At 67.1% G+C, this 57671-nt stretch carries 49 protein-coding genes and 1 tRNA gene (1 of these 50 running past the window's edge); 23 read left to right on the plus strand and 27 right to left on the minus strand.

Annotation, left to right across the window (positions count from 1 at the left end; all coding sequences use genetic code 11):
• Positions 1–708: 708 nt before the first annotated feature.
• Entirely contained in the window at positions 709–1059 is a 351-nt protein-coding gene (locus ASE70_RS03655) for a DUF6481 family protein (protein WP_056501516.1), read from the minus strand.
• 289 nt (positions 1060–1348) lie between these two features.
• On the opposite strand from ASE70_RS03655, the gene ASE70_RS03660 reads away from it, so the two are divergent.
• Positions 1349–1861, plus strand: coding sequence for a hypothetical protein (locus ASE70_RS03660; RefSeq protein ID WP_156355953.1), 513 nt, complete (start codon positions 1349–1351; stop codon positions 1859–1861).
• 250 nt (positions 1862–2111) lie between these two features.
• Positions 2112–2600 (plus strand): GAF domain-containing protein, encoded by a 489-nt coding sequence (locus ASE70_RS03665; RefSeq protein WP_056501523.1) that lies wholly within the window; start codon positions 2112–2114, stop codon positions 2598–2600.
• Between the two features lie 41 nt (positions 2601–2641).
• Here ASE70_RS03665 and mnhG read toward each other — a convergent pair whose 3' ends face one another.
• From mnhG to mbhE, 6 genes are read right to left on the minus strand one after another with little or no spacing between them, the layout of a single operon-like run.
• The gene (mnhG, locus tag ASE70_RS03670) at positions 2642–3016 is read right to left on the minus strand and encodes a monovalent cation/H(+) antiporter subunit G (RefSeq protein WP_056501525.1); all 375 of its coding nucleotides are present in this window, start codon (positions 3014–3016) and stop codon (positions 2642–2644) included.
• Between the two features lie 2 nt (positions 3017–3018).
• Positions 3019–3297, minus strand: a complete 279-nt coding sequence (locus ASE70_RS03675) for a monovalent cation/H+ antiporter complex subunit F (protein WP_056398257.1) — start codon at positions 3295–3297, stop codon at positions 3019–3021.
• The gene (locus ASE70_RS03680) at positions 3294–3629 is read right to left on the minus strand and encodes a Na+/H+ antiporter subunit E (RefSeq protein WP_056398261.1); all 336 of its coding nucleotides are present in this window, start codon (positions 3627–3629) and stop codon (positions 3294–3296) included. Before ASE70_RS03680 ends, ASE70_RS03675 begins: the two co-directional genes overlap by 4 nt.
• Positions 3626–5092, minus strand: a complete 1467-nt coding sequence (locus ASE70_RS03685; protein WP_082450617.1) for a proton-conducting transporter transmembrane domain-containing protein — start codon at positions 5090–5092, stop codon at positions 3626–3628. Before ASE70_RS03685 ends, ASE70_RS03680 begins: the two co-directional genes overlap by 4 nt.
• Positions 5089–5463 carry a sodium:proton antiporter gene (locus tag ASE70_RS03690; RefSeq protein ID WP_235519573.1) on the minus strand — a complete coding sequence of 125 codons (375 nt, stop codon included), beginning with the start codon at positions 5461–5463 and terminating at the stop codon, positions 5089–5091. The genes ASE70_RS03685 and ASE70_RS03690 overlap by 4 nt, the downstream gene beginning before the upstream one ends.
• Positions 5460–8186 carry a hydrogen gas-evolving membrane-bound hydrogenase subunit E gene (gene mbhE, locus ASE70_RS03695; RefSeq protein WP_056501529.1) on the minus strand — a complete coding sequence of 909 codons (2727 nt, stop codon included), beginning with the start codon at positions 8184–8186 and terminating at the stop codon, positions 5460–5462. The genes ASE70_RS03690 and mbhE overlap by 4 nt, the downstream gene beginning before the upstream one ends.
• 378 nt (positions 8187–8564) lie before the next feature.
• Here mbhE and ASE70_RS03700 point away from each other — a divergent pair, with 378 nt between their 5' ends.
• Together ASE70_RS03700 and ASE70_RS03705 are read left to right on the plus strand one after the other, a co-directional pair.
• Positions 8565–9107: a GAF domain-containing protein gene (locus ASE70_RS03700; protein ID WP_056501532.1), complete on the plus strand. Its 543-nt coding sequence runs from the start codon at positions 8565–8567 to the stop codon at positions 9105–9107.
• Between the two features lie 303 nt (positions 9108–9410).
• A complete protein-coding gene (locus ASE70_RS03705; protein ID WP_162235918.1) occupies positions 9411–12593 on the plus strand; it encodes a beta strand repeat-containing protein in 3183 nt (1060 codons plus the stop codon).
• A 113-nt stretch (positions 12594–12706) separates the two neighbouring features.
• Here the strand turns inward: ASE70_RS03705 and copD are convergent, their stop codons facing one another.
• From copD to ASE70_RS03755, 10 genes are all read right to left on the minus strand, one after another.
• Complete coding sequence (gene copD / locus ASE70_RS03710; RefSeq protein ID WP_056501537.1) at positions 12707–13555, minus strand: copper homeostasis membrane protein CopD; 849 nt, start codon at positions 13553–13555, stop codon at positions 12707–12709.
• A 2-nt stretch (positions 13556–13557) separates the two neighbouring features.
• Positions 13558–13923, minus strand: coding sequence for a copper homeostasis periplasmic binding protein CopC (gene copC, locus ASE70_RS03715; protein WP_056398279.1), 366 nt, complete (start codon positions 13921–13923; stop codon positions 13558–13560).
• 79 nt (positions 13924–14002) lie between these two features.
• The gene (locus ASE70_RS03720; RefSeq protein WP_082438903.1) at positions 14003–14749 is read right to left on the minus strand and encodes a DUF4198 domain-containing protein; all 747 of its coding nucleotides are present in this window, start codon (positions 14747–14749) and stop codon (positions 14003–14005) included.
• A 66-nt stretch (positions 14750–14815) separates the two neighbouring features.
• Positions 14816–17008, minus strand: coding sequence for a TonB-dependent siderophore receptor (locus ASE70_RS03725; protein ID WP_056501540.1), 2193 nt, complete (start codon positions 17006–17008; stop codon positions 14816–14818).
• 213 nt (positions 17009–17221) lie between these two features.
• Positions 17222–18376, minus strand: a complete 1155-nt coding sequence (locus tag ASE70_RS03730; protein WP_056398285.1) for a M20 aminoacylase family protein — start codon at positions 18374–18376, stop codon at positions 17222–17224.
• Between the two features lie 19 nt (positions 18377–18395).
• Positions 18396–18890 carry an Lrp/AsnC family transcriptional regulator gene (locus ASE70_RS03735; RefSeq protein ID WP_056398288.1) on the minus strand — a complete coding sequence of 165 codons (495 nt, stop codon included), beginning with the start codon at positions 18888–18890 and terminating at the stop codon, positions 18396–18398.
• Positions 18891–18928: 38 nt separating this feature from the next.
• On the minus strand, positions 18929–20305 hold the full coding sequence (locus ASE70_RS03740; RefSeq protein ID WP_056501542.1) for an aminotransferase class III-fold pyridoxal phosphate-dependent enzyme: 1377 nt from the start codon (positions 20303–20305) through the stop codon (positions 18929–18931).
• A gap of 316 nt (positions 20306–20621) precedes the next feature.
• Positions 20622–21689, minus strand: coding sequence for a tartrate dehydrogenase (locus tag ASE70_RS03745; RefSeq protein ID WP_056398293.1), 1068 nt, complete (start codon positions 21687–21689; stop codon positions 20622–20624).
• Positions 21686–23110 (minus strand): NAD-dependent succinate-semialdehyde dehydrogenase, encoded by a 1425-nt coding sequence (locus ASE70_RS03750; protein ID WP_056501676.1) that lies wholly within the window; start codon positions 23108–23110, stop codon positions 21686–21688. Before ASE70_RS03750 ends, ASE70_RS03745 begins: the two co-directional genes overlap by 4 nt.
• Positions 23111–23151: 41 nt before the next feature.
• Complete coding sequence (locus tag ASE70_RS03755) at positions 23152–24060, minus strand: GNAT family N-acetyltransferase (protein ID WP_200925592.1); 909 nt, start codon at positions 24058–24060, stop codon at positions 23152–23154.
• A 324-nt stretch (positions 24061–24384) separates the two neighbouring features.
• On the opposite strand from ASE70_RS03755, the gene ASE70_RS03760 reads away from it, so the two are divergent.
• From ASE70_RS03760 to ASE70_RS03780, 5 genes are read left to right on the plus strand one after another with little or no spacing between them, the layout of a single operon-like run.
• Complete coding sequence (locus ASE70_RS03760; protein ID WP_056501545.1) at positions 24385–25665, plus strand: NAD(P)/FAD-dependent oxidoreductase; 1281 nt, start codon at positions 24385–24387, stop codon at positions 25663–25665.
• Positions 25662–27188 (plus strand): ABC transporter substrate-binding protein, encoded by a 1527-nt coding sequence (locus ASE70_RS03765; protein WP_235519575.1) that lies wholly within the window; start codon positions 25662–25664, stop codon positions 27186–27188. The genes ASE70_RS03760 and ASE70_RS03765 overlap by 4 nt, the downstream gene beginning before the upstream one ends.
• The gene (locus ASE70_RS03770; RefSeq protein WP_056501549.1) at positions 27185–28144 is read left to right on the plus strand and encodes an ABC transporter permease; all 960 of its coding nucleotides are present in this window, start codon (positions 27185–27187) and stop codon (positions 28142–28144) included. The genes ASE70_RS03765 and ASE70_RS03770 overlap by 4 nt, the downstream gene beginning before the upstream one ends.
• The gene (locus tag ASE70_RS03775) at positions 28141–28938 is read left to right on the plus strand and encodes an ABC transporter permease (protein WP_056501551.1); all 798 of its coding nucleotides are present in this window, start codon (positions 28141–28143) and stop codon (positions 28936–28938) included. The genes ASE70_RS03770 and ASE70_RS03775 overlap by 4 nt, the downstream gene beginning before the upstream one ends.
• Positions 28935–30725 (plus strand): ABC transporter ATP-binding protein, encoded by a 1791-nt coding sequence (locus ASE70_RS03780; protein ID WP_056501555.1) that lies wholly within the window; start codon positions 28935–28937, stop codon positions 30723–30725. The genes ASE70_RS03775 and ASE70_RS03780 overlap by 4 nt, the downstream gene beginning before the upstream one ends.
• 212 nt (positions 30726–30937) lie before the next feature.
• On the opposite strand, the gene ASE70_RS03785 is transcribed toward ASE70_RS03780, so the two are convergent.
• Positions 30938–31636 carry a cupin domain-containing protein gene (locus ASE70_RS03785; RefSeq protein ID WP_235512253.1) on the minus strand — a complete coding sequence of 233 codons (699 nt, stop codon included), beginning with the start codon at positions 31634–31636 and terminating at the stop codon, positions 30938–30940.
• A gap of 2 nt (positions 31637–31638) precedes the next feature.
• Positions 31639–32301: a haloacid dehalogenase type II gene (locus ASE70_RS03790; RefSeq protein WP_235519578.1), complete on the minus strand. Its 663-nt coding sequence runs from the start codon at positions 32299–32301 to the stop codon at positions 31639–31641.
• Positions 32302–32753: 452 nt separating this feature from the next.
• Here ASE70_RS03790 and ASE70_RS03795 point away from each other — a divergent pair, with 452 nt between their 5' ends.
• The 7 genes from ASE70_RS03795 (at position 32754) to ASE70_RS03825 (ending at position 41694) form a co-directional block, all read left to right on the plus strand.
• Complete coding sequence (locus ASE70_RS03795) at positions 32754–34181, plus strand: aldehyde dehydrogenase family protein (protein ID WP_056501682.1); 1428 nt, start codon at positions 32754–32756, stop codon at positions 34179–34181.
• Complete coding sequence (locus tag ASE70_RS03800) at positions 34178–35353, plus strand: DSD1 family PLP-dependent enzyme (protein WP_056501558.1); 1176 nt, start codon at positions 34178–34180, stop codon at positions 35351–35353. Before ASE70_RS03795 ends, ASE70_RS03800 begins: the two co-directional genes overlap by 4 nt.
• 1 nt (position 35354) lies before the next feature.
• Complete coding sequence (locus tag ASE70_RS03805) at positions 35355–35750, plus strand: RidA family protein (RefSeq protein ID WP_056501561.1); 396 nt, start codon at positions 35355–35357, stop codon at positions 35748–35750.
• Between the two features lie 23 nt (positions 35751–35773).
• Positions 35774–36976 (plus strand): DUF1624 domain-containing protein, encoded by a 1203-nt coding sequence (locus ASE70_RS03810; protein ID WP_082450620.1) that lies wholly within the window; start codon positions 35774–35776, stop codon positions 36974–36976.
• Between the two features lie 33 nt (positions 36977–37009).
• Positions 37010–38335, plus strand: a complete 1326-nt coding sequence (locus tag ASE70_RS03815) for an NAD(P)/FAD-dependent oxidoreductase (protein WP_056398330.1) — start codon at positions 37010–37012, stop codon at positions 38333–38335.
• A gap of 90 nt (positions 38336–38425) precedes the next feature.
• On the plus strand, positions 38426–40132 hold the full coding sequence (locus tag ASE70_RS03820; RefSeq protein WP_056501564.1) for an Hsp70 family protein: 1707 nt from the start codon (positions 38426–38428) through the stop codon (positions 40130–40132).
• A 77-nt stretch (positions 40133–40209) separates the two neighbouring features.
• Complete coding sequence (locus tag ASE70_RS03825; protein ID WP_156355960.1) at positions 40210–41694, plus strand: hypothetical protein; 1485 nt, start codon at positions 40210–40212, stop codon at positions 41692–41694.
• Between the two features lie 44 nt (positions 41695–41738).
• Here ASE70_RS03825 and ASE70_RS03830 read toward each other — a convergent pair.
• From ASE70_RS03830 to ASE70_RS03850, 5 genes are all read right to left on the minus strand, one after another.
• Positions 41739–41825 (minus strand) — tRNA-Leu (locus ASE70_RS03830).
• 85 nt (positions 41826–41910) lie between these two features.
• On the minus strand, positions 41911–42915 hold the full coding sequence (gene holA, locus ASE70_RS03835) for a DNA polymerase III subunit delta (RefSeq protein WP_056501569.1): 1005 nt from the start codon (positions 42913–42915) through the stop codon (positions 41911–41913).
• On the minus strand, positions 42912–43397 hold the full coding sequence (lptE, locus tag ASE70_RS03840; protein ID WP_056501572.1) for an LPS assembly lipoprotein LptE: 486 nt from the start codon (positions 43395–43397) through the stop codon (positions 42912–42914). The genes holA and lptE overlap by 4 nt, the downstream gene beginning before the upstream one ends.
• On the minus strand, positions 43394–45889 hold the full coding sequence (leuS, locus tag ASE70_RS03845; RefSeq protein WP_056501574.1) for a leucine--tRNA ligase: 2496 nt from the start codon (positions 45887–45889) through the stop codon (positions 43394–43396). The genes lptE and leuS overlap by 4 nt, the downstream gene beginning before the upstream one ends.
• Positions 45890–45900: 11 nt before the next feature.
• Positions 45901–46335: a DUF3576 domain-containing protein gene (locus tag ASE70_RS03850; protein ID WP_055996495.1), complete on the minus strand. Its 435-nt coding sequence runs from the start codon at positions 46333–46335 to the stop codon at positions 45901–45903.
• A gap of 299 nt (positions 46336–46634) precedes the next feature.
• Between ASE70_RS03850 and ASE70_RS03855 the strand changes: the two genes are divergently transcribed.
• Positions 46635–47318 carry a hypothetical protein gene (locus ASE70_RS03855; protein WP_235519580.1) on the plus strand — a complete coding sequence of 228 codons (684 nt, stop codon included), beginning with the start codon at positions 46635–46637 and terminating at the stop codon, positions 47316–47318.
• Positions 47319–47559: 241 nt separating this feature from the next.
• On the plus strand, positions 47560–48669 hold the full coding sequence (locus ASE70_RS03860; protein ID WP_056398348.1) for an ABC transporter ATP-binding protein: 1110 nt from the start codon (positions 47560–47562) through the stop codon (positions 48667–48669).
• Here the strand turns inward: ASE70_RS03860 and ASE70_RS03865 are convergent.
• Genes ASE70_RS03865 through ASE70_RS03875 form a run of 3 tightly spaced genes read right to left on the minus strand, consistent with a single transcriptional unit; the run spans position 48630 to position 51615 of the window.
• Positions 48630–49481: a carbohydrate ABC transporter permease gene (locus ASE70_RS03865; protein ID WP_056501577.1), complete on the minus strand. Its 852-nt coding sequence runs from the start codon at positions 49479–49481 to the stop codon at positions 48630–48632. The two genes, ASE70_RS03860 and ASE70_RS03865, sit on opposite strands and share 40 nt — an antisense overlap.
• Positions 49472–50353 (minus strand): carbohydrate ABC transporter permease, encoded by an 882-nt coding sequence (locus tag ASE70_RS03870; RefSeq protein ID WP_056398354.1) that lies wholly within the window; start codon positions 50351–50353, stop codon positions 49472–49474. The genes ASE70_RS03865 and ASE70_RS03870 overlap by 10 nt, the downstream gene beginning before the upstream one ends.
• Complete coding sequence (locus ASE70_RS03875; protein WP_056501580.1) at positions 50350–51615, minus strand: extracellular solute-binding protein; 1266 nt, start codon at positions 51613–51615, stop codon at positions 50350–50352. The genes ASE70_RS03870 and ASE70_RS03875 overlap by 4 nt, the downstream gene beginning before the upstream one ends.
• A 178-nt stretch (positions 51616–51793) precedes the next feature.
• On the opposite strand from ASE70_RS03875, the gene ASE70_RS03880 reads away from it, so the two are divergent.
• From ASE70_RS03880 to ASE70_RS03900, 5 genes are all read left to right on the plus strand, one after another.
• The gene (locus ASE70_RS03880) at positions 51794–54691 is read left to right on the plus strand and encodes a TonB-dependent receptor plug domain-containing protein (protein ID WP_082450626.1); all 2898 of its coding nucleotides are present in this window, start codon (positions 51794–51796) and stop codon (positions 54689–54691) included.
• Between the two features lie 248 nt (positions 54692–54939).
• The gene (locus ASE70_RS03885) at positions 54940–55695 is read left to right on the plus strand and encodes a glycosyltransferase family 2 protein (protein ID WP_056398367.1); all 756 of its coding nucleotides are present in this window, start codon (positions 54940–54942) and stop codon (positions 55693–55695) included.
• Positions 55696–55741: 46 nt separating this feature from the next.
• Positions 55742–56074 carry a hypothetical protein gene (locus ASE70_RS03890; RefSeq protein ID WP_156355963.1) on the plus strand — a complete coding sequence of 111 codons (333 nt, stop codon included), beginning with the start codon at positions 55742–55744 and terminating at the stop codon, positions 56072–56074.
• Positions 56075–56131: 57 nt separating this feature from the next.
• Entirely contained in the window at positions 56132–57394 is a 1263-nt protein-coding gene (locus ASE70_RS03895) for a TolC family protein (RefSeq protein WP_056501583.1), read from the plus strand.
• A protein-coding gene (locus ASE70_RS03900) for an efflux RND transporter periplasmic adaptor subunit (protein WP_082450629.1) crosses the window boundary here: on the plus strand, positions 57394–57671 show its 5' end (the start). The gene runs 865 nt beyond the window's last position; 278 of the gene's 1143 nt are visible here — the first part of the coding sequence; the start codon lies at positions 57394–57396; its stop codon lies beyond the right edge, outside the window. The genes ASE70_RS03895 and ASE70_RS03900 overlap by 1 nt, the downstream gene beginning before the upstream one ends.

The following is a 57671-nucleotide window of genomic DNA, read 5'->3' on the forward strand; positions in this document are numbered from 1 at the left end:
CGACATGCTGGCCCGCTTCAACCGCCGAACCAAACGCGCCTCCAAGACCCAACAGATGCTCGAGATCACCCTCGACATCTTCCTCGCCAGAAAACGTCTGGGTCTGAAGTGACTACTCCCGCGGGTGCGGGAATCGACCCTCACGGACATCTTCGCGCGCCTTCCGCGCTTCGTCTCCCACACACCGGCGGCGGTCGCCTTATACTGATGAGTGCGACGTGGAATGACGATAGGCCTCCCCCGCAATAGCGGATCGGCCGGGCCGGGCATCGCCTCTCTCCATCGACGAAACGACGTCAGGGTGGTACCAAAGTTTGCGCGCGTGGACCGCTTATTCCAATAACGGCGGCATTTGGCCTTTTGCCGTTGGTGCCGGGCACCACTATCAACGGATATAAAACGGTTCGGTGTTCGCCTCTGGCCAGTACGACGGACGCAGTTGCTAACGGTCGCCGGCGAAATACTCCGCCGCTCGACTCATCCGGCGTTGAAGCGGACCGTGAATGAACGGTCGCGCCGCTCACTGGCGTGACGTCCCGTTGGGTACGGTCCGGTCAGCGACGTCGCGGTACTCGGCATGAACAACGCGGACGTAGCAGTTTGCTTCATGCTCGATCATCCGGCGGGTCGGTAGAGGATGATATCGGCCTTCGCCTACAATCCTCCCGACCCGCCGTTTACCTTGCTCACAAACAGACCATCCGGCCCCTAATTACGCGCCTTGCGCGCTGCATACCGGGCATCGCGTGCCGCTTTCAGTTCCGCTGCCGTCGGTACCTTCGGAAGCTTCGCCTTGGCGGCTTCCGCTTCGGCGAGCGCGGCTGCTTCGGCGGCGGCCTTTGCCTGTTCCGCAGCTTCCTTGGCCGCAGCTGCGGCCGCGAGCTTGGCCGCCTGACGCTCCGCCTGCGCGGCTTCGCGCGCCTCACGGGCGGCTTTCCGCTCGGCCACTACGGCCGGGTCGGGTTCGGGTCGTTCGCGATACTGCTTCAGCGCCTCTAGCTTGGCCGCACGGGCAGCAGCGGTACGCTCATTGAAATCAGGGGTCTTGAATGCCGGCATCAATATGTCCCAAGGACGGGGCAATAGTACCCCTAAGGGCATATAACACTTTACGTCATTGGCAGAAGAGGCATCCGGTCCTAAATTTGCGAACCTCCGCCTCCTTTGCCAATCGCACCTTCTCGCCCGAACATCATTATCGTACGCGTGATGCCATCGGACATGTCGGATCGATGGAATTCGATCGCCATGCGGTACGGCCATTCCGCAGTATCGGCCAGTCAAAGGACGCACGCCCTGAACATCCTGACACGGGTCGCCGGGCCGCGGTGCCGATCAACCATCCGCGATGATTGAAAACCTCCACCTGGCTCCCGGCCCCAGTCCAGCGCCGGTCGCTCGCGGACGGTCACCGGCGCTCGATGCCTTGCGCAACGGTGCTGCTCGTGCGGAACGGCTCTATATCGGCCAAACCCTCCGACATGGAGCACATGCCGTACCGGCGATGGTGGCCTTGAACGTGCTCCGGGAACTCGACCTGTTGTTCACCTACGCAATCAACGAACGCGCTGCGCGATCGGGGCTGGCAACATGTCCTGCCGATGCGCCGTCGAGGATCAAACTCTGCGTGCTGTCGTCGATCTGCCCGACCAGCGTGGGTGATCGGGACCGATACCGGACCAATGCCTTGGGGCGAGTGCGCCTCGATCGCACCGCATTCCACGCATCGGGGCGCTCGTCATCGCCAAGCGGCATGGGCGAGGATCGGATCGCCGAGATGCTGTTGGCAACCGTCCATTGGCACGTCCTGACCGCTGAAAAACTCCGCGCCTGCAACCGAGCGACGGCACCAGGCCGCTAAGCCGCAGCGGCTCGCCCCGCCGAACGCGACCGGATGGTACCGGTTGGGAGCGCAGGACGAAAAACCGCTGCGTTGCGATCGCTTTGCGCGGCGACTGAATGGAATCCGGGTTCACCTGCCATAAACGGCGTCGACCGCCTGTGCCGACCACCGGATCTGCACAATTCCGCAGGTGACACAACGACCACCCTTTACCTAACCATATGTCTTGGTTAGCTTTATCTGTAGAACAGAACAGAGGAGGACGCTTGTGGCAGCGTATGACCCCGTCGTGGCGAACGAGATGCGGCGCCAGGCGGCCGTCGATCGGACCGGTATCCTACGGCGTGGCAATAATCCGGCGCTGCAATCGATCGTCGAGGACGCGGCCCGGCTGGCAAAGGCACCGATAGCGGCGATCACGATCATCGATCGCGCCCGACAATGGTTCGCGGCGCGGATCGGTCTCGACAACGAAGAGGGTCCACGCAGCGAAGCGTTCTGCGCCCATACCATCCTGAAACCAGGCGAGCCGCTCATCGTCCTGGACACGCTGGAAGACATTCGCTTCGCGACGAATCCGGCGGTGGTGACGACCCCGCATATTCGTTTCTACGCAGGCATCCCGCTGGTCAACCGTGCGGGGTATGCGCTTGGCGCGCTCTGCGTAGCCGACACGAAGCCGCGACCGGATGCGTTCGACATCTACACCCTGAGCCATCTGGCGCGGACCGCGGAACGACTGGTCAGCTCGATCTGATCGCACGGTCCCAACTCATCGAGGCAGCGACGGCTCGGAACCTACCGGTCATTCGACGGCGGCGTTCCTGCCGGAAACTGTTCGTCGCTGGCCAGCGGATCGTCGGTGATCCCGTCGAGCGGCGTACGCGTGACATAGGTCGCCCGCCCGAGCAGTTGTGCGGCGGCGGGTAGGGTTACGAGCAGGAAGAGGATACTCAACAATCCGGTCTGTGGTCGCGCGACTTCACCGAGCAGCATCGCCCCGACGATCACCAGCGCGGTGCCGAGCGTTCCCGCCTTCGTCGCGCTGTGCATGCGTTGTAACGCGTCGGGCAAACGAACGAGGCCGATCGCGGCGATCAGCAGAAAGGCGACCCCGGCCGCCATCAACAGCACACCGGCGAACGTCGACAGGGAAAATTCGGCAAGCGCCATGGTCAGGGCCGCTTTCGCTGTTCGAGGAAGAGCGCGAACGCCGCCGTCGCGACGAAGCTGACGAGCGAGAGCACCAGCGCGACGTCGAGGAAGCCGCTGCGCCCCGTCGCGACGGCAGTCAGTGCGGAAAAGGCGACCGCGACGGCGGTCAGCATGTCGAACGCAACGAAGCGGTCGGCCGGCGTCGGCCCACGCAGCATCCGCCACGCCGCCAGCGCCAGCGCGACGCCGAGCACCGCCATCAGCCCCCATGCGATCCCGGCCAGATCGACCGCGATCATGCCGCCAGCTCCCGGACCCAGCGTTCGTACAGCCGCCGGAAGCGCGCGATCGTCGCGGGCGGATCGGGCGCGTCGAGCACGTGCAGATACAGGCGGCGACGATCGACCGACACATGCAGGCACGTCGATCCGGGGGTCAGCGACGTGAGATAGGCGAGCAGCGCCACCGCCCATGGCTGTCGAAGGTCGGTCGTCATCACGAGGATGGCGGGCCGGTTGCGCAGCCGGGGGCGCAGCACGACCGCCGCCACCCGGAACGAAGAGAAGAGCAGGTCCCACAGGAACATCGCCAGCAGTGCCGGGACGGCAACGATCCGCCGCAGGATGGTCATAGCCCCAACTCCATCAAGGTCCGCGCCGACGCTCGTGCGACGACCCACAGCGATTGCGGGAACAGCCCGATGGCAAGCGTCGCGGCGGACAGCACCGCCATCCCCGCCTTCATCGCGACCGGCACGCGCCGGGGCTGGCGGTCGGTCGGCAGCGCCTTCCAACAGGTTTCCGACCATAGATTGGCGACCGAAACGATCGTCAGCAGCGCGGCGATCAGCGCGATCAGCGCCAGCCAGCCCATGCCGGCATCGACCGATGCCCGCACCACGAACAGCTTTGCCCAGAAACCGGAGAGCGGCGGAATGCCCGCCAGCGACAGCATCGGCACCGCGAACAGGAAGACGAACCACCGGTCCGACCGCACCATCCCGCCGCTGCGCTTCAGGTCCCAGCTGCCGGTCGCGCGGCGGATAGCGCCGATGCCGAGGAACAGGTTCGCCTGCACGATCATCGAATGGATCATGTAAAAGGTCGCCGCCGCCAGCCCCATCGCCGATCCGATGGCCAGCCCGGCCGCCATATACCCGACCTGCGCCACGACGTGATAGCCGATCAGCCGGCGCATATTAGTCTGCGCCAGCGTCGCCAGCGCGCAGAGCAGCATCGTCGCGGCGGCCAGCACGGCGATGACCGGATACAGCTGCGCCGCGCCGCTGCCGAGCACGCCGGCCATCACGAGCATCAGCGCGAAGAAACCCATTTTCGTCATCAATGCCGCAAACACCGCCGCGACGGTCAACGGCGCGGCGGCATAGGACGCGGGGAGCCAGACATGAAAAGGGGCAAGGCCGGATTTGAGCGCGAAGCCCGACAGCAGGAGCGCCGCCGCGACGCCGGTCGCGACGCTGGGCGGTCGCGACTTGAGGATCGTCGCGAGGTTGGCCATGTCGAGCGTGCCGGTCACGCCGTAGAGCAGTCCGATGCCGATCAGGATGGCGGTCGCGCCGACCATGCCGAACACGGCATAGCGGGTCGCACCGCCGACCTGATGCCGCCGCCGGTCGAGCAGGATCAGTCCCAGCGCCGCGACCAGCGCCAGTTCGAACCAGACATACAGGTTGAACAGGTCGGTCGTCAGCAGCGCGCCGTCGACCGCCCCGATCAGCGCCAGCATCAACGCGTCATAGCCCGCCCGCCGCCGCCGGTCGCCGATGTCCGCCCGTGCGAAGATCGCCGCGGCGCAGGCGACCAGCGCCACGACGGCGACCAGCGCGACGCCCGGCAGGCGCGCGGCAAAGCCCACGCCGATCCCGCCCGGCCAGCCCCCGAAGATCGTGACGGCGAGGCTGTCGCGATCGATCGTCCGCAGCAACAGCGCGAACGATGCGAGCACGGTCAGCGCGACGATGCCGCCCGCGAACGGCTCGACCAGCCGCGGCCGCCTGCGCAGCACCATCGCGACCGCGCCGCCGGCCAGCGGCAGGACGACCGGTGCCAGCAACAACAGGGCGTCGGGCATCATGACGGTTCGACCGGTTTGGTCGTGCGCCGTGGCTCGACCAGATCGAGATCGCGCGCGTCGAGCGATCCCGTCGCGTGCCACCCGCGCAACACGACCGTCGCGAGGATGACCGTCAGGGCGAGGCCGATGACGATCGCGGTCAGGATCAGCGCCTGGATCATCGGATCGGCCGACGCACCGAGCGTCTTCGCCCCCTCCCGGATCAACGGCGGTTGCCGCCCGCCCTGCCCACCCGCCACGAACAGCATCAGGTTCGTGCCGGTTGCCAGCAGCGCCAGTCCCAGCAGGATCCGCACCAGATTGCGCGACAGCACCATGTGCAGGGCACAGGCGATGACGATCGCGGCGGCGACGGCATGGAGCAGGATCATCGTACCGCCTCCTTCTGCAATCCGAAGAGATAGGTCAGCACCGCGCCCAGCACGACCAGATAGACGCCGATGTCGAACAACAGCGTCGTGCCGAGTTTGGGCAACCCTCCGCCCGGTTCCCACCATAAATGGGTCAGATACGCCCCGCCGCCGATCATGCCCGGCAGGCCGCTGACCACCGCCAGCAACAGTCCGGCCCCGACCAGCACGGTCGGTGGCACGCGCAAGCTGCGCGCCGCGGCGATCGGCCCGCGCGCCAGCGACAGGACGGCGAAGGCGAGCGACGCGACCAGCCCGCCGATGAACCCGCCGCCGGGCTGGTCGTGGCCGCGCCACAGGATCGCGACCGATGCCGCCAGCAACAGCGCGAACAACGGCCCCGCCGCCATCGCAAAGCCGAAATGGACGTCGCCACGGACGGGACGGTCTTCGTCGCCCGGACGGAAGAACAACGCCGATCCCAGCAACGCGGCGGCGGCGATGACCGCCGTTTCGCCCAGCGTATCGAATGCGCGGAAATCGACGAGGATGACGTTGACGACATTATGGCCCCGCCCGGCGATATAGCTCATCCGCCCGAAGAAGTCGGAGGCCGGCGCACCATGGATCGCCGCCGCCGCGTCCAGCGTCGCGACCAGCAGGACCAGCGCCAGCGCCCCGGCGAGGCCGGCATCGACCCACCGCTGCGCCGGGTTGCGCGTCCGCCCGGCCATCAGCGGCAGCGTCGCCAGCATCGCGGTCAGCAGGACGACCAGCAACGCCTCGACGGTGAACTGCGTGATGGCGAGGTCGGGCGCACCGCCGGTCATGAACAGGATCGCGACGGCGAAGCCGGTCAGGCCGACGGCCAGCATCGTCGTGACCAGATGTTGCGACCGCGCCGCGACGACGGCCCCGACGACCGCCGCCAGGGCGATCGCGACGTCGGCCAGATGCGGCATCTCGCCGACCGCGATCCGCACCGGCGCGCCGACCGCGAGGATCGACCACCCGGTGATGCCCGCGATCGTGGCGAGGACGATGCCCAGCAGCACTCGCAGATCGCTGTGTTCGGTCCAGTTGACCGCATGCGCCGACAGCCATGGCAGCGTCCGCTGGCTCGATTCCCACAGGCGTTCGATCGCAAAGCGTTCGAACCGGTCGCTATCGCGCAGGAACAGGTGAATGCGACGCCAGAAGACCGAGATGGCGATGCCGACGACGACGACCAGACCGCTCAGCAACAGCATCGGCGTGACGCCGTGCCACACCGCGACGTCGACCGGGATCGGCCGGCGATAGACCGCCGCGACCGCCGGGCTGACGACCACGCGTTCGATCCATCCCGGATTGAGGCTGAGGAACAGCCCGAGCAGCGACAGGAACAGCGGCGGCAGGCCCAGCGACAGGCTCTCGCGATTCTTGAACTCGATCGGCGCGCCGGGCTTCAGGAAGAAGGGCCGCAGCGTCACGACAGACGCGACGGCGACCATCACCGCATTGACCAGCACGGCAATCGCGATCGGTACGCTTTCCCAACTGCTCTCGATCTGCGCCTGGAACAGGAATTCCTTGGTGATGAACCCGAAAAAGGGCGGTATCCCCGCCATCGACAGGCTGGCCCCGATACAGGCGAGGGCGGTCAGCGGCATCCGCCGGGCCAGCCCGCCCAGCGCGCGCAACGAACCCTGCCCGGTCATGTGCAGCACCGATCCGGCGCAGAAGAACAAGGCCGCCTTGTACAGCGCATGGGCGATCAGGAAGCCGATCATCGCCACCGTCGCGGTCGGCCCGTCCAGCCCGACCAGCAGGACGAGAATGCCGAGCGATGCGATCGTCGAATAGGCGAGCGCCGCCTTGAAACTTTCCGCCCGCAACGCCTGTACCGCCGCGACCAGCATGGTGATGCACGCGACCGCGATCATAACGTTGCGGCCCCACACCGTCGCCGCGATCACCGGTTCGAACCGCGCGAGCAGATAGATGCCGAGCTTCACCATCGTCGCCGAATGCAGGAATGCCGACGCCGGGGTCGGCGCCTGCATCGCGTTGGGCAACCAGAAATGGAACGGGAACTGCGCCGATTTGGTGAAACCCGCGATCATCACCGCGACGATGATCGGTGCCGCCCAGCTGCTCGCGATCAGCTCCGGCGTGCGATCGATCGTCTGCGCGAGCGAGAAGGTGCCCAGCACATGCGCGATCATCGCCACCGCCGCGACCAGCGCCAGCCCGCCGCCCGCCGTCACCTGCAACGCCATCAACGCCGCGCGCCGCGCCCGCGCGGAACGGCTGTCAAACCCGATCAGCAGGAACGACAGGATGCTCGTCGCCTCCCACATCGTCACCATCAACAGCAGATTGTCGGCGAGCACGGTGCCGAGCATCGCGGTCATGAACAACAGGATCAGCGTGAAGAACCGCGCCCGCTGATGCCGCGGCTTCCCCGTCAGATAGCCGCCGGCATAGACGATCACCAGCGTCCCGATCCCGGTGATCAGCAGGCAGAACAGGAACGAAAATCCATCGAGCCGCAGGGTCAGGTCGAATCCGACCGAGGGTGCCCAGTCCTTGCCCTCGCCCCGCACCCACCCGCGCTCGACGATGTCGGACATGCGAATGAACGCCGCGAACAGGCCGAGCGGGAACAACGCGATGACCAGTCCGGCGCCACGCCCCATGAACCGGGCGATCTGCGGCAGAAGGCAGCTGCCGACAAGCGAGACGAGGAGCAGGACCAGCATCCGACTGCCTTCGTACAACCGGCCGGATCAGGCAAGTTTGCGTGTTGCCCAACAGAGAGGCAGCGTTCGCGAATAAGCGCGGTCGTGGCACGACCGACGCCTTCCGACGGGTCGGCGGACCGGCTGCGTACGCCGCGGACATACGACGAACCCCCGGCCGGACGGTGCGGCGGATGCTTTCGACCATGCCCGGCATGATCGGAAGCGCGGCCGGGAACATGGGCGACCATAATCCAAATCAAGATCGAATAACGCCGCAGTTCCCGTGGCATGTCGCCGGGTCACCATGGGCTAAAACGAGACAGTTCTAAATTAATGGTTGGTTGTTAACGTGTTCCGGGCAGTTAAGGACGCCGACGACAGCGAAAGGGACTTTTTGTGGGCGTCTCGTATTTTTCTCCGCCGCCGACCGGGGCGAACGAAGCGGAGCGCGAGCGTGCCGTGATCGAGTCCGGTGCGATCGACGCCAGGGGCGATACGGTATTGGGCACGATCTGCGTCGAGCTTTGCCGGCAAGTCCGCGGCAAGGCGGCGTTGCTGTCGATCCTGTACGGCGAAACCCAATATGTGATCGCCGCGCATGGCTTCGCGATCGGTGCCTATAGTCGAAAGAATTCGCTGTCGGGACATGCGCTGTACGCCGACGACGATCTGTTCGTCGTGCCCGACCTTGCCGCCGACAAGCGCTTTGCGGAAAATCCGTGGGTGAATGGCGAGGTGGCGCGGTTCCGCTTTTATACGGCATCGCTGATCCGCCCGCACGGCCGACTGCCCGTCGGCGTCATCAGCGTCCTCGACGACAAGCCGCGCCCGTCAATCTCCCCGGCCGAGCGGGAGGTCATGCTGGCCGCCGCCGCCGATATGGCCGCGCGGATCGTGCAGATTTCGCAGGACCGGAACACCGCCCCCGTCCCCGATTGAGACAGTCGCGGCGCGTTCTCATTTTGGGCGGGTAGCCTGTGCCCAAATATTGCAAAACGGGTTAGCGGTCTCCGACAGGGGCCGAACGGCATCGCGTGATCATCGACCAAAGCAGATGTCGCGTCGTTGTTGTCCAGCCTGTAACAATATTCGAAGAGCATCGAACGGAACCGCAACGGACGATCGACCGCGCGTCATGGATCTCTGATCCCGCCGGCGATCCATATTCTTACGAAATGCGCGACGCAGGCTGACGCGACGATGGTTGCGGACGGTCCGTTCGTGCGCATGGGGGGAAGATACATGCCAGTTTTGAAATCGTCGCTCGGGCTGTTCGGCAAGGATGCCGGATCGGCGCTGGAGTATGACTTTGCCAATTTCGGGTTTTCGGACAGCGGTCAGGGATCGGTGTCCGATTCCTACGATATCGGGGTCGCGGGGGCGGACTATGAACTGGGCGTTCGCTACGACCTGGCGTTCGGGTTGATCGGCAAGGCGCATCTCGACCTCGGCCGGATCGACGGCACCTTGTCCTATACCGACGATGCCGTCGTATCCGACGCGGCGACGGTCGATGGAACCGTCCGGGCGTTCGTCGACACCTCCGCCTCCTCGATTGACGAGAGCAGTTTCGAGGTAACCGGCCCCGATGCCGCGGAAAGCTATATCTCGATCGACATGATGGCCAAGGTGAAGGCGGATGTCTTCGGCCATTTCGGCGGCTGGTACGACATCGGGCTCGACTGGAACAGCGGCAAGACCGAATTCGACGAGAACGTCGTCGACCTGAATATCCAGGAGGAGGTGTTCAAGGTCACCGCCGCCGATCTTGGCGGGGCGGATGGCGAATTGTACCGCGTCGATCTGGACTTCGCCGAAATCGCGGCCGGTCTGCCGGTCTTCGACTATGACGACATCGTCGCCGATGGCGATGGACCGCTGGCGACCTTGACCATGACCGGCACGTCGTCGCCGTTCCTGACGGTGGAGGTCGATATCGACTCGTTCCTGCTGCCGGAGGGCAATTCCTTCGACTACGAAGTCGACCTGCTCGACGATACCATCACCTTCGGTGTCGATCTGGGCATCCTCGATGCGAAGCTGGTCGCAACCGCTTCGTTCAAGCAGGAGATTACCTGGACCCCCGATATCGACGTGACGATGACGTCGTCGTTCGGCGAAGAATTGAAGGGCGATCTCGGCGACGTCTTCGAATTCACCACGCCGGAAGGGGAAGGCACGTTCAAGGTTACCGCCGTCTATCATGCGAGCGTGATGGTCGGCACGGTGACGTCGCTCGTCCTCGCGACCGCGGTCGACTGGAAAATGCTGTATGGCGAGGCGTTCGTCGCGATCGACGTGCTGGGCTATCAGGACAAATGGGGATTCGATATCAGCCTGATCGAGGGGTCGATCCCGCTCGGCCCCGACATCAGCTTCGAACTGTTCAACGACGAAAGCGTCTACACGCTGGAGACGATCACCCGCGAATATGATGTCGCGTACGAGAATTTCGTGACCGCGGCGTCGGGCCGCGACCTGAAACTGACCACGCACCAGCTGGAGGTGGTCGGCGGCGATATCGACAACGTCATCACCGGAAACGCGCTCGACAATATCCTGTCCGGGCGGGGCGGCGACGATCGGCTGAACGGCGGCGGCGGCGTCGATACCCTGATCGGCGGCACGGGCGACGACATCTATGTCGTCGATACCGCGACGGATAGCGTCGTCGAACTGGCCGATGAAGGGTCCGATCTGGTCATTTCCTCGGTCGATTATATGCTGGGCATGAACGTCGAGAATCTGACGCTTGCCGGCGATGCGCTGCACGGCATCGGCAACGCGCTCGACAACGTCCTTACCGGCTCGTCGGGCAACAACAGCCTTGCGGGCAATGCCGGCAACGACACGCTGGACGGTGGCGAGGGCAATGACACGCTCGACGGCGGTGTCGGCGACGACGTCTATGTGGTCGATGCGATCGGTGATGTCGTCCTGGAACAGGCCGATGCCGGGACCGACACGGTTCGTTCGGCGCTGACCACGTACACGCTGGGCGCGAATATCGAGAACCTGATCTTCGGAGGAGCCGGTGCCTTTACCGGGTCGGGCAACGCCGCAGCCAATAGCGTGACCGGCGGCGCGGGGAACGACATGCTCGACGGCAAGGCAGGCGCGGATACGCTGGTCGGCCATGGCGGTGACGACACCTATGTCGTCGACAACGTCGGCGACGTCGTGGTCGAGGCGACGGGCGAAGGCACCGACCGGATCGTCGCCAGCGTCGATTACACCCTCGCCGCGAATGTCGAGGATCTGCTGCTGGCCGTCGGCGCGACCACCGGCATCGGCAACGATCTCGACAACCGGCTGACCGGCAACGCCGCCGCCAATATGCTGCGCGGCGCGGGTGGCAACGACTATCTCGATGGCGGCAGCGGCAACGACGCGCTGTTCGGCGGCAGCGGTGACGACAGCTATGTGGTCGACGCGGCGGGGGACGTCATCACCGAACTGGGCGACGAGGGCACCGATCTGGTCCTGTCGAACATCGCCTCCTACACCCTGTCCGCCAATGTCGAGAATCTGACGCTGATCGGTGTCAAGGCGGTGACCGGCACCGGCAACGCCCTCGACAACGTCCTGATCGGCAATGCCGCGAAGAACACCCTGCGCGGAGAGGCGGGCGACGATTATCTCGACGGACAGGGCGGGAACGACGCGCTGATCGGTGGCGACGGCAACGACGTGTATGTCGTCGACAGCCTCGGCGACACCGTGACCGAGCGTTCCAATGCCGGGACCGACACGATCGAGACGGCATTGGCCACCTATACGCTGAAGGCCAATGTCGAGAACCTCGTCTACACCGGCACCGGCAATTTCACCGGCACCGGCACGTCCGCCAACAACCTGATCAGCGGCGGTCAGAACCATGACTATCTGAACGGCGGCGACGGCCTCGACACGATGATCGGCTATGACGGAAACGACACCTATGTCGTCAGCCGTGCGGAAGACATCGTGATCGAAGCGGTCAATGGCGGGATCGACGAAGTCCTCAGCGCGGCCGACAATTACCTGCTGGCCACCAATGTCGAGAATCTTCGCCAGATCGGCAATGCCAGGAACGCGACCGGCAACGCGCTGGCCAACGTCATCGTCGGCAATGGCGGTGCCAACATCCTCGATGGCGGCGCAGGTGCCGACGAACTGCGCGGCGGCAGCGGCAAGGACACCTTCGTCTTCCGCGCGGGCGAAACCGTCGCCGGCGACCGGGTAGCCGATTTCAGCGGCGCGGGTGCCGCAAGTGGCGACAAATTGCTGTTCCTCGGCTTCGGTTCGGGTGCCACGATCGCGCAGGTGGGGCTGAGCGACTATTACACGATCCAGAGCGCCACCCACCAGGCCGTGACGATCCAGCTGATGGGCGTGTATAATCTGAACACGGGCACGGGCAGCAACGACTATCTGTTCGGGTAAATCGCGTCATCGAACGCGGGGCAGGAGCAGCGATGGGCAATTTCCTGCCCATCGCTGCTCCTGATATTGGAAACTACCGAACGAGCGGGTTTCGAGCCGGCACAGGTCCGCTGTCAGGCAGCTGCCGAGATCGGTGGTTCGAGCGTACCGGCCCAACCGATCAGCAGCACGATCAGGATGGCAGCGGCGAACTCGACCGACAGGCTGATCCGCAGCGCGCGCACGTCGCCGCTGGCGACGAGGTGCGGGGTCAGGACGAACCGGTTGGCCGCGGCGAGCGCCAGCATCAACGCGAACAGCGCCAGCTTGGCGAGTAGCAATTGCCCGTACAGGCTGTCGCCGAGCCGGGCGACGCCATCGATGCCGACCATCATGGCGGCGTTGACGATGCCGGTCAGCAGGATCGTGGCGACGATCGCCGTGCCAATCCCCGCAAAGCCCGCAAGCGCATCCCCGGTCCGCGCCGATCGGCGTAGCGCCAGTCCGACGAACACCGCCAGCGCCCCGATCCATGCGCCCGCTGCCAGAATATGCAGGATGTCGGGCACCAGATGCAGCAAGCCCACCGCCCCCTCGTGCATCGCGCCATGGCCGTTCCATGCCAGCGTCGCGCTGGCGATCGCAGCCAGCAGCGCGACGAGGGTGAAGCGGGGCCGTGGCACCAGCAGCGCGACCAACATCGCCACCAGCGCGGCATTGCGGATCAGGAAGGCGGTGCCCGGCGTCGTCTCACGCACCAGCATCCATAGCAGGTTGCGATCGAGCGATCCGACCCCCGCCCCGGTCATCGACGCCGCCATCAGGACGAAGGCGACCCCGGACAGGAGCAGCGCGGCGACGGTGGCGACGATCGTCCCCCGCCGCCCGGCCAGACCTTTTCGGGCGAACAGCGCCAGCCCGAACGTCGCCGGCAGCACCGCCAGCAACAGGCCGCGCACGACGACGAACGCGGCCGCGGCCAAGATCAGCCCACCGTGATCGTGTAGCTGCCCGCCACCCGGTGGGTATCGGTCGATACCACATGCCAGTCGACGCGGTAGCTGCCGCGCGGCAGCGGACGGGCGAGCGCCAGCACCAGCGAGCTGCCGTCATCGCCGAGCTTGGCGGTGGCAGGGATGCGGTGCGGCCCCATGCCCGGCATCGGCAGCATGGTCAGTTCCGCGCCCGACAGCGGCGCGACCAGCTTTTCCGAAAAGCTCAGCGTCAGCGTCCTGGGACCCGCCGCGACCTTCGCGTCGGCGGCCGGCGTCGCCGATACCAGCTTGGGATGGGCGAGTGCCGGGACGGCGAACAGGGCGGCAGCGGCGAAACCGGTCAGGATGTGACGCATGGGGCAGAAACTCCGAAGGGGGGACGGCGAACCACCGTCCCCAGTCTGTACGCAGGCGAATCGATCGCCCCTCACCCGGTCATTCGGGCGCGTGCGCCAGGGTGAAGGCGAGCGTAGCGGTGTGTTCGATCCGATCATATTTCTTCGGATTGTCGCTGGGACCGGCGAACACCGCGCGCAAGACGTTCAGCCCCTGATTACGGACCGGAAAGGTGACGCTGCCATCGGCGGCGGTCTCGACTTCCTTCGCATCGGGATCGTTGACCATGTCGGCGATCACCCGCACCCCGGCCTGTGGCTTGCCGTCGAACAGCGCGATATATGTCAGCGGCGCGCCATGTTGTTCGGGCAACGGCCCGGCCGGGACCAGTTGCAGCACCTGATGCGGCAGCGCCGGGATGCGTCCGGTCAGCGGACCTTCGACGGCGACGGCATATTTCACCGTCTTTTCGGACAGGGTCGCATCGGGCATCTCGTCGCGGCCCTTCTTTTCGAACTCCGCCGATCCGCGCCGCGACCAGGTGCCGTTCTGAAGCACCGCGCTGACCAGTACCGGCTTGGCCACGGTATCGATCAGCACCACCGGCCCCGATACGCGCGCGGTCGCCGCGATCGGGTGGAATTGTGCGTCATAGGCGGCGATGTGTTCGGCCTGCGGCAGGCGGCGGACCATGTCGAGATCGTCGGCACCGATGCCATAGACCAGCGCGACCTGCTTGGCGCGCTGCGTGAACCAGATGCCATGGGCAAAGGAAGGGGCGGCAAGCGCGGCGATCATGCCGGCGGCGATCCAGCGCGATGCGCGCAGCAGGCGTTCGTGGCTCATGACACCTCACAGATCGAAGGAAGAAGGGCAACGGCCGGCGCGCTGGCGACGCCGGCCGAAGGTGGTTCAATAGGCGTAGCCGACCCGCACCATGAACTGGCGCGGCGCGCCGGGCAGCGTCCACAACCGCGAATAGGAGCTGGGGAAATACTGTTCGTCGAACAGGTTCGTCACCTCGCCCGACACGCGCAGCCGCTCGGTCGGTTCGTACGACGCCATGACCCGGGTCAGCGTATAGGCGGGCAGGTAATAGAAGTCGCCGCTGGCAAAGCGGAAGCCGGTCTCGCCCAGCCGCTTGCCGACATAGTTCACGCCCGCGCCCAGCGTCAGCCGGCTGCTGCCGATGTCGAAATCCTTGAACAGCAGCGCGCTGCCGCTGTTCTTCGGGATGTTGAGCAGCGGATCGCCCTCGCGCAGGCCGAAGCCGAAATTGGGGTCGAGCGCGTTCTGCGCCACTTCGGCATCGACATAGGCATAGTTCAGCTGGACCCGGAACCCGGCCGGCAGGTTGCCCGACAATTCCGCCTCGACGCCCTTGCTGCGCGCCTTGCCCACCGCCAGCGAGAAATTGGCGTTGATCGGGTCGGCGGTCAGCACATTGTCCTTCGTCGTCTTGAAGAAGGCGAGCGTCCCCGTCAGCCGCTTGCGCAGCAGCGAGATCTTCGCCCCGGCCTCATAGGACACGGTGCGTTCGGGTTCGAAGGCGTTGTTGCCGGCGTCGGTGCCGTTGTTCGGACGGAAGCCGCGACCGTAATTGGCGTATAGCGAGAAATCGTCCCCCAACAGATAGGTTGCGCCGACCGACGGGCTGAACGCGGTCTTCGACTGCATGGTCCGGCGATTGGCGATCCGGTCGTCGACGATCTGTTCGAATTCGTCATAGCGTCCCCCGAAGCGGATCTTGAGCGCATCGGTCACGTCGACCTGATCCTGCAGATACCCGCCCCAGCTATATTGCCGTTCGCGATAACTCTGGAACGCGCCTGCGGCCGGCAGCTTGCCATAGACCGGATCGAAGATGTTGATGCGGTTGCCGAGCGTGAAGTTGCCGACCGCCTGCGCCGCGATGGCGGGCGGGCGATACCGGTTCTGGACGATGTCGAGTTCGTAATCGTCCCAGTCGGCACCGACGATCATGTGATGGCCGATCGGTCCGGTCGTGAATTCGCCGCTGAGTTCGCCGCGAAAGGTCAGGTCGGTGGTCGAATAATCGCGCACGCGGCGCTGGCGCGACAGGGTCGTGCCGTCGGTGTACAGCCGCTGGCGACCGGCGGCGAGTTCCGCCTCGGTCGACGAGCCGCGGAAGAACGTGTCGCGATAGCCGACGCCCAGCACCAGCGACCAGTCGGGGCTGAAGTCATGCTGCAACTGCGCCTGGTGCCCCATGGCGCGGACATGGACCGGCCCGTCGCCCGGTTCGCCGAAAAAGCGTTCGCGCGGGACGAGCTTCAGATCGCCGGTCGGCGCGACGATGCCGCGATCGAACGTCACCTTCTGATCGATGAATTCGAATTCGTAGCTGATCGAACTGTCCCGTCCGAGCTTGGCGAGGATCGACGGCGTGACCGTGACCTTCTCGCTCGACACGAAATCGCGGAAGCTGTCGGCGGACTCGGCCGCCCCGGTCACGCGCACCGCGACGCGGTTCGACAGCGGCACGTTGATATCGCCTTCGCTGCGGAAATTGTTGAAGCTGCCCGCCGAGAAGGTCGCGCCACCGTGCAGGTCGAACCCCGGCTTCTTGGTGATGATGTTGACGGTGCACCCCGGCTCGCCACGACCGAACAGCGACGAATTGGGACCCTTCAGCACCTGGATCTGCTGGACGTTCGACGTGTCGCGCCCGCCGCCATAGCCGCGCGCGGCATTGAAGCCGTTGACCAGATAGTTGCTGCCGCTGCTCTCGTCGCCGGTGAAACCGCGACAGGCGAACACGTCGAACAGGCCGCCGAAATTATTCTGCCGCGCGATGCCGGTCGCGAAATCGAGCGCGTTGTCGAGCCGGGTGATGCCGGCATCCTTCAGCGTTTCCGACGACAGGATCTGGATGCTCTGCGGCACCTCGATCGTCGGGACGTTCGCGACATATTGCTGGCGAACCCCCTCGACCACGATTTCGCTCTCGCCGGGCTGCCCCGCCTCCTCGGGCGCGCTCGCCGACGCGGTCGCTGCGGCGGTCAGTTCCTGTGCCGACACCGTGGTCGGTGCCAGAAGCGCCAGATTGGCGACGGTGAAGAAAAGCAGATGTCGGTTGCGCATTTGAACCCCCAAGCGTGAAACGGCTATCGCGTCGTCCTCGACCTGATGGCGTCCCGACCTTCGTCCCGGTTCCGATAAACCGGCTGGTCGATGTAGCGCCACCTCTGCGGCATCTGCATCATGCGGGGGGGCTTCAAGCATTTTGTTGCGAAGCTGTGACACCTTCGGAACGAAATGCGGCTTTGGGCGTGGTCCGCCCACGCATTCGTGCCGTCAGCCGGCGGGAAGCTGCTGGCGCGCCAGTTCGGCGAACCATGCGATGCCGATCGGCGTCACGGCGTCGTTGAAGTCATAGGCCGGGTGATGGAGCGCCGCGACATGGGTGTCGTCGCGCTGGCCCATCCACAGATAGGCACCGGGCCGGGCGCGCAGCATGAACGCGAAGTCCTCCGACGTGAACGCCGGGGCCGGTGCTTCCTGCGCATCGCCGCACACCGCCTGCGCCGCCGCCAGCGCGATCGCGGCGCTTTCGGCATCGTTCACCGTGGCGGGATAATAGCGGATATACTCGACCGCGATCTGCGTCTCGCTCGACCGTGCGACCCCGTCGCAGATCGCCCGCAGCGACTCCTCGATCCGGTCCTGCACGTCCGGCGAAAAGGTGCGGACGGTGCCGGTCAGCGTCACCGTCGCCGGAATGACGTTGTGCGAATCGCCACCATGCACCTTGGTCACCGACAGCACCGCGCTTTCGGTCGGGGGCAGGCGGCGGGCGACGATGGTGTTCAGCTGCTGGACCAATGTCGCCGCGGCAAGGATCGCGTCGGGCGTCTGGTGCGGCATGGCAGCATGGCCGCCCTTGCCCGAAATGGCGATTTCGAACCGGTCGGCGGCGGCCATGATCGGCCCCGGCCGGGTACGCGCGCTGCCCAGCGGCAGGTCGGGCCAGTTATGCAGCGCGAACACCCGGTCGCACGGAAAGCGATCGAACAGCCCGTCGCGGACCATCGCATCGGCCCCGCCCTGCCCTTCCTCGGCCGGCTGGAAGATGAAATGGATCGTGCCCGAAAAGTCGCGCGTCTTCGCCAGATGCCGCGCCGCGCCGATCAGCGTCGCGCTGTGCCCGTCATGGCCGCAACCGTGAAACACGCCCGGCGTCTTGCTGGCATAGGGCAGGCCGGTCTGCTCGGCGAACGGCAGCGCATCCATGTCGGCACGAAAGCCGATCGCGCCGTTGCCCGGACCGTTGCGCAGCGTACCGACCACGCCCGTACCGCCGATGCCCGTCGTCACCTCCAGCCCGGCGGCACGCAGCGCCTCGGCGATGATCGCGGCGGTGCGGTGTTCGGCAAAGCCCAGTTCGGGGTGCGCATGCAGGTCGCGGCGCAACGCGGCGAGGTCGGCAAGATCCTGGTCGTCGATACGCATCGTCGGGCGCCTTTCGTGGTTAGCTCCGCTCGTCGAACAGCGCCTCGATCGGGTCGTAGCGTTTCACGATGGGAGATTTGAGTACGATGTAGCTGAAATACTTCTCGATGCCGAAATCGCTTTCAAGGATCGATTCGATCAGCTCCTGATATTGCGAGACGTTGCGGGTGATGAACTTGACCAGATAATCATATCCGCCGCTGACCAGATGACATTCGACGATCTCGGGCACGTTGCGCGCGCGCTGTTCGAAACGTGAAAAATCGCCGGTGCGGTGATCCTTCAGCGTGATCTCGGTGAACACGGTCAGCGTCTCGCCCAGCTTGGCCAGCGCGACATGCGCGCCATAGCCGGTGATGTACCCCGCCTTCTCCAGCCGCTTGACCCGCGACAGACACGGGCTGGGCGACAGGCCGACCGCATCGGCCAGATCGACGTTCGTGATCCGCCCGTTGCGCTGCAATTGCGCAAGGATGCGGAAGTCCAGTCGATCGAGTTTGGGCGATGGTGTCATACAGGAGACTTTATCTCATCATTCCGTTATCGCAACGTCTATCGTAAGGCCGCGCGAACCTCGGCCATGTCCGCTACCTGATCCAGCGTCCGCGTGAGCCGCTCGATCAATGCAGCCATATCGGTTCCATCGCAACTGATCGCGGGTGCCAGACCGATCGTGCCGTCGGCGAAGGCGCGAAAGATGATGCCGTTGGCATAGCCGGTCCGCGCCAGCTTGTCGGGCAGGCCGACCGCCGGGTCGAACCGGGCCTTGCTGGCCTTGTCCGCGACCAGTTCGATGCCGGCCAGCATTCCGGCCTGTCGCACGTCGCCGACCAGCGGATGATCGGTGATCGCCGCCAGCCCGGCGGCCAGCTGCGGCGCGCGGGCGATCCCGTTGGCAAGGATGCCACCCTCGTACAGATCCAGCACCGCCAGCGCGACGGCGGCCGATACCGGATGCCCCGAATAGGTCGCGCCATGCCCGACCGGCAGGTGGTTGTCGGGACCATCGGCGATGCCGGCATAGATTTCGTCGGTCATCAGCACCGCGCCCATCGGCGCGTAACCGGCGGTCAGCCCCTTGGCGAGCGTCATCAGATCTGGCGTCACGCCCTCGGTCTCGCAGGCAAACATCGGCCCGGTACGGCCGAAACCGGTGATGACTTCGTCGGCGACCAGCAGGATGCCGAGTTCGGTGCAGGTGGCGCGCATTGCCTTCAGCCAGCCCGTCGGCGGGACGATCACCCCGGCCGACCCCTGTACCGGTTCGGCGAAGAAGGCGGCGACGTTGTCGGCACCGAGTTCGGCGACCTTCGCCTTCAGCGCGGCGACGCTGGCGTCGATCACCGCCTGCGGATCGCTGCCGACCGCGTGGCGATAGGGATAGGGGGCCGGGATATGATGCTGCCAGTCGTGCGGCAGGTCGAACAGCCGGTGGAACGCGGGCAGGCCGGTGATCCCCGCCCCGTTCGACGACGATCCGTGATAGCCCTTGTCGAGGGCGATCACCTGTTTCTTGGTCGGGCGGCCCTTGGCATTCCAGTAGTTGACGATGAAGCGCAGCGCGGAATCGACCGCGTCCGACCCGCCGAGCGAGAAATAGACCCGTTCCAGCCCCGGCGGCGACAGCTCGGCCAGCCGCTCCGCCAGCCGGATCGCCGGTTCGCTGGCAAAGGAGAAATAGCCGGTGGCATAGGGCAGCCGCCGCATCTGCTCCGCCGCCGCCTCGACGACGCTTTCATGACCATAGCCGATATTGACGCACCACAGCCCGGCAAACGCATCGAGCAGCCGGTTGCCGTCACCATCGGTCAGATACATGCCCTGCCCGCTGGTCAACACGGTCGCGCCCCGCGCCTCATGCCCGCGCCATGCGGTTACCGGGTGGATGAGGTGGCGTCGGTCGGCCTCGATCAGCGAATTGGAAAACATGGCTGGCCCTGTTGTCTGATGATGGGGCCAGTGTAGGGGCGGACGACGATGGCGGGAGCGATCCCGCACGCCGTACGACGCAGCCAAGCTGCCGAACTTCGCAGGCGTGCGGCAGATTATGCCGTGGGTCGCTTATCGTTGTTCCAGCCGAAACAGGACCGTGGCTCAGGCTGCGCGCCCGGTCCCGCCTTGGCCGTACCCCCGCGCAGGCGGGGGTCCAGGGTACCTGGCACAAACCGTTGTTCTGCTTGGCTCTGGACCCCCGCCTGCGCGGGGGTACGGCGATTGTGCGGTTGAGCGCGAGACCGATGCCGGCTCAGCCGATCGCCGCGGCGATCGCCTTCCCGCACTGCTCGGTATTCGCCGACCCTTTCAGGTCACGGGTCCGTCCAGAGTCACCCGCCAGCACCGTTTCGATCGCCGTCACGATCGACTTCGCCGCCGCATGTTCGCCGAAATGGTCGAGCATCATCGATGCGCACCAGATCTGCCCGACGGGATTGGCGACGCCCTGCCCCGCGATGTCGGGGGCCGAACCGTGCACCGGTTCGAACAGCGACGGCACGCTGCGATCGGGGTTGATGTTGCCGCACGGCGCGATCCCGATCGTACCGGTGCAGGCCGGACCCAGATCGGACAGGATGTCGCCGAACAGGTTGGACGCGACCACCACGTCGAAACGGTCGGGGTTCAGGACGAACTGGGCCGCGAGGATGTCGATATGATATTTGTCGGTGCGGATGTCGGGGTAGCGCGCGGCCATTTCGGCGACGCGGCTGTCCCACCACGGCATGGTGATGGCGATGCCGTTCGACTTGGTCGCCGACGTCACATGCCTGGCCGGACGCTTCTGCGCGAGGTCGAAGGCGTAGCGCAGGATGCGGTCGGTGCCGATGCGCGTCATCACCGTTTCCTGCAACACGACCTCGCGGTCGGTGCCGGGAAAGGCGGTGCCGCCGATCGCCGAATATTCGCCCTCGGTATTCTCGCGGACGATCATCATGTCGATGTCGCCGGGCTTGCGACCGGCCAGCGGGCACGGCACGCCCGGCATCAGCCGCGCCGGGCGAAGGTTCACATATTGGTCGTATTCGCGCCGGAACTGGATCAGCGAATCCCATAGCGAGATGTGATCGGGCACGGTGTCGGGCCATCCGACCGCGCCGAAGAAGATCGCATCGACATTTCCGATCCGCGCCTTCCAGTCCTCGGGCATCATCCGGCCGTGGCGGACATAATAATCGCAGCTCGCGAAATCATGCCATTGCTGCTCGACGGTGAAGCCATAGGCCGCCGCCGCCGCTTCCAGCGCGCGGATGCCTTCGGGGATGACTTCCTTGCCGATCCCGTCGCCGGGAATGACTGCAATCCGATACTTGGTCACAGGCCCTTCAATCCCCCCCAATGAAACGCTTTCGTTTCCAGATATTCGTCAATGCCTTCGCGGCCGCCCTCGCGGCCCAGCCCCGATGCCTTGATCCCGCCGAACGGCGACATTTCCATCGCGATGCTGCCGGTGTTCAGCCCGACCATGCCGAATTCCAGCGCCTCGCCGACGCGCCATGCGCGGTGCAGGTCCTCGGTATAGAAATAGCTGGCAAGGCCGAACGGCGTGGCATTGGCGAGGTCGATCGCCTCCTGCTCGGCCGAAAAGCGAAAGATCGGCGCGACCGGGCCGAAGGTTTCCTCCGACGCCAGCCGCATATCGGCAGTGGCCCCCGTCAGCACCACCGGCCGGGCGAAGCGTTCATCCTGCTCGACACCATCGGGCGCGGCGGCGATCGTCGCGCCCTTGGCGAGCGCGTCGGACAGGTGATCGGCGACCTTCGCGCAAGCGGCGGCATTGATGAGCGGGCCGATCGTGACCCCCTCCGTCCGGCCGTCGCCGACCCGCAGCGACCGAACCGCGTCGCCCAGTTTCTCGACGAAGCGGTCGTGGATGCCGTCCTGCACGAGGATGCGGTTGGCGCAGACGCAGGTCTGGCCGGCGTTGCGGAATTTCGACGCCATCGCCCCGGCGACGGCGGTGTCGAGATCGGCATCGTCGAACACGATGAACGGCGCGTTGCCACCGAGTTCGAGGCTCAGCCGCTTCAGCGTATCGGCCGACTGCTGCATCAGCAGCGATCCGACCCGCGTCGATCCGGTGAACGACAATTTGCGCACCACCGGCGAAGCGGTCAACGCCCCGCCGATCGCCTGCGGCAGACCGGTGACCATGTTGACGACACCCGCCGGCATTCCCGCCCGCTCGGCCAGCCTGCACAGCGCGAGCGCGGTATAGGGGGTCAGTTCGGACGGCTTGATGACGACGGTGCAGCCCGCCGCCAGCGCCGGTGCGACCTTGCGCGTGATCATCGCCGCCGGAAAATTCCACGGCGTGATCGCCGCACAGACGCCGACCGGCTCGCGGGTGGCGAGGATGCGGCGGTCGCTGGTCGGGGCCGGGATGGTGTGCCCGGAAATCCGCCGCCCCTCGCCCGCGAACCATTTCACGAACGACGCGGCATAGGCGATCTCGCCCTTCGATTCGGCCAGCGGCTTGCCCTGTTCAGCGGTCATGATCGCCGCCAGCGTATCGGCATGGTCGAGGATCAGCGCATGCCAGCGCTCCAGCAGCGTCGCGCGATCGTCGGCGGTACGCCGCTTCCACGCCGGCAAGGCGGCGGCTGCGGCGGCGATCGCCGCTTCGGTATCGGCCGCCCCGCCCGCCGGGATCGTGCCGACCACGTCGCCGGTCGCCGGGTCGGTGACGTCGAGCGTCGCACCGTCCCGTGCCGCGACCCATTCGCCGCCGATCAGCATCGATTCGATCAGCAGCCCGGTGCCGCGCAGGTCGTCGTTGCTCAGCACAGCGCCTGGCTCACGATCGCGAACGCCGTCGCCGGGGCGGTCGCCGGCGGCTCCGCGCCCTTCACCATCGTCACGACCCGTCCGACCCGTACCAGTCCCAGTTCCTCCAACCATGGTCCCAACCCGCTATTGCCGTGAATGTCGAGCCGGATGAACTCGCCACTGCGCGAGCCGATCCACTGCGCGATCAGCGCCTGCGCGCGGGTCCGGTCGGGGGCGATGACCGGCCCGACGACATAGCCGCGCCCGAACCGGCGGAACAGCGCGACGCCGGTCACCTCGTCCCCCTCCGTCAGCACCACGCCATGCGCCTTTTCGCGCAGCACCGTCATCACCGTCGGCCGGTCGAGACCGCTGGCGGCGCGCACCAGCGCATCGACCAGCGCGCCGTCGCGCGCGCCCATCGGCCGGATGCGCTCGCCGGCCGCCAGCGGCACCAGCGGTGCCTGGAACGCCGCACCCTGATGCTGCAGGATTTCGCCGATCCCGGTGAAGCCCAGCTTGCGATAGAGCGGCAGCCCGTCCTCGGTCGCGTTCAGCTGGATCGAACCATCGGGGCCGATCGCATCGGCGATCTGGTCGAGCACCGCCGCCATCACGATCCGCCCGATGCCCGCGCCGCGATGCCGCCGCGACACGATGACCATGCCGAGCGTCGCGACCTTCGGTCCGGCCCGCCACCACATGGTCGTACCCACGATTTCGCCGTTCAGTTCGGCGACCATGCCATTGCCGACCGTCAGCATGTCGGACAGATCCTCCGCCCGGTGCGGCCATTGCTCCGCCTTCGACAGGACATGCGCCCCGGCGACATCGTCCTGCGTCATCGGCCGCAGACGCATCGTCCGGCTTTCGGCGGGCTGGGGATCGGCACTCGTCTGCATCGTTTCGCGTTCCATCATGTCCTCGACCCATGGTGTACCCGGCCGCTGGGCGCAGGAGGTGCCGCGCCGCGCCGCAACCGGCATGGTATCGCGCGTAAATCGGCCGTCGGCCGGAATATCCTGCCGCCGGGACCCGGGCCGCCATCCGTCCCTGCCCGACGAACAACGCCGGTCGAACCCGATGGAAATACAAGGCGGGCGGTACGCTGTGCGGTGGTCGGGGCAGCGATCGGCACATATGCCCTGTCGTCCGACCAACTAAGGTGTAACGATGCCGGTGCGGTTGGAGCAGATTATGCCGTGCCGAAGCAGCATCGCTTCGATGGGGGACGCGGACACGCGATGAAGCTGGAATCCTATTGGCTGGACAGCGGCGAACGCTTTGCAGGGGCCGAACACGGCCCGGTGCCGGTGCGCGCGTCGGTGGTGGTCGTGGGCGGCGGCTTCACCGGCCTTGCCGCGGCGCGCACGCTGGCGATGGCCGGTGCCGACGTCGTGGTGGTCGAGGCCGGGCGCATCGCGGGCGAGGCATCGGGGCGCAATGGCGGCCAGTGCAACAACGGCATCGCCGGCGACTTCGCCGCGCTGACCAGCCGGTTCGGGATCGATCGCGCGACCGCGATCTATCGCGCGTTCGACACCGGCGTCGACCGGGTCGAGGCGATCGTCGCCGAAGAGGGCATCGCCTGCGACTTCGTGCGCAACGGCAAGCTGAAGCTGGCCGACAAGCCCGACCATGCGGCCAAGCTCGCCCGGACCGCGGAACTGCTGTCGCAGACGGTCGAACCCGGCATCCGCCTGATCGCCAAGGCCGACCTGCCCGACGAGATCGGATCGGACGCGTTCCACGGCGGCCTGTTGTTCCCGCGCAGCGGCTCGCTGCACATGGGCCGGTTCGCCGCCGGGCTTGCCGGTGCCGCCGTCCGACACGGCGCGAAACTGTACGAGAATGCGGCACTGACCGGCATGGAGCGGTTGTCCGGCGGTCGCCACCGACTGACGACGAAGCGCGGGATCATCGAGGCCGATGCCGTGCTGCTGGCGACCGGCGCGTCGATGACCGGGCCGTTCCGCTGGCTGCGACGGCGGATCGTGCCGATCGGCAGTTTCATCGTCGCCACCGAACCGCTGGGGCCGCTGGCGCAGGAGATCATGCCGGGACGGCGTAACGGCACGACCACCCGCAACGTCGGCAACTATTTTCGCCTGACCGCCGACGACCGGCTGATCTTCGGCGGGCGCGCCCGCTTTGCGCTGTCCAGCCCGCGCAGCGACACGCGCAGCGGCGCGATCCTCGAAGCGGGAATGCGCCGCATCTTTCCGCAGTTGGCCGATGCCCGCATCGCCCATACGTGGGGCGGGATCGTCGACCTGACCGCCGACCGGCTGCCCCGCGCCGGATCGCGCGACGGCATCTATTACGCCATGGGCTATAGCGGCCACGGCACGCAGATTTCGGTGGTGATGGGCGAGGCGATGGCGCGGATCATCGGCGGCGCGCCGGCGGTGGACGAAAATCCGTTCCACGCGATCGCATGGCCGGCGGTGCCGGGACATTTCGGCCCGCCATGGTTCCTGCCGGCGGTCGGTGCCTATTACCGCTATCAGGACTGGCGGCATTGATCGGCCGGCGCGATGCGATCCGCCTGATCGGCGGCGGCGGGCTGTCGGTCGGGCTGGGTGCCTGCGGGTTCGAACCGGCCCGGCCCGAACCGGTCGGCGGGCGCCTGCGCGTCGCCGTCGCGGTCAGCTCGACCGCCGACACGATGGACCCCGCGCGCCAGACCGTCGTCACCGATTTCTGCCGCTGCTCGATGGTCTATGACGGGCTGACCACGCTCGACGACCGGTTCCGGCCACAGCCGGCGCTGGCCGAGGCGATCGAGACCGCCGATGCCCGCGACTGGTCGATCCGGCTCCGCAAGGGCGTGCGGTTCCACGACGGATCGCCGCTGCGGGTCGCCGACGTCGTCTATTCGCTGCGCCGCCACCTCGACCCCGCCGTCGGATCGAAGGCGAAGGTGTTCGCCGACCAGTTCGCCTCGGTCCGCGCCGATGGCCCCGACCGGGTGCGCGTGGTGTTGAAGAGCGCGAACGCCGATCTGCCGACGATCCTTGGCATTCCGCAATTCCAGATCATCCGCGACGGCACGCGCGATTTCAACCGGCCCGTCGGCACCGGCCCGATGCGGATGATCGAATTCATGCCCGGCGTCCGCTCGCTCGCCGCACGCTACGACGATTACTGGCGCGGGCCGGTGCGGCTGGGCGAATGCGAGCTGTTCGCGATCTCCGACGACAGCGCGCGGATCAACGCGTTGCTGTCGGGCGATGTCGACCTGATCCACGCCATCAACCCGCGCATCGCCCGCCATCTGCGCGAGGCGGGCTTCGGCCTGCTCGAATCAAAATCGAGCGGCTATACCAACCTCATCGCCCGGCTCGACCGGGCACCGGGCAACAACCCCGACTTCGTGCGCGGGCTGAAACTGCTGCTCGACCGGGAAACGATGCGTACCGCGATCTTTCGCGGCTATGCGACGATCGCCAACGATCAGCCGATCGCGCCGACCAATCCCTATTACGACCCGAGCGTCCCGCAGCGGCCGTTCGATCCCGAACGCGCGCGCTTCCATTTCCGGCGCGCCGGGCTGGTGGGGACGCGGGTGCCGCTGGTCACCTCGACCGCTGCCGACAAGTCCGACGACATGGCGGTGCTGATCCAGGATGCGGGCGAACGTGCCGGGATCGGCTTCGACATTCGTCGCGTGCCGTCCGACGGCTATTGGACCAACAGCTGGATGAAGGTGCCGTTGGGGTTCGGGAACACCAACCCGCGCCCGACCGCCGACATCATCTTCACCCAGTTCTTCGCGTCGAACGCGCTGTGGAACGAAAGCGCGTGGAAGAACCAGCGGTTCGACCGGCTGCTCGACGCCGCGCGCGGCGAAACCGACGAGGCACGGCGCAAGTCGCTCTATGGCGAGATGCAGCATCTGATCCACGATCACGCCGGCATCGGCATCCCGCTGTTCATCAGTTCGCTCGATTCGTTCAGCCCACGGCTGAAGGGGCTGCGCCCGATGCCGCAGGGGGGATTGATGGGGTTCGATTTCGTGTCCCATGTCTGGCTGGAGGGCAAATGACGCTCTCGCCCCTCGCCTCGCTGATCGTGCGCCGGGTCGGCGCGTCGCTGGTCACGCTGCTGTTCGTATCGCTGGCGGTGTTCGGCATCGCGCAGTTGATGGAGGGCGACGTGGCCGAGGCGATCCTCGGCCAGAGCGCGACGCCCGAGGCGTTGGCCGGCCTGCGCGCGGCGATGCACCTCGATCAGCCGGCATGGGCACGCTATCTCGACTGGGCGACCGGCGTGCTGACCGGCGATCCGGGGCGCTCGCTCATCACCGGGCTGCCGGTGTGGGAGATGATCGCCGCGCGGCTGCGCAATTCGCTGACGCTGGCCGGGCTGACCGCATTGGTGTCGGTGCCGTTCGCGCTGCTGCTCGGTATCGTCGCGGCGGTGAAACGCGGCACGGCGTTCGACCGCGCGATCAGCATCGCGACGATCGGCATCGTCTCGGTCCCCGAATTCCTGATCGCGACGCTGGCGGTGATGCTGTTCGCGGTGACGCTGCGCTGGCTGCCGGCGCTGTCGTCGACGCGCGACGTGCATTCGACATGGGACCTGTTGCGGGTCTTCGCGCTGCCGGTGTTCAGCCTCGCCTGTTTCGTGATGGCGCAGATGGTGCGGATGACGCGCGCGGCGGTGATCGACGCGCTCGACACCTCCTATGCGGAGGCGGCCCGGCTGAAGGGCTGTTCGCCCGCGCGCGTCGTGCTGCGCCATGCCCTGCCCAATGCCGTCGGGCCGATCGCCAATGCGATCGCGCTCAGCCTGTCGACCTTGCTGGGGGGCGTGATCGTGGTCGAAATCATCTTCAACTATCCGGGCGTCGCGCGGCTGATGGTCGATGCGGTCGCGACCCGCGACCTGCCGCTGGTGCAGACCATCGCGATCATCTTCTGCATCGCCTATCTGGTGCTGGTCACGGCGGCCGACGTCGTCGCCATCCTCGCCAACCCCCGGTTGCGCCGCCGATGAGCAGGCTCGCGACCAGCGGCCGGATCGGCCTTGCCCTCGTGCTGCTGTGGGTGGCGGTGGCGCTGGCCGGTCCGGCGCTCGCCCCGCACGGCGTGGGGGAGATCATCGACCTCGACGTGTTCGGCCCGATCAGCCGCATGGCCCCGCTCGGCACCGACTATCTCGGCCGCGATATGCTCAGCCGGGTGCTGTACGGCGCGCGCTACACGGTGTTCATCGCCTTCGTCGCGACCGCCATCGCCGTCGTGACCGGCGTGCTGCTCGGTCTTGCCGCGGCGGCGGGGGGGTGGGTCGACACGCTGCTGTCGCGGCTGTTCGACATCGTCATCGCCATTCCCAGCCTGATGTTCGCCCTCGTCGTGATCGCGGCGACGGGCGCGTCGATCCCGGTGCTGATCGGGACGCTGGCGGTGATCTATACCCCCGGTGCGTTCCGCACCGCGCGCGCGCTGGCGCTCGGCGTCATGGCGCTCGACTTCGTGTCCGCCGCCCGCGCGCGGGGCGAACGCCTGCCCTATATCGTGGTGCGCGAAGTGCTGCCCAACGTCACCGGGCCGCTCGCCGCCGATTTCGGGCTGCGCTTCGTGTTCGTCGTGCTGCTGCTCAGCGGGCTGTCGTTTCTGGGGCTGGGCGTACAGCCGCCCGACGCCGATCTGGGCGCACTGGTCCGCGAGAATATCGCCGGCCTCGGCTTCGGCGCGCCCGCCGTGCTGTTTCCGGCGGTGGCGATCGCCTCCCTCACCATCGGGATGAACCTGTTGATCGACTCCCTTCCCGGACGGCGGCGGCGATGACCGCTCCGCTGGCGCGTATCGAGCATCTGCGCATCACCGCCACCGGCGAGGACGGGCGCGAGATCGTGATCGTCCCCGACTGCACGCTGTCGGTGGCCCCTGGCGAAGTGCTGGCGCTGATCGGGGAATCGGGGTCGGGCAAGACGACCATCGCGTTGTCGCTGCTCGGCTATGCCCGGCCCGGCTGCCGCATCGCCGGCGGCATCATCGAGGTGGCGGGCCAGCGGCTCGACACGGCGAGTGCCGAGGAACTGCGCGGCATGCGCGGTCGCACCGTCGCCTATGTCGCGCAGAGCGCTGCCGCCGCGTTCAATCCGTCGCTGACGATCATGGCGCAGGTCATCGAGCCCGCGCTGATCCACGGCACGCTCGACCGGGCGGCGGCGGAGGAGAAGGCGAAGGCGCTGTTCCGACGTCTCGCTTTGCCCGATCCCGACGGCGTCGGCGCGCGCTATCCGCATCAGGTATCGGGCGGGCAGTTGCAGCGGCTGATGGCGGCGATGGCGCTCATCACCGATCCCAAGCTAGTGATCTTCGACGAACCGACCACCGCGCTCGACGTGACGACGCAGATCGAGGTGCTGAAGGCGTTCAAGGACGCCGTCCGCGATCTGGGCACCACCGCCGTCTATGTCACCCACGACCTGTCGGTGGTGGCGCAGATTGCCGATCGCATCGCCGTGCTGAAGGGCGGCGAAGTCCAGGAACTCGGCACCACCGAACAGATCCTGTTCGCCCCGGCCCATGACTATAGCCGCGCGCTGGTCGCCGCCGCCGCGCCGCGCAAGCCCGCCGACGTTCCCGTTGCACAGGACCGGCCGCTGCTCGACCTGTGGGGCGTCGTCGCCGGCTATGGCGGGACCAACCATGACGGCACCCCCCGCGTGAAGATCCTCGACGGGATCGACGTGACGATCCGGCGCGGACAGGTGCTGGGCGTGATCGGCGAATCGGGCTGCGGCAAGAGCACGCTGGCGCGCGTCGTCGCCGGGCTGCACGCGCCGACCGCCGGCCGCATCCTGCTGGACGGCAAGCCGCTCGCCCCCGTCGTCCGCCGCCGCTCGCGCGACGAACTGCGCCGGGTACAGATGGTGTTCCAGAGCGCCGACACCGCGCTCAACCCCGCGGTCAGCGTCGGCGCGGCGATCGCCCGCCCGCTCGCCTTCTACCATGGCATGGACCGCCGGTCGGCACGGGCGGAGGTCGCGCGGCTGCTCGACCTCGTCCGCCTGCCCGCCGCGCTTGCCGACCGGCTACCGGGCGAATTGTCGGGCGGGCAGAAGCAGCGCGTAAACCTCGCCCGCGCGCTGGCGGCGCGCCCCGAACTCCTGCTGTGCGACGAAGTGACCTCGGCGCTCGACCCGGTGGTCGCCGAAGCGGTGCTCGACCTGCTGATCGAGCTGCGCCGCGAACTCGGCCTCGCCTATATGTTCATCACCCATGATCTGGAGATCGTGCGCGCGATCAGCGACGATGTACTGGTGCTCTATGCCGGCCGCATCGCCGAACGGGTGACGCGCGACGGCGTCGGCCATGGCGCGCATCATCCCTATACCCGGCTGCTGACCGCATCGGTGCCCGAATTGCGCCCCGGCTGGCTGGAGCAAACCCCCGCCCGCGACGCGAACACGACCGGCGGCGCGCGGATGCGCGAGGTCGGGTGCAGTTTCGTATCACGCTGCCCGCTGGCGATCGATGCCTGTGCCACGCAGATGCCGCCGTTGCTGGCGGAGGGCGACCGGCACATCTTCTGCCACCGGTCGATCGAGACGCTGGCGGAGCAGTAGAAAAAGCCGGTTCGCCGTTACTCCGGGGCAGGCCGAGACCTCTGCGAAACTCGCAATCATCGCGAGAAAACTAGCCGTACCCCCGCGCAGGCGGGGGTCCAGAGCCAAGCAGAACAACGGCTTGCGCTTGGAACCCTGGACCCCCGCCTGCGCGGCACCTTCGCAAACGTCTGGGCCAGACCCGGGATGACGATCCCGCCATCACCCCCCGATCAGGCGACCGCCGGCCGCCAGATCGCATAGACCTTCTTCACTTGCTCGCGGCTGTCCCACGAACATTCGGCCCCATGTTCGACCAGAAAGATATCGCCCGTGGCAAAGGTCCCGCTGACCCCCGCCTCGTCGACGAAGGTCACGCTGCCGTCCAGCAGGTGCATCAGTTCGTGATGGCGATAGCGCATGGCGATGCGGTGATAGGGCGTCGAATCCCATGTCCCGCAGATGAAGACCCCGTCGCTCGACAGGTAATCGGTATGGTTGCGGCACGACGGCGTCGGCCCGACCAGCAGCTCGGCAAGCGGCGGATTGGACGGGACGAGCGCCGCATCCTCGTCGATCGGCACCACCGCGTCGGCGGCGGGCGTTTCGATCGCATGGCGCATCGCCAGCACGCGCGTGGCCGGTGCCGCTTCCCAGTCGAAGGCGACACCCGAAGGGAGGACCGCACTGCGTCCGGCGACCAGCGTGGTGCCACCGATGCGCAGCGATCCGGCGACGACGATCACGAATTCGTCGCCCGGCAGGCCCGCCACCGACCCCGCGCCGCCATCAAGCGCGACCAGATCGACCCCGCACGGCCCGTCGGTCAGCGGCAACGCGGCGCGCGCCGTCGCATAGTCGCCGGTGGCTGGCACCGCTGCCGTATCGGCAAAGGCGCGCAGGTCGATGAACGAGCGGACCTTGGTCGACACGCTCAAAGCCCGACCAGTCCCGGCAGGCCGGCAAGGCTGGGAATGTCATGGACCTGATAATAGGGGTTCAGCGGTTCGTGACCGCGATTGACGAACGCCTTGTCCTTGATGCCCAGATCGAACGCCGTCATCTGATCGTAGCGGAAGCTCGAGGAGACGTGCAGCACGTCCTCCGGCCCGCAGCCCAGCTGATCGAACATATATTCGAACGCCTGCATCCGCGGCTTGTAGGCCTGCGCTTCCTCGGCGGTGTAGACGGCGTGGAACGGCGCCTCCAGCTTTTCGACGCTGTGCGGGATCAGGTCGACCATCGAATTCGACAGGATGACCAGCGGATATTCGGCGGCGACGCGCTTGAGCGGCTCGACGACGTCCGGATGCGGGCCCCAGGTCGGCACGGCAGCATAGACCTCGGCCGCATCGCTGTCGCGATATTCGATGTTCCACCGCTTGCAGGTCCGGCGCAACGACGCTTCGACGACATCGCGATACGGCTTCCATGCGCCCAGCACCTCGTCGAGACGATAGGCGGAAAAGTCGTCGGTGAAGCGCTGCAGATCGGCTTCGGCGACACGATCGGCGTAGATGCGGCGGGCGACCGGTGCCATCTCGAAATAGATCAGCGTGCCATAGCAGTCGAACGTGATATATTTAGGACGAAGCACGGTTGGCCCCCTTTGCGAAGTCGTTGTGGAATGGCCGGATATTGGCGGCGGAAACGCGGCAGAAATACTTGTTTCCGCGGCTTTCGCGCGGCGAAGCGAACGACGTTGACCGCCGGCCGGCATAAAATGCCGGGCCTTATGGGTCACGCCGTGCGGCATAGGTCGTCGGTTCGACAGGTGTTGACACACCGACATCCGATCCGCGTTCCGACGGGCCACTTCCCACTGGCCACCGCCTGCGTGACCACCGCCGACGTCCCACCGCGCCGACAGCAGAAAATAGCGCGTTGCCGTTGAAAACCACTGGCAACGCCGCTTCGCCATCGCCGGAATGCCGTTTGAGGCCCTGTTTTCGAACGCGTCTGCCGTTCGCTTGCCGGTAGACTTGCGTCCATAGGCGGCCTCCGGTCCCGCTGCCCCTTCGGGTAAACGGACATGCGCACAGGATGGACATGACGGACGACAGGTCGGGACAATTCTATATCGATGGCGGCTGGTGCGATCCGGCCGGTGACGCGCTGCGCATCGCCGTGATCGATCCCGCGACCGAAACGCAGATCGGCACCATCGCCGCCGGTTCTGCCGCCGATGTCGACCGCGCGGTGGCAGCCGCGCTGCGGGCGTTCGATCGCTGGTCGATCTCCCCGGTCGCCGAGCGGATCGCACTGCTCGAACGGATCGCGGCGCTGATGGAACGACGCGCCGAAGCCTTTGCGCAGGCGATCGCTCTGGAAATGGGGGCGGCGATCGGCTTTGCCCGCGCGTCGCAGGTGCCGTTCGCCATCGCCCATGTCCGCGCACAGATCGATGTGCTGCGCGGCTATCGGTTCGAACGGCCCGACACCGGGTTCACGCTGGTCAAGGAAGCGATCGGCGTCTGCGCGCTGATCACCCCGTGGAACTGGCCGCTGTACCAGATCACGGCCAAGGTTGCTCCGGCCATCGCCGCAGGATGCCCGGTGGTGCTGAAACCCAGCGAGATGTCGCCGTACAGCGCGCTGCTGTTCGCCGAGGTCGTCCACGATGCCGGGCTGCCGGCGGGCGTGTTTAATCTGGTCAACGGGTCCGGCGAGGCGGTGGGGGCGGCGTTGTCGGCGCATCCCGATGTCGCGATGATCTCGATCACCGGATCGACCCGCGCCGGCGTGCTGGTCGCGCAGGCGGCGGCGGTCAGCGTCAAGCGCGTCGTGCAGGAACTGGGCGGCAAATCACCCAACCTGTTCCTCGACGACGCCGATTTCGCGACCGCGATCCCGCGCGGCGTGATGGCCGGCATGCGCAATGTCGGCCAGTCGTGCAGCGCACCGACCCGGTTGCTGGTCCCCGCCGCCCGGCTGGACGAGGTCGAGGCACTGGCGGCACAGGCCGCCAGCGAATGGCGCGTCGGAGCGCCCACCGACGAAGCGACCACGATGGGCCCGATCGCCAACGCCGCGCAGTACGCCCGCGTGCAGGCGATGATCGAAGCGGGCCTGGCCGAGGGGGCCAGGCTGATCTGCGGCGGCCCCGGCCGCCCCGCCGACCTCAACCGTGGCTATTATGTCCGTCCGACGATCTTTTCGGGGGTGACCCGCGACATGCGGATCGCGCGTGAGGAGATTTTCGGGCCGGTGCTGTGCATCATGCCCTATGCCGACGATGCGGACGCCGTCACGCTGGCCAACGACACCGTCTACGGTCTTGGCGCGCACGTCCAGTCGGGCGATGCGGCACGCGCGCAGGCGGTTGCCCGGCGCATCCGGTCGGGACAGGTCCATATCAACTATCCGGCATGGACCGCGCACGCGCCGTTCGGCGGCTACAAGCAATCGGGCAATGGCCGCGAATATGGCGTCCATGGCTTTGAGGAATATCTGGAAACCAAGGCGATCCTGGCATGACGACAGCAACCCTGACCCACAAGACGCAGACCGACGGCGCGACGCTGTCGACCGTCGAGACGCCGTGCCTGATCCTCGACATCGATCGGATGGACCGCAACATCGCCCGGCTGCGCGCGCATCTGTCGCCGATGGGGGTCACGCTGCGTCCGCATCTGAAGACCGGCAAGTCGATCGAGGTCGCGCAACGGCTGATGGAAAGCCCGGCGGGACCAGCGACGGTATCGACGCTGAAGGAAGCCGAACAATTTGCCGACGCCGGCGTCCGCGACCTGATCTATGCGGTCGGCATCGCCCCCGACAAGCTGTCGCGCGTCCTCGCGCTGCGCGAACGCGGCGTCGATATCGCGGTGGTGCTCGACACGGTCGAACAGGCGGAGGCGGTCGCAGCCACATCGGTGGCGGCGGGCACCGCCATTCCCGCGCTGATCGAAATCGACTGCGACGGCCACCGCTCGGGCGTGTTGCCCGACGACAGCGCCGCGCTGATCGCGATCGGTCGCGCGCTGGTGGCCGGCGGCGAACTGCGCGGGGTCATGACCCATGCCGGCGGCAGCTATGCCGCGCGAAGCCCCGAAGAACTACGTCGCTATGCCGAGGCCGAGCGCAAGAGCGTGGTCGATGCGGCGGCGACGCTGCGGGATGCCGGTCTGCCTTGTCCGGTGGTCAGCGTCGGATCGACCCCGACCGCGCATTTCGCCACCGACCTGACCGGCGTGACCGAGGTGCGGGCCGGCGTGTTCGTGTTCTTCGACCTGGTGATGCACGGCATCGGCGTCTGCGCGATCGACGATATCGCCCTGTCCGTGCTCGGCACCGTCATCGGGTTTCAGAAGGAAAAGGGCTGGATCCTGATCGACGCCGGATGGATGGCGATGTCGCGCGATCGCGGCACCGCCAGACAGCCGGTCGATCAGGGCTATGGCGTGGTCTGCACGCTGGACGGCACGCCCTATCCCGACCTGATCCTCGCCGATGCCAATCAGGAACATGGCATCATTACCGTTCGTCCCGGATCGGACGGCCAGCTGCCCCCGCTTCGCATCGGTGACCGGGTGCGCGTGCTGCCCAACCATGCCTGTTCGACCGGCGCGCAGCATCCCGCCTATCACGTCGTCCATGGCGACGATCCGGCGATCGCGGCGACCTGGCCACGTTTCGGAGGGTGGTGAGATGCGCGATCTGATCCAGCCGGTGCTGACCGCTGACGCCCCCGCCCCCGCCGGCCATTATGCGCAGGCGGTGCGTGCGGGCGATCACCTCTACATCTCGGGCCAGCTGCCGATCCGTGCGGACGGCGCGAAGCTCGACGACCTGCCGTTCGAGGCGCAGGCGGCGCAGGCGATCGACAATATGCTGGCGATCCTGACCGCGGCCGGGGGCAGCCCCGCCCACCTCGCGCGCGTCACCGCCTATATCGTCGGCGTCGACAACTGGCCGCGCTTCAACGGCGTCTATGCCGAAAAGCTGGGGCAGGCACGTCCGGCGCGTACCGTCGTGCCGGTGCCCAAACTGCATTACGGCTTTCTGGTCGAAATCGACGCCGTCGCGCTGCTACCGCGCGACTGACCCTTTCATCGGTGGAGTTTTCCATGGCGAGCATCCCGACCGACCGAGCCTTTTCCGGGCGAACCGCACCGCCCCCGGCGGCGGCGAAGCCCGTGGCGGCGGCACGGCTCATCAGCATCGATGCGTTGCGCGGCTTCGTGATGGTGCTGATGCTGCTCGACCATGTGCGCGAAGGGTTCTTCCTGTGGGTGTCGATCGGCGATCCGGTTGATGCCCTGACCGTCTCGCCCGCCAGTTTCTTCAGCCGCCTGACCAGCCAGATCTGCGCGCCGGTCTTCGTCGCGCTCACCGGGCTCGGTGCCTATCTCTATGCGCAGAAGCACAGCATGTCGGAGACGACCGCCTTCCTGCTCAAGCGCGGCATCTTCCTCATCCTGCTCGAACTGACCGTGGTCAATTTCCAGTGGTACGCGCAATTCCCGCCGACGATCGTCTATCTGCAGGTCATCTGGGCGATCGGCCTCAGCATGATCGTGCTGGCCGGGCTGATCCGCCTGCCGCATGTCGTGATCGCCGCGATCGGCGTGGTGATCGTCGCCGGGCACAACCTGCTCGATCCGATCGTGCTGCCGCCCGAACATCCCTTCTACGCCATCTGGTCGCTGCTGCACGAACGCGGCACGATCACCATCGGCGGGCTGCCGATCCGGTTCAGCTATCCGGTGCTGCCGTGGATCGGCGTCATCTGCCTCGGCTGGGCCGCCGGGCCATGGTTCGCGCGCGGCGACGTCGCGGCGCGGGGGCGGACGCTGGTGCGGGCCGGGCTGGCGATGCTGGTGGCCTGCGTCGTGCTGCGCTTCGCCAATGTCTATGGCGACACGCCGTGGTTCGTGGTGCCCGGTTCGTCGCTGCGCACGGTGATGAGCTTCCTCGCGCTGACCAAATATCCGCCGTCGCTGCTGTACGTGCTGGCGACGCTCGGCGTCGGGCTGTTGCTGCTCGCGCTGTTCGACCGGATCGCCGACGCGCGGGTGACCGGATGGCTGGCGGTGCTGGGCGGCGCGCCGATGTTCTTCTATCTGTTCCACCTGTATCTCCTGCGCACGCTGTACCTGATCGCGCTGGCGATCTGGGGCACCAACCATGGCGAGGTGTTCGGCCTGCCCTCGATCGGCTGGGTCTGGCTGATGTGGCTGTTGCTGATCGTGCCGCTCTATTTCCCAACGCGGTGGTTTTCGAACCTGAAAAAGCGCCGCAAGGACATCCGCTGGCTCAAATATCTCTGAGCGCCCCGACCCGATCTACTGGAGCCCGTCCGCATGCCCGCACCGCTGACGTTCGTCGATTCGACCCCCGACCTGCCCGATTCCGCCGATGTGGTGGTGATCGGCGGGGGCATCGTCGGCAGCTTCACCGCCTATTACCTCGCCAAACGCGGTTTGAAGGTCGCATTGATCGAAAAAGGCCGCATCGGCGCCGAACAGTCGAGCCGCAACTGGGGCTGGTGCCGGCAGCAGAACCGCGATGCGCGCGAACTGCCGATGGCGACCAAGGCGCTGGATCTGTGGGAACAATTCGCGATCGACACTGGCGAGGATACCGGCTTCAGCCGCTGCGGCCTGTTGTATCTGAGCGATAATGAGTCGGAAATCGCCGCCTGGTCCCGCTGGCGCGATTTTGCGAAGTCCGCAGGCGTCACGACCCATATGCTGTCGGCCGCCGAAGCGAGCGAACGCGGCCGGTTCAGCAACAAGGCGTGGAAGGGCGGCGTCTTTTCCCCCACCGACGGCACCGCCGACCCGTCACGCGCAGCCCCGGCCGTCGCGCGGGCGATCATGGCGCTGGGTGGGACCGTGCACCAGCAATGTGCCGTCCGCGGGCTGGAAACCGAAGGCGGCCGGCTGTCGGGCGTCGTTACCGAACACGGCGTGATCCGCACCAGCATCGCGGTCCTGTCCGCCGGGGCATGGGCATCGTCCTTCTGCTACCAATATGGCATCCGCTTTCCGCAGGCGACGATCCGCCAGACGGTCGTGTCGGTCGGGCCGGGCGAGGACGTCTTTCCGCCGGCGATGCACAGCGAATTCATCTCGATGACCCGGCGCGGCGACGGCGGCTACACCCTGTCGATCAGCGGCAGCGGCAAGGTCGATCCGACCCCGCAATTCCTGCGCTTCTCCACCCAGTTCCTGCCGATGTTCGCGCGGCGCTGGCGCAAGCTGTCCCCCGGCGGGCTGGAAGGGGTGCAGTCGGGCCATGAGAGCGTGAAGCGATGGAAGCTCGATCGGCCGACGCCGATGGAGCGGATGCGTATCCTCGATCCCACGCCGGACGCCGCGACCGTGAAACGCACCCGTGCCCGCGCGCTGGAGATGATGCCGCGCCTGAACGAACGGGCGGTGACCGGGGCATGGGCGGGTTATGTCGACAGCACCCCCGACGGCGTACCCGGCATCGGCGAAATGGCGGCCCTGCCCGGGCTGGTCCTCGCCTCCGGCTTCAGCGGGCATGGCTTCGGCATCGGACCGGGTGCCGGCCATCTGATCGCCGATATCGTCAGCGGTGCCGAACCGATCGTCGACCCCAAACCCTATCACCCCGACCGCTTTGCCCAGTCGGCATGGGGCAAGGTCGCCGAATTCTGATCGCGGCGGTCGTCCCAAGGGAGGATCGCCACCCCGTTGCCTGACGAAGCCGACGCGCTACACCCGTCGCCGTAGTGGAAGGGGACAGGGATGATCGTCGGTATCGATCTGGGGACGACCAACAGCGCGTGCGCGATCTGGCAGGGCGATGCGCCGGTGATGGTGCCCAATGCGCTGGGCGACTATCTGACACCGTCGGCGGTCAGCATCGGCGAGGACGACGCGGTGCTGGTCGGGCGTGCGGCGCGCGACCGGATGGCGACCCATCCCGACCGCACCGTCACCAGCTTCAAACGCCGCATCGGCACGCGCGAGACGGTGAAGCTCGCCAAACGCGATTTCGACAGCGAGGCGTTGTCGGCCCTCCTCCTCGCCAGCCTGAAGCGCGATGCCGAAGCCTTTACCGGTGAAAGCGTGACCGCAGCCGTCGTCACCGTTCCCGCCTATTTCAACGATCGCCAGCGCAAGGCGACCCGGCGTGCCGGCGAACTCGCCGGGCTGCCGATCCGCCGGCTCATCAACGAACCGACCGCCGCCGCGCTCGCCTTCGGCATTGCCGACCGCGCCGATCACGAACCGTTTCTCGTCTTCGATCTGGGCGGCGGCACGTTCGACGTGTCGATCGTCGAGATGTTCGACGGGGTGATCGAGGTGCGCGCATCGGCCGGCGACAACCGGCTGGGCGGTGACGATTTCAACGACTGCCTGATCGCACTGGTCCGCGCCTCGCTCGATCCGCAGGGGCTGCTGGCGACGCTCCCGCCCGACCGCGCCACCGCCTTGCTGGCGCAGGCCGCCGAACGCTGCCGCCGGGCGCTGAGCGACGGCGACAGCGCCGATTTCGGCGTCACGGTGGGCGATACGGCGCTGACCGTCCCCGTCACCGCCAGCGCGTTTGAGGAAGCGGCGGCGGGCCTGCTCCAGCGCATCCGCGAGCCGGTGCTGCGCTCGCTGCGCGACAGCAGCATCGCCGCCGCGACCCTGTCCGAAGTCGTGCTGGTCGGCGGGGCGACGCGGATGCCGATCGTGCGCCGGGCGGTCACGCGAATGTTCGGCCGGTTCCCGGCGACGACGGTCCATCCCGACCATGCGGTGGCGATGGGCGCGGCCGTGCAGGCCGGGCTGCTGGCGCGCGATGCGGGTCTCGACGAAATCCGGCTGACCGATGTCTGCCCGTTCACGCTGGGCGTCGATACCAGCGAGCCGGACGGGCGCGGCGGGTTTCGCACCGGGCTGTTCTCGCCGATCATCGAACGGAATTCGGCGGTGCCGGTCAGCCGCGTCTCGACCTTCTCGACGCTGTCGAACCAGCAGACCAAGGTGCAGTTCGGCGTCTATCAGGGCGAGGCGCGCGAGGTATCGGGCAACGTCAAGCTGGGCGAGATCACCGTGCCCGTCCCCCCGCGCCGCGCGGGCGAGGTCACCGTCGAATGCCGCTTCAGCTACGACACGTCGGGGCTGCTCGAAATCGACGTCAGCGTGCCGGAGACGGGCATGACCCGCAATCTGGTGATCGTCGATGACGAGGACGCACCCGACCCCGCAGAACTGGAGAAGCGCCGCGCGGCGCTGGCCGCGTTGAAGGTCCATCCGCGCGACGATGCGGTCAATGCGGCGCTGCTGGCGCGGGCGCGGCGGGCGTATGAATCCTTCCTCGGCGACACCCGCGCCGCGATCGGTCATATGCTCGGCCAGTTCGAAACCGCGCTGGCAACGCAGGACGAGCGGATCATCGCTCAGGCGCGCGAGGCGTTCGGCGCGGTGCTCGACCAGATCGAAGGCGAGCGATTCCTGTGAGGCACGGCATCTGGGCGACGCTCGACCTCGATCCGACGACCGACCGCAGCGCCATCCGCAAGGCCTATGCCGCACGGTTGAAGGCGATGGACGTCAATGCCGATCCGGCCGGCTTCGCAGCCCTGCGCGCGGCGCGGGATGCGGCGTTGGCGGGGGTGGAGGAGGCGGTGACGGAGGAGGCACCGGCGTTCGAGACGGAAACCCTATCCCCCGACATGGCGGAGGCCGGACCGCAGCCAGACGCCGGGATCGATCCGGAACTCACCGCCTTTCACGAAGCGATCAACGCCCACTTTCAGGCGCTCGAGTCGTTGCTGTTCCCCGGCCACGATGCGCCCCCGACCGCCGAAGAACTAACGGCGATCGAGCATCACGGTCACGCGCTGCTCGCCGACCCGCGGCTCGAACAGATCGATTTCGCGACCGGTGCGGAACGCTGGTTCGCGGAGATACTGTCGGCAAGCATCCCGCGCTCCGACCCGCTGTTGGAGCCTGCCGCCGCCGCGTTCGGCTGGATCGACCGTCGGAACGACTACGCCTTGTCGCCAGAGGCCGTCGAGATCGTGGAACGGATCGGGACGAAGCGGTTCGTTCATCTGGTATCGCAGCCCGATCACCGACTTCACCGGGCGTGGACCGGTTTGGTCGGGCAAGATCGAGGTCGGATCGGATGGTTCAATCAGAATACGCGGACCAGCGAGTTGCTACAGATCATTCGCGAACGGCATCCTTCTGCGGAACAATGGCTCGACCCCGCCCGGGTCGCTCGATGGGAGCAGCGTCGATCGAAACGGCAATGGGCGGGAACTGCGACATGGCTTATCATTTTCTTGCTCGTCGTCGCCTTCCGCATCGTGAACGCCTGGAATTCATCGGAGGAACGCCAGTCCCCCAAATGGACAGCACCCGCGTCGGTCGGCTACGTTGCCGAACCGAACCAGATTGCCCGCGACCTGACCGGCGAAGGCATCGTCCCGGTGAGCAACCGCAACCCGCAACTGGCTGCCGAAATCCGGGCAACCGTAGCGGCGTTGAGTTCCATTTCGAGTGAACCGAGAGCGCGTCAGATCATCAACGAGCTTGCCGGTCGCCGCATTCTTTCGGGACTGGCCAACGCACCCGATGCGTTGCTTCGGGACGTCACACAGTTCGAGATCGATGGGAAACGGGCATTGCTGAAGGATCAGCCGTTGCTGACAGCGACCCCGGAGCGGTGCAACGAGTTCCAGTTTCCCGCCCGCTACACCGTGGTGTTCCCCGACCAACGTCCGCGGCAGGAGAAGCTGATCCATCGCGCCATCATGGCTTCGGACCAACGGCCTGTGACGACGTCGCAGCAATTCATGATACCGGGTTCCATCGTCGATGAAGTTCGACGCCTCTCCGGTCTGCCCGAAGATCGGCTGCGCGAAGCATTGGCCGGCAAGGGGGAGCCGCGCGAAGTATGTCGCACAGCAATCGCCCTGCGCGAGGTCGCGCTCAATGCTGGCGAATCCGGAATGGTCCTCCTGCGTGCCATGCAACCAACGGTCAGCCCGGCAAAACCGAACCTGTCGAACTGATCGGAGGGGAGAGAGTTCTCCCCCCGGCCGCTGCCGGGGGAGAATGGTGCGGTCGAGAAGACTCGAACTTCCACGGCCTTTCGGCCACAACGACCTCAACGTTGCGCGTCTACCAGTTCCGCCACGACCGCACGTGAACACCTTGGGGTCGCCCCCTTGGCTGGCAGGAGCGTGCCCCTAGCAGCGCGTTTGCGGTCGTGCAAACGCTTTTGTGGATTATTTGCCGCGGGCCGCCGCGCGGGCGATGGCGATGGCTTCGGCGGCGGTCATCACCTCGCCCAGACCGCTGCCCGACAGCGCCGCACGCTCGGCATCGCGGACGCGTTCGAGGGCGCGGGCAAGGCGGGTCGCGTCCCAGCGGCGCAGCGCCGTCGCGGTCGCGACCTGTTCCTTGAAGAACACCCGGTGGCGCTCCATCACCCGGTCGACGCTGTCGCCATCGTCGATATCGGCGCGCATCTCGGCCAGCGACAACAGCCGCCGTGCAACCGCGCGCAGCACCGGGATCGCCCCGCCGGGCATTTCGGGCAGTGCCGCCGCCGCCGCATCGCCCGCGATCATCGCGCTGACGATACCGCCCAGTTCGGCATCGGCGATCGAGGCACCGATCGCATCGAAAGCCTCACCATCGGCGTCGCGCGGGCGCTCGGGTGATGCGTCCAGATACAGTGCCAGCTTCTCGATCTCGCTGGCCAGCACCGCACGGTCGCCCGCCGTCACCGCCGCCAGCCGGTCGGGCACGTCGCCCAGCAGCCGCAAGCCATGGTCGCGGGCCATCGTCACCGCCAGCTTCGCCGCCTGCGCCGCGTCGGGCACGTAGCAGGCGACGGCGACGGCGTTGAGCGAGGCGGTGACCAGCTTCACCAGCTTCGACGTGCCCTTGACGCTCGGCGCGATCGCCGCGACCGGATTCCCGGCACGCTCGGCCGCCAGCAGCAGCGTCACCGCCTCGACCGATTCCTCACCCATGCCGGTCACGCGGATGCAGCGGGCATCGCCGAACAGCGACATCGACGCGGCTTCGTCCGCCAGCAGGCCCGGCCGGCTTTTCAGCATCGCCCCGTCCATGTCGACGCGCTCGGCCCCCTCGCCCACGCCCTTGGCCAGTCGCGCGGCCAGCGCCATCGCCCCCGCCGTGTCAGGTCCGTGGAACAGATAGAGGCGAATATCGGGGCCGGGCCGGTCGAGCTTGGCCGCGACCTGCTCGGGCCGAAGCTTCACGAGCCTGACTTGGGCAGCGTCAGCGCGATCCGCGTCACGATCTGGTCGGCGACGATCAGCGACAGCCGTTCGAGCGCGGTACGCTCCGCCGCGATCGTCGCATATTCGGACCGGACCACGTCGATGCCGGCATCCGATCCGGCCGTTGCGTCGAGCGTCACCGCACCGTTGGTCAGGTCGATCAGCTGATAGCGCGCGCGCAGCGTCCGCCGCTCGCGCGTGATCGAATCGTCGCGCCGCACGCCCAGACCGGTGATATCGTCGTCGAGCCTGATTTCGAGCCGGTAGCGCGTCGGCCCTTCGGCACGCAGCCGGTCGCGCAGCGCGTTGGCGACCAGCCAGCCATTCTGCCCCGCGATCGGCGCGACCTCGACGCCCGCCAGCGTCTGGCGCACCATGCCGCCCTCGCCTCCGCCATACAGCGGCCGCAGCCCGCAGCCGCCAAGCAGCAGGGCAACGCTGAGGACGGCCGCGCGGATCATGCGACGATGTTCACGAGGCGGTCGGGCACGACGATGACCTTGCGCGGGGTCTTGCCCTCCAGCGCGCGGACGACCTTCTCGCTCGCCAACGCGGCGGCTTCGGCGTCTTCCTTGGACGCACCCTTTGCCAGCACGATCGTATCGCGCAACTTGCCGTTCACCTGCACCGCGATCGTCGCTTCGGCGTCGACCAGCATCGCCGGATCGACCACCGGCCACGGCGCATCGGCGATCAGCCCGCTGCGCCCCAGTTGCGACCACGCCTCTTCGGCCAGATGCGGAATCATCGGACTGACCAGCAGCAGCAGCGCGTCCATGTCGGCATCGGACAGCGTCTTGGCCTTCTCCGCCTCGCCCAGCAGCGTATAGAGCTTGGCCACCGCCTTGTTGAACTGCAGCGCGGTGATGTCGTCGGCGACCCCGGCGATGGCGCGATGAACGGTACGGGTCAGCGCTTCCGGGCTGGAACCGCCCGCCTCATGCGCCGCAACCAGCTTCCACACCCGCTTCACGAAGCGTTCGGCACCCTCGATCCCAGCCTCGCTCCACGGCAGATCGCGTTCGGGCGGACTGTCGGACAGCATGAACCAGCGTGCGGCATCGGCACCGTAGCGATCGAGAATAGGCTCGGGATCGACCGTATTCTTCTTCGACTTCGACATCTTCTCGATGCGGCCGACGGTGATCGCGTCGCCGGTCGCGGTTTCGGTGCCATCGGTCACTTCCGATGGCGCAAGCCAGCGACCATCCGCCGACTTGTACGTCTCGTGCGTGACCATCCCTTGCGTGAACAGCCCCGCAAACGGCTCCTTCAGGTCGATCAGCCCGACATGGTTGAGCGCCCGCGTCCAGAAGCGCGCATAGAGCAGGTGGAGGATCGCATGTTCGACGCCGCCGATATACTGCCCGACCGGCAGCCAGCTTTCGGCGACCGCACGGTCGAACGGTTTGTCATCGGGCTGGCTGGCGAAGCGGATGAAATACCATGACGAATCGACGAAGGTGTCGAGCGTGTCGGTCTCGCGCCGCGCCGGGGCACCGCAGGCCGGGCAATCGACGTGTTTCCACGTCGGATGGCGGTCGAGCGGGTTGCCGGGAATGTCGAACGACACGTCCTCGGGCAGCTTGACCGGCAGGTCCGCGGTCGGGACCGGCACCACGCCGCACGCGTCGCAATGCACGATCGGGATCGGCGTGCCCCAGTAACGCTGGCGCGAAACGCCCCAGTCGCGCAGGCGCCACACGGTCGTGCCCTTGCCCCAGCCGCCCGCTTCGGCACGGTCGATCACCGCGCGCTTGGCGGCGGCGACGTCCATGTCGTTCAGGAAGTCGGAATTCACCAGCCGCCCCGGACCGGTATAGGCTTCGGTCCCGTCGAACACCGGGTCGGCCTGTTCGCCATCGGCGACGACACGGCGGACCGTCAGCCCGTATTTCCGCGCGAAATCAAGGTCGCGCTGGTCATGCGCCGGCACGCCCATCACCGAGCCGGTACCATAGTCCATCAGCACGAAGTTGGCGATATAGACCGGCAGGTCGATCGACGCATCGAACGGATGCCGCATCCGATAGCCGGTGTCGAAGCCCAGCTTCTCGGCCGTGTCCAGCTCGGCGGCGGTGGTCCCGCCCTGCTTGCACAGATCGATGAACGCCGCCGCGTCGGGATTCGCATCCGCCAGCGCCCGCGCGATCGGATGATCGGCGGCGATCGCGACGAAGCTCGCGCCGAAGATCGTGTCGGGCCGCGTCGAATATACCTCGATTGCCTGATCGAACGGCGCGACCGGCGCAAAGGCGAATTGCAGCCCTTCCGACTTGCCGATCCAGTTTTCCTGCATCAGCCGGACCTTGTCGGGCCACTGGTCGAGGCTCCCCAGACCATCGAGCAGATCGTCGGCAAAGTCGGTGATCTTCAGGAACCACTGCGACAGCTTGCGCTTCTCGACCACCGCGCCCGACCGCCAGCCGCGCCCGTCGATCACCTGTTCGTTGGCCAGCACGGTCATGTCGACCGGGTCCCAGTTGACCGTCGATTCCTTGCGATAGACCAGACCGCCGTTCAGCAGTTCGAGGAACAGCGCCTGTTCGTGGCCATAATAGTCGGGATCGCAGGTCGCGAACTCGCGGCTCCAGTCGAAGGCGAGGCCCAGCCGCTTCAGTTGCGCCTTCATCGCGGCGATATTGGCATAGGTCCACTGGCCCGGATGGACCTTCTTTTCCATTGCCGCATTCTCGGCGGGCATGCCGAACGCGTCCCACCCCATCGGGTGAAGCACTTCGTGGCCGGTCATCCGCAGGAAACGCGCGAGCACGTCGCCCATCGTATAGTTGCGGACATGGCCCATATGGATGCGTCCCGATGGATAGGGAAACATCTCAAGGACATAGCGCTTCGGCTTGGGCGACGCATCGTCGGCCACGAAGGTGCGGGCATCGTCCCATGCGGCCTGCCAGCGCGCATCGGCCTCGCCGGGCGAAAAACGGGGGGTCATCGATGCGTCGCTCAGCCGGTCACCGCCCCGCGGCGCAGATCGCGTGCGCGCGTCAGGATGATATCCTCCAGCTTCTGCACGGTCGCGGCCTCGACCGGGGCCTCGATCCACTGGCCGCCGCGATTGATCTGGCGCAGCGCGGCGACGCGCAGCGCATCGGCGCGCAGGTCCTGGTCGAGGATGGTGACCGTCACCTTGGTCCGCTCGGTCGGCGTCGCCGGATTGACGTACCAGTCGGTGACGATGACGCCGCCGTTCGAATCGGTCTGGGTCAGCGGCATGAACGACAGCGTGTCGAGGCTGGCGCGCCACAGATAGCTGTTGACGCCGATCGTCGTCACCTTCGACGCGGCGAGATCGCCCGCGACACGCCCCTTGCCACCGCTGCACGCGGCCATCGGCAAGGCGAAAGTTGCCAGCAACGCGATCAGCAGCGGGCGGTTCATTAGCGGTTCCTTGACTACAGGCCATTACGGCAGTTCGCGCCGCTTCTATAGGAGGTGCCGCGGACGCGGCAAGCGGGTTGGTGACACGCGACCGGAACCGGGCGGGCGCGGCGGTGACGGTCCCGGATTGATGCAGGTTCGGATGTGGTCGGACAAATATGTGGGTTCGATGCAACAGGTCGCGGGAAAGCGACCGGGCGCGGTGGTGCGACGCAACCGAATCGTGATAGCGCCATTAGCGGGGAGTGAGGGAAATGATGACGCGTGGCAGGATCTCGGCTGGCATAGGATTGGGGGCGATGATCGCAGCCGGTCTCGGTGCGTCGCCTGCACTTTTCGCGCAGGAACAGCGCGCTCCGCGCGTCCTGAAGCGCGTCAATCCCGACTCGATGCCGCTGGTGGCGTTCGGATCGTTCACCCCCGCCGCTGCCGACCCGCGTCTGACCGCCGCCCTGTCGCGGACCGCGCTCAACGCACCGGGGTTTCAGTTCACGCCGTCCGAAGGGGCGGTGATCGGCAACCGTTCGATCAAGGTCGCGGTACGCGGCCGCTCGCTCCAGCCGAATCGCCTGCCCGAACGCGTCGCCGCGGCGGCACCGGTGCAGACGCTCAACCCGGTCGCCTATAATCTCGGCGTGTCGGTCGGCTGGAAGCGGCTGGCGGTATCGGGCGACGTGACGCGCCTCGATCTTGCCGGACAGCCGGGCAGCCGCGAGCAGATGGGCGTCGGCGTCAGCTTTTCGGGCCGCAAGTTCACCGGGCGCGTCGGCGCGATCAGCGACCGTCCGCTCGCCGATCAGCCGGCGCTGATCGCCGATGCACCGGCCTATTCGCTCGACATGGGCGGATCGTACAAGCTGACCCGCAACCTCGATGTCACCGCCGGCGTCCGCTACCGGTCGGAGCGCGAACGCATGCTGCGCATAGCTCGCGACAATCGCGACAGCCAGGCGATCTACGTCGGAACCGCCTTCCGCTTCTGATCCAACCTAACGCCTCCCCGCCCGCGGGGAGGGGGACCGTCCGCGCAGCGGATGGTGGAGGGGATTTCCGCACAAGCTGTCCTAGCGATGGGCATGCCCCTTCCAGCTTTACTGGTCGCCCTCCCCGTACCGGGGAGGATTTTGCCCGCTCCATGCCGGGACTTCCGCAACCGCCGCTACCACACCCAAGGTTGCACCGCCCGCCGATGCGCGTAAGCCGCTGTAACAAACGGGAGAGATCATGGCGGCGGTCGATATTGCAGGACTTGGGAAACGCTACGGCGACACCGTGGCACTGGCCCCCAGCGACCTGACCATCGCCGATGGCGAATTCGTCGTGCTGGTCGGCCCGTCGGGCTGCGGCAAATCGACGCTGCTGCGGATGATCGCCGGGCTGGAAACCGCCAGCGAAGGCCGCATCCTGATCGGCGGGCGCGATGTGACCGACTCGCCACCCGCCGAACGGGGCGTGGCGATGGTGTTCCAGTCCTATGCGCTTTACCCGCATCTGACCGTCGCCGGGAACATCGCCTTTCCGTTGAAGGTCGCCGGCCTGCCGAAAACCGAGATCGCCGAACGCGTCGCCGAAGCGGCGGCGATGCTCGACCTGACCGGGCTGCTCGACCGCCGCCCGCGGGCATTGTCGGGCGGGCAGCGGCAGCGCGTGTCGATCGCCCGCGCGATCGTCCGCCGGCCGCAGGTGCTGTTGCTCGACGAACCACTCTCCAACCTCGACACGTCGCTACGCGCGCGGATGCGGCACGAATTCGCGCGCCTGCACCAGCAATTGGGCGCGACGATGATCTATGTGACGCACGACCAGCTGGAGGCGATGACGCTCGCCAACCGCATCGTCGTGATGAGCGCGGGGCGGATCGAACAGATCGGCGCGCCGATCGACGTCTATCGCCGCCCGGCCAGCATCGCGGTGGCCGCCGCGATCGGATCACCGGGCATGAACCTGTTGCCGGCCACGCTGGCCGCCATGACGCCCGACGGGGCGACGCTGCGCCTGACCGACGGCGCGCTGGTCGCGACGGCGGCGCGTGCCGGCGTCGACGATATCGGCACATCGGTGACACTCGGCGTGCGCCCGGAACATCTGGTGCCCGATGACGACGGGCCGTTCGTCGGCGCGGTCGAGCTGTTCGAACGGCTGGGGCCGTTGTCGTTCGCGCATCTCGGCGCGCGCGGCGATGTCGACACGATCGTCGCCCAGCTGCCGGGCGACCGCTCGGTGACGCTCGGCGAGACGCTGCAATTCTCGATTCCCCCGGCCGACGCCCATGTCTTTGCCGCCGATGGCCGCGCCTATCCCTTGACCCCGCCGCCCAGCAGCCCGGTCAGATAATAACGCTGGAGCATCAGGAAGATCACCAGCACGGGCAGCGTCGTCACCACCGATGCCGCCATCATCAGTTCGCCGTCGGCGGCATGTTCGCGGGCGATCGCCGCGACCGCGACCGGCAGGGTATAGCGTTGCTGATCGGCCAGGATCACCAGCGGCCACATGAAATCGTTCCAGCTCGCCAGGAAGGTGAACAGCGCCAGCGTGACGACGACCGGCGTCAGCAGCGGCAGGACGATCGCGCGAAAGATGCGCATCTCGCTCGCCCCGTCCATCCGCGCCGCATCGATCAGTTCGTCGGGGATCGCCAGCGTCGCCTGCCGCACGAACAGCACGCCGAATATCCCGGCCAGCCCCGGTAGGATCACCCCGGCATAGCTGTTGACCAGCCCCAGATGGCGGAAGATCAGGAATAGCGGCAGCATCGCGACCTGCCCCGGTACGACCAGCGCGGCGATCAGCAGTTTCAGCAACCGTTCGCGCCCGCGAAACCGCAGCTTTGCAAAGGCATAGCCCGCCGGCACCGTCAGCAGCAGCCCGAGCAGCGTCGACAGCATGGCGATGCCGATACTGTTGCGCAGCGCCGGCAGGATCCGGTAATCGAACCACGCCCCGTCGATCTGCCGCCGGACCAGCAGTTCGTGATAATTCTCCAGCGACCAGCGCGACGGCCATAGCGGGATCGGCAGCGTGCCCGATTCCCCGCGCGGCATGAACGACACGATGACCATATAGAAAAGCGGCGCGACGGTCAGCGCGACCAGTGCGAAGACCGCGGCATTGGCGACGACCGGGCGCATTTTGCTCACAGCCATTCGTTGCGCCTGCCGATGCGGGTCTGGACCCAGGTGATGGCGAGGATCATGACGAACAGGACGAAGGCGACCGCACTCGCCTGTCCGAGGTTCCACCATTTGAACCCCTCCTCGAACATGAAATACAGCACCGTCGTCGTGCTTTGCGCCGGTCCGCCCAGCGTCATGACATAGGGTTCGGCAAAGATCTGCAGGAACCCCGCGACGCTCATCACCGCTGCCAATAGCAGCGTCGGCCCGATCGCCGGCAACGTCACGTGGCGGAACCGCAACCACCGCCCCGCCCCGTCGAGCCGCGCCGCCTCCATCAGGTCCTGCGGCACCGCCGCCAGCGCGGCCGTGAACACGATCATGTTGTATCCAAAGATCTTCCACGTGACGAAGATCAGGATGGCGGGGATCGAGCTGTTCGGATTGCCCAGCCAGTCGATCGGCGCGATGCCGATCAGCGCCAGCCCCCGATTGAGCAGGCCGAAGCGTTCGTTGAACAGGAACCGCCACACGACGGCGGTGGCGACCACGCTGGTGACATAGGGCGCGAACAGCGCGACGCGCCACAACGGCTTCCACCGGACCGTCGCGTCGTTCAACAGCAAGGCGGCGAGCAGCGAGGTGCCGATCGCCATCGGCACGCCCAGCACCGCAAAGATCAGCGTGTTCTTCAGCGACCGCCAGAATAACGGCGTCGCCAGCAGCTCGATGAAATTGTCGATGCCGATGAAATGCAGATTGCCCGGATCGGCCAGCGCATAGACCGAATAATCGGTGACCGACAGCGCCATCGCCGCGATCGTCGGGATCACCAGCACGATCAGGATGATGGTCAGCACCGGCGCGGTGAACAACCATGCGGCGCGCGACTGGCGGGTCATGCGATCTTCCCCGCATCGACCAGCGCCCGGCGTCGCGCCAGCAGCTGATCGACGCGTTCGTCCAGTGCGGTCAGCGCCTGACCGATCGTTTGCAGTCCGCGCACCACCCGTTCGGCGGCCAGCTGGATCTCGCCCTGCATGCGTTCCCACTCGACGACCGGCGGGATCGGTGCCGGCTGCGCCATCTGTTCGCGAAACGCGCGCAGTACCGGCAGCGCCAGTTGCGGCGAATCCCACGCATCCAGACGGGCGGGCAGATTGCCGATCATCCGCTGGAAGGTCAGCTCGCTGGTGCGCGACGTCATGTGCCGGACCAGCGCCCATGCCTCGGCCGGACGGTCGGTCGTGGTCGACACGCACAAGACGCTGCTGTCCCCCGACACCGGCCCCGGCCCGTTCGGCCCGGCCAGCCGCGCGGTGCCCCAGCGATCGGGCGCGATATCGGCGGCGCGGCGACGCAGGTCGAGCAAGGTCGTCGGCGCGCTCGGCCAGATCGCGAAAAACCCCTGCGCAAATGCGGCCAGCGGGTCCTGCACCTCGGTCGACGCCGCGCGCGGGGCCAGCCCCTCGGCGAACAGATTGGCGTAATAGGCAAAGGCTTCGCGCACCGGTTCGGACCGGAAATTGCCGCGCGTCGCCTGATCGCGCAGCATCGTCGCGCCCGCCTGCGTCATCATCGTCAGCAGCGCGCCGGGCCAGTTGAGCAGCATCAGGAACACGTAATCGTCGGACCGCCGCCGCTTGATCGCCCGCGCCATCGTCAGCCACCCGGCCCAGTCGAGCGGCGGCGTCGCATAGCCGGCCTCGGCGACGATGTCGGTGCGATAATATTGGACCTGCGGCGCGACCGACCACGGCACCGCATGATCGACCCCGTTAATGCGCAGTGCGTCGCGGATGCCGGGGAACAATCCGGCGGTCAGCGCGGGCGACGGGACCGGTGCCACCGCGCCGATCATCGCGAATTCGCGTACCCAGCCGTTGAACAACATCAACACGTCGGGCAACGCCCCCCCCGCATACGCCGTCAGCAGCTTTTCGTGCGACGCGGTGGTCGGCAGCGACTGGACCTCGACCGGTATGCCGGTGGCGGCGGTGAAGCCGGGCATCAGGAACGGCGAATAATCGCCCTCATAGCTCATCGCCCAGACGCGCAGCGGCGGCGGTCCGGTCGTCTTGCCGCAGCCGGCGATCGCGAGCGCGGGGAACAGGCCGAGCATCGTCCTGCGCGTCGGTCCGCCATGATCGTCGCCGCTCTGCACCCGTCGACCTGTGCCGGATCGCGGAGTCGGACGCCAGCCGACGTGACATCTAAACCACAAGAAACGCACTGATATTCCGGTCCGCCGCGTACCGAACCGAACCCTTTTCGGCCGTATGATGTTCTGCATTTCGACCAGTTTCGACGCCAAGGGGTGCGATGGTCGGGGGAAGTACACCATGTCGATCGTCACACGCCGTCGCCTGCTCGCCGGGGCGGCGCTGCTCGCCGCAGCATCCGCACAGGCCCAGACCGTAGCCGTGGCACCGCAACCCCCCGAAGCGACGACAGGCAATGACGACCGCGGCGAAATCGTCGTCACCGGATCGCGGATCGCCCGTCCCGACTATGCCGCGCCCAACCCGGTCGTATCGCTGGGGGCCGAGGAGCTTCGGCGATCGGGGACGACCAACGTCACCAGTTTCCTGCAACGCGTGCCCGCGCTCACCAACTCGCTCGACAGCACGCGCACCGCCGGCCGCAACCAGGCCGATGGCGCACTGGGACAGGTCGGGCTGAACCTGCTCGACCTGCGCGGCCTCGGCCCGAACCGGACGCTGGTGCTGGTCAATGGCCGTCGCCACGTCGCGGGACAGCCCGACACCGCCGCCGTCGATATCAACGCGATCCCGACCGACCTGATCGAACGGGTCGACGTGCTGACCGGTGCCGCCTCAGCCGTCTATGGCGCCGATGGCGTGTCGGGCGTCGTCAACTTCGTCCTGCGACGCGATTTCGACGGCATCGCCGCGCGGGCGCAGGCGGGCATTTCCGAACGCGGCGATGCCGGCAACCGCTTCGCCTCGCTGATCGCCGGACGCAATTTCGCCGACGGGCGCGGCAATCTGACGCTGGCCTATGAATATAACGCCGACGATCCGCTGGCGAACGACGACCGCGACTATCTGGCGCTCGCCCAACGCCAGTATTTCGTGAACCTCGACGGCTACGACCCGACCCGCGCCGGCAGCTACAAGATCGGCCCGGTCACCGACCTGCGCTATCCCTATGGATCGAACCAGGGCTATGTCGTGATCGGCGATCAGGTATTTCGCGGCGACGGCGCGATCTACACCCCCGGTCGCTTCCTGCAGAATGACGGTTACTCGATCGGCGGCGACGATACGCCGGTCGCGGGCTATGTCGGCGACATCCTGCCGCGCACCGAACGCCATGCGGTCAACGCGCTCGCCCATTTCGACGTCTCGGACGCGTTCAAGCTGTCGGTAGAGGGCAAGTTCGTCCAGAGCGAGGTGACCAGCTTCAGCGGCTATGGTGGCAATTACCCGGCGACCATCGCGCTCGACAACCCGTTCATCCCGCTGTCGATCCTGACCGCCGCGCGCGCCGCCGGCCTTACCTCGGTCGATATCAGCCGCAACAATTTCGACATTCCCCGCCGCGGCGAGCGCGACCGGCGGCGGACGTGGCGCGGCGTGGTCGATCTTGCCGGGCGGATCAGCGACCATGCCAGCTACGACCTGTCCTATACCTATGGCCGCACCGATGTTCGCGCGACCAAGCTGAACGACCGGCTCAACACCCAATTCCTGAACGCCCTCGACGCGGTGCGCGATGCCGGCGGCGCGATCGTGTGCCGTTCGGCCGACGCGCGGGCGGCGGGGTGCATTCCGGTCAACACCTTTGGCGGCAACACCGTCGATGGCCGCTCGTTCGGCTATTATCTCAGCAACCCGGTCAGCAACGCGCGCATCGAACAGCACGTCGCCAACGCATCGCTGACCGGCGATTTCGGCCAGTTCTTCGCGCTGCCCGGCGGACCCGTAGCCTTCGCCGTTGGCGGCGAATATCGCCGCGAATCGAGCCGCTTTCGCCCGGCACAGGCGCTGATCGACAACGCTTTCTACCAATATGACGAATATATCATCCCGACCCCGTCGGATGGCAGCTTCGACGTCCGGGAAGCCTTTGGCGAGGTCAATGCGCCGTTGCTGAAGGAAGTGCCCTTCGCCCATCTGCTCTCGGTCGGTGCGGCGGGTCGCCTGTCCGATTATTCGACGATCGGATCGACCCGCGCCTGGCAGTTCAACGGAATCTATGCGCCGATCGCAGCGATCAGCGTCCGGGGCTCGTATGGCCGGTCGGTCCGCGCGCCCAATATCGGCGAGATTTTCCGTCCGCAGACCGGGACCAGCAACTTCTTCTCCGACCCCTGCTACGTCGCCAACCGCAGCCTCGGTACGTCGTTCCGGGCAGACAATTGCCGCACGCTGATCGCCGCTGCGGGCGGCGATTTCGCGAACTTCACCGCCGCCAACAATCCCGACGCGACGATCTTCATTCCCGGTACGCAGGAGGGCAACCGCAACCTGCGTCCCGAAGTCGCGACGACATGGACGGCGGGCGTCGTTCTCCGTCCCGATTTCGTGCCCGGCCTGTCGATCGCGGTCGATTGGTACGACATCGAGCTGCGCGATGCGATCAACACGCCGGACGCCAACACCATCGCCCAGTTGTGCGTCGATCAGCCGACGCTCGACAACGCCTATTGCCGGTCGATCAGCCGTCGCACGGGTACGGGCTTCATCAACGGCTTCACCGTGCAGCCGCAGAACGTCGCCGCCTTCCGCACCGCCGGGGCCGAACTGAACGTCACCTATCGCTTTTCGACCGCGCGCATCGGCGATTTCGACCTGCGGCTGGTCGGCGGCTATCTCGACCGGCTCGAACAGGTGGCGACACCGGGCGCGGTGACCGAGGACAATGTCGATCAGCCGTTCCGCCCGCGCTACACGCTCGCCTTCTCGCCGACATGGAACAGCGGCGCGTTGACGCTCAGCTATAACCTGCGCTGGCAGAACGGCGTCCGTCGCTTCTCGCGGATCGATACCGACAGCAACCCCAGCCTCGTCGATCCGCGCTATCTGCGGTACAAGGAATTGTGGAGCCACGACGTGCAGGCGCAGGTCGCGGTCAACGACGATTTCTCCTTCTATGGCGGCGTCAACAATCTGGGTGACCAGCGGCCCGATATCGGCTTCGAAACCAATGTGCCGATCTCGCCGGTCGGCCGCTATGTCTATGCCGGTGCCCGCCTTCGCTACGGCGGGCGCTAAACGTCGGTTCGGAAACTCGCAAAAGGGCGAGTTTCGAGGCGGTTCCGGCCCGCTCCCCCTCGGGTCCCAGCAAAGTAATACTTTGCTGGGCTACCCCCTCCCCGCCACCCATTGAGTGTACCCTGTGGGTGGCGGGGAGGGGGAGCGGGCCGGAACCGCAAAACGCGCAACGGCGCGTTTTCGAACAGGCTTTGAGCGGGTACGGTTGCGACGCTTGATCGTGGGCGTGGTTCTGGCATGGGACGGGGATGCTGCACTCCGCCGATCCGTTCGTCGCGTCGTACGACGTCGTCATCCCGTGTCATAACCGCGCGCACGTCGTCGCCGATGCGGTGGCGAGCGTGCTGGCGCAGGTGCCGGCACCCGAACGCGTGATCGTGGTCGATGACGGGTCGAGCGACGACAGCGCCGCCGTGATCCGCGCCCTTGCCGCTGCCGACCCGCGCGTCGTCGCGATGATCCTGCCGCGCAACGTCGGCGCATCGCAGGCGCGCAACAGCGGCGCGGCGCTGTCCACCGCCGACTGGATCGCGTTCCTCGACAGCGACGATGTGTGGCTGCCCGGCGCGGCGCGCGCCCTGCTCGGCGGCGTGGTGAGTGCCGCCAGCGACATCGTCGTCGGCTGGTTCGCGCGGGTCGAGGGCGATGCCGCGCCCGGCGATCCCGAATGCGGCTGGGACGGCGACTGCATCCGTGCGGGCCTTGCCAGCGGCGGGGTGATCGGGCCGAGCTGGTCGGTGGTCCGCCGCACGCTGGTGGAGCGCGTCGACGGGTTCGATCCCAGCTTCCACAATTGCAACGACTGGGATTTCTACACCCGCGCCGGGGCGGCCGGGGCCCGCTTCGCGCGGATCGACGCCTGTGTCGCGCAGTATCGCACCGTCGCGGGCAGCCGGCTGGTCAACGACACCGCGATCGGCGAACGCAACGCCCGCCGCGTGCTGGCGCATCCCTATCTGGCGGGCTTCGCGCCCGTCGCGGCGGAGCGGGTCGCCGCCGGCTGATCGGGGTACCGTGACATCGGTCCGGGGATGCGATAGGGTCGCGGCCGTGCTGACCCGAGCCTGGTCCTTGTTTCTGATGCTGTTGCTGTCGTCGCTGGTGCTGGCGACGACGGTTCATGCGCGCGAATCGGCCGGGCCGGCGACTGTCGAATGTTCGGGACCGGTCCATAGCGACGGCGACGCCGCCCCCGATGGCGGCGACAACGACAAGGCGGCGCTGCACCATCACGGCAACTGCCACGCCGGTACCTTCAGCGTCCCGCAGCGCGGCGCGCTGAGCCTGTTCGTGCTGACGGCGGTCAATCCCGCGACGCTCGTGCAGGTTCGCGGAGCACCGTCGCGGGCGATCGACCCGGCGTTGCGGCCCCCCGCCGCCTGACGAACGCCACCGGCCGGTCGCGATCGGCCCGACGCAGTTCGTTGGGATATTTCCATCATGCAAATCTGGTTCGCGGCCATCTTGGTCGCGGCGTCATGCGCCGGTCCGGCCATGGCGCAAACCGCCCCCGCCGATGCGGAGCCGGTCTATACGCTCGATCGGGCGGTCGCGGCGGCGGGCGGTAGCGCACCGTCGATCGACGTCGCCACCGCCGCGATCGATGCCGCCGAACAGGCGCGCGCCGTCGCGGCGCTTCGCCCCAACCCGCAGGTGCAGGCACAGGTCGAAAACATCGTCGGATCGGGTGCCTATCAGGGACTCCGCAGCGCCGAGACGACGCTCGGCATCGCCATCCCGATCGAACTGGGCGGCAAGCGCAGCGCGCGCGGCGCGGTCGCCGGGGCGCAAGTGTCGCGCACCCGGATCGAGGCGGCGGTCATCGCCGCCGACCTGCGGCTGCGGATCACGCAGATGTATGTCGGCGCACTGGCCGCCGACCGCCGCGTCGCGACCGCGCGCGAACAAGCCCGGATCGCCACCGAAGCACTCCGCGTCGCCACGATCCGGGTCGAGGCCGGCCGCGCCTCACCGCTGGAACGGCAGCGGGCAGAGGTCGCGCGCATCAATGCCGAGGCCGGGGTCGAACGCGTCGAGCGACTGGCGGCGGCGGCGCGCACCAATCTGGCGCGGCGGACGGGGCAACCGGTGGCCGGGCCGCTCGACGACCGCTTGCTCGATCGCCTGCCCGCCGACACGCAGGGTCCCGTCGCGCCCGTCCTGCCCGACGGCACGCTCGCGCTGGCGGCGGCGCGGGCCGATATCGCCGTCGCCGATGCCGGCATTCGCCTCGCCCGCGCGGCCCGCGTCCCCGACCTCAATATCGGTCCGGCGCTCCGGCGACTGGAGGCGACCAACGACACCGCCGCGGTCGTCGCCCTGTCGCTGCCGATCCCGCTGTTCGACCGCGGTCGCGCCGCGATCGCGCAGGCCAGCGCCGAACGCACCCGTGCCGAGGCGCAGGCCCGCGTCACCGCGCTCGACGTGGCCCAGGCGATCACCGATGCGCAGGTGCAGGCCGCCAATGCCGCGACCACCGCGCGCACCGCCGCCGGCCCGGCACTGGCAGCGGCGCAGGAGGCCGCGCGCATCGCCCGTATCGGCTATCGCGAGGGCAAGTTCGGCCAGACCGAATTGCTCGACGTCGAACGCACCCTCGCCGAAACCCGGATCGCCGCGATCGACGCGCTGGCCGAGTATCAGAATGCCCGCGCGCAGTTGGAGCGTCTGACCGCCCCTGCGCCGCTTGCGGAGAAACCGTGATGAAATCGCACATGACCCTGGCGCTCGCCTTCTGCCTGTCCGCCTGCAACGCCGCCGACATGCCCGTCAACGAAGCCGCGCAGGCCGAACGTGGCGAGAAGCATGGCGGCGAGCATGACGACGCGACCGTCACCCTGACCGCCGAACAGATCGCGCTGGCCGGCGTCGAACTGGCCCGTCCGACCAACGACGGCGCGGCGACGATCGAAATCCCGGCGATCGTCGAGGGCGATCCGCAGGCGACGCAGGTCGTCTCTGCCGCGATCGGCGGACGGAT

It is taken from the genome of Sphingomonas sp. Leaf22, from assembly GCF_001421715.1.
Classification (GTDB): Bacteria; Pseudomonadota; Alphaproteobacteria; order Sphingomonadales; family Sphingomonadaceae; genus Sphingomonas.

What these genes read in the sequence shown, in the direction of transcription:
- ASE70_RS03655 (WP_056501516.1), bottom strand. Translation starts at nt 1,059, where the DNA reads ATGCCGGCATTCAAGACCCCTGATTTCAATGAGCGTACCGCTGCTGCC.
- ASE70_RS03660 (WP_156355953.1), top strand. Translation starts at nt 1,349, where the DNA reads ATGATTGAAAACCTCCACCTGGCTCCCGGCCCCAGTCCAGCGCCGGTC.
- mnhG (WP_056501525.1), bottom strand. Translation starts at nt 3,016, where the DNA reads ATGGCGCTTGCCGAATTTTCCCTGTCGACGTTCGCCGGTGTGCTGTTG.
- ASE70_RS03675 (WP_056398257.1), bottom strand. Translation starts at nt 3,297, where the DNA reads ATGATCGCGGTCGATCTGGCCGGGATCGCATGGGGGCTGATGGCGGTG.
- ASE70_RS03680 (WP_056398261.1), bottom strand. Translation starts at nt 3,629, where the DNA reads ATGACCATCCTGCGGCGGATCGTTGCCGTCCCGGCACTGCTGGCGATG.
- ASE70_RS03685 (WP_082450617.1), bottom strand. Translation starts at nt 5,092, where the DNA reads ATGATGCCCGACGCCCTGTTGTTGCTGGCACCGGTCGTCCTGCCGCTG.
- ASE70_RS03690 (WP_235519573.1), bottom strand. Translation starts at nt 5,463, where the DNA reads ATGATCCTGCTCCATGCCGTCGCCGCCGCGATCGTCATCGCCTGTGCC.
- mbhE (WP_056501529.1), bottom strand. Translation starts at nt 8,186, where the DNA reads ATGCTGGTCCTGCTCCTCGTCTCGCTTGTCGGCAGCTGCCTTCTGCCG.
- ASE70_RS03705 (WP_162235918.1), top strand. Translation starts at nt 9,411, where the DNA reads ATGCCAGTTTTGAAATCGTCGCTCGGGCTGTTCGGCAAGGATGCCGGA.
- copC (WP_056398279.1), bottom strand. Translation starts at nt 13,923, where the DNA reads ATGCGTCACATCCTGACCGGTTTCGCCGCTGCCGCCCTGTTCGCCGTC.
- ASE70_RS03720 (WP_082438903.1), bottom strand. Translation starts at nt 14,749, where the DNA reads ATGAGCCACGAACGCCTGCTGCGCGCATCGCGCTGGATCGCCGCCGGC.
- ASE70_RS03725 (WP_056501540.1), bottom strand. Translation starts at nt 17,008, where the DNA reads ATGCGCAACCGACATCTGCTTTTCTTCACCGTCGCCAATCTGGCGCTT.
- ASE70_RS03730 (WP_056398285.1), bottom strand. Translation starts at nt 18,376, where the DNA reads ATGCGTATCGACGACCAGGATCTTGCCGACCTCGCCGCGTTGCGCCGC.
- ASE70_RS03735 (WP_056398288.1), bottom strand. Translation starts at nt 18,890, where the DNA reads ATGACACCATCGCCCAAACTCGATCGACTGGACTTCCGCATCCTTGCG.
- ASE70_RS03740 (WP_056501542.1), bottom strand. Translation starts at nt 20,305, where the DNA reads ATGTTTTCCAATTCGCTGATCGAGGCCGACCGACGCCACCTCATCCAC.
- ASE70_RS03750 (WP_056501676.1), bottom strand. Translation starts at nt 23,110, where the DNA reads ATGCTGATCGGCGGCGAATGGGTCGCGGCACGGGACGGTGCGACGCTC.
- ASE70_RS03755 (WP_200925592.1), bottom strand. Translation starts at nt 24,060, where the DNA reads ATGATGGAACGCGAAACGATGCAGACGAGTGCCGATCCCCAGCCCGCC.
- ASE70_RS03760 (WP_056501545.1), top strand. Translation starts at nt 24,385, where the DNA reads ATGAAGCTGGAATCCTATTGGCTGGACAGCGGCGAACGCTTTGCAGGG.
- ASE70_RS03770 (WP_056501549.1), top strand. Translation starts at nt 27,185, where the DNA reads ATGACGCTCTCGCCCCTCGCCTCGCTGATCGTGCGCCGGGTCGGCGCG.
- ASE70_RS03775 (WP_056501551.1), top strand. Translation starts at nt 28,141, where the DNA reads ATGAGCAGGCTCGCGACCAGCGGCCGGATCGGCCTTGCCCTCGTGCTG.
- ASE70_RS03780 (WP_056501555.1), top strand. Translation starts at nt 28,935, where the DNA reads ATGACCGCTCCGCTGGCGCGTATCGAGCATCTGCGCATCACCGCCACC.
- ASE70_RS03795 (WP_056501682.1), top strand. Translation starts at nt 32,754, where the DNA reads ATGACGGACGACAGGTCGGGACAATTCTATATCGATGGCGGCTGGTGC.
- ASE70_RS03800 (WP_056501558.1), top strand. Translation starts at nt 34,178, where the DNA reads ATGACGACAGCAACCCTGACCCACAAGACGCAGACCGACGGCGCGACG.
- ASE70_RS03805 (WP_056501561.1), top strand. Translation starts at nt 35,355, where the DNA reads ATGCGCGATCTGATCCAGCCGGTGCTGACCGCTGACGCCCCCGCCCCC.
- ASE70_RS03810 (WP_082450620.1), top strand. Translation starts at nt 35,774, where the DNA reads ATGGCGAGCATCCCGACCGACCGAGCCTTTTCCGGGCGAACCGCACCG.
- ASE70_RS03815 (WP_056398330.1), top strand. Translation starts at nt 37,010, where the DNA reads ATGCCCGCACCGCTGACGTTCGTCGATTCGACCCCCGACCTGCCCGAT.
- ASE70_RS03820 (WP_056501564.1), top strand. Translation starts at nt 38,426, where the DNA reads ATGATCGTCGGTATCGATCTGGGGACGACCAACAGCGCGTGCGCGATC.
- lptE (WP_056501572.1), bottom strand. Translation starts at nt 43,397, where the DNA reads ATGATCCGCGCGGCCGTCCTCAGCGTTGCCCTGCTGCTTGGCGGCTGC.
- leuS (WP_056501574.1), bottom strand. Translation starts at nt 45,889, where the DNA reads ATGACCCCCCGTTTTTCGCCCGGCGAGGCCGATGCGCGCTGGCAGGCC.
- ASE70_RS03850 (WP_055996495.1), bottom strand. Translation starts at nt 46,335, where the DNA reads ATGAACCGCCCGCTGCTGATCGCGTTGCTGGCAACTTTCGCCTTGCCG.
- ASE70_RS03855 (WP_235519580.1), top strand. Translation starts at nt 46,635, where the DNA reads ATGATCGCAGCCGGTCTCGGTGCGTCGCCTGCACTTTTCGCGCAGGAA.
- ASE70_RS03860 (WP_056398348.1), top strand. Translation starts at nt 47,560, where the DNA reads ATGGCGGCGGTCGATATTGCAGGACTTGGGAAACGCTACGGCGACACC.
- ASE70_RS03865 (WP_056501577.1), bottom strand. Translation starts at nt 49,481, where the DNA reads ATGGCTGTGAGCAAAATGCGCCCGGTCGTCGCCAATGCCGCGGTCTTC.
- ASE70_RS03870 (WP_056398354.1), bottom strand. Translation starts at nt 50,353, where the DNA reads ATGACCCGCCAGTCGCGCGCCGCATGGTTGTTCACCGCGCCGGTGCTG.
- ASE70_RS03880 (WP_082450626.1), top strand. Translation starts at nt 51,794, where the DNA reads ATGTCGATCGTCACACGCCGTCGCCTGCTCGCCGGGGCGGCGCTGCTC.
- ASE70_RS03885 (WP_056398367.1), top strand. Translation starts at nt 54,940, where the DNA reads ATGCTGCACTCCGCCGATCCGTTCGTCGCGTCGTACGACGTCGTCATC.
- ASE70_RS03895 (WP_056501583.1), top strand. Translation starts at nt 56,132, where the DNA reads ATGCAAATCTGGTTCGCGGCCATCTTGGTCGCGGCGTCATGCGCCGGT.